Annotated in this window: 34 protein-coding genes and 1 pseudogene (1 of these 35 running past the window's edge); 15 read left to right on the plus strand and 20 right to left on the minus strand. The window is 40.1% G+C overall.

Going from position 1 to position 57671, the window contains the following annotated elements; all coding sequences use genetic code 11:
- Both KV40_RS05775 and KV40_RS05780 read left to right on the plus strand, forming a co-directional pair.
- Window positions 1-2122, plus strand: a 2122-nt coding sequence (locus KV40_RS05775; RefSeq protein WP_036478848.1) for a chloride channel protein, incomplete at its 5' end; no start/stop codon positions are given.
- Window positions 2123-2288: 166 nt separating this feature from the next.
- Window positions 2289-4316 (plus strand): transglutaminase family protein, encoded by a 2028-nt coding sequence (locus KV40_RS05780; protein WP_156113958.1) that lies wholly within the window; start codon window positions 2289-2291, stop codon window positions 4314-4316.
- A gap of 417 nt (window positions 4317-4733) precedes the next feature.
- On the opposite strand, the gene KV40_RS05785 is transcribed toward KV40_RS05780, so the two are convergent.
- The 3 genes from KV40_RS05785 to KV40_RS05795 form a co-directional block, all read right to left on the minus strand.
- Window positions 4734-5330, minus strand: a complete 597-nt coding sequence (locus tag KV40_RS05785; RefSeq protein ID WP_036478850.1) for a calcium-binding protein — start codon at window positions 5328-5330, stop codon at window positions 4734-4736.
- 427 nt (window positions 5331-5757) lie between these two features.
- Window positions 5758-6414: a calcium-binding protein gene (locus KV40_RS05790; protein ID WP_052055397.1), complete on the minus strand. Its 657-nt coding sequence runs from the start codon at window positions 6412-6414 to the stop codon at window positions 5758-5760.
- Between the two features lie 646 nt (window positions 6415-7060).
- Window positions 7061-7909, minus strand: a complete 849-nt coding sequence (locus tag KV40_RS05795; RefSeq protein ID WP_036478851.1) for an alpha/beta fold hydrolase — start codon at window positions 7907-7909, stop codon at window positions 7061-7063.
- Between the two features lie 7 nt (window positions 7910-7916).
- On the opposite strand from KV40_RS05795, the gene KV40_RS05800 reads away from it, so the two are divergent.
- The 3 genes and pseudogenes from KV40_RS05800 to KV40_RS37085 all read left to right on the plus strand — a co-directional run.
- Window positions 7917-9401 carry a phosphatidylglycerol lysyltransferase domain-containing protein gene (locus tag KV40_RS05800; protein WP_052055398.1) on the plus strand — a complete coding sequence of 495 codons (1485 nt, stop codon included), beginning with the start codon at window positions 7917-7919 and terminating at the stop codon, window positions 9399-9401.
- A gap of 113 nt (window positions 9402-9514) precedes the next feature.
- Window positions 9515-10669, plus strand: coding sequence for a transposase (locus KV40_RS33145; protein WP_072013782.1), 1155 nt, complete (start codon window positions 9515-9517; stop codon window positions 10667-10669).
- Window positions 10670-10687: 18 nt separating this feature from the next.
- Window positions 10688-10927 (plus strand): annotated as a pseudogene (locus KV40_RS37085) (phosphatidylglycerol lysyltransferase domain-containing protein); the annotation flags it as partial.
- 54 nt (window positions 10928-10981) lie between these two features.
- Here the strand turns inward: KV40_RS37085 and KV40_RS05815 are convergent.
- Together KV40_RS05815 and KV40_RS05820 are read right to left on the minus strand one after the other, a co-directional pair.
- Window positions 10982-12442: an MFS transporter gene (locus tag KV40_RS05815; protein ID WP_052055399.1), complete on the minus strand. Its 1461-nt coding sequence runs from the start codon at window positions 12440-12442 to the stop codon at window positions 10982-10984.
- A 199-nt stretch (window positions 12443-12641) separates the two neighbouring features.
- Window positions 12642-13340, minus strand: a complete 699-nt coding sequence (locus tag KV40_RS05820) for a Mo-dependent nitrogenase C-terminal domain-containing protein (RefSeq protein WP_036478855.1) — start codon at window positions 13338-13340, stop codon at window positions 12642-12644.
- Between the two features lie 186 nt (window positions 13341-13526).
- On the opposite strand from KV40_RS05820, the gene KV40_RS05825 reads away from it, so the two are divergent.
- The 4 genes from KV40_RS05825 to nspC all read left to right on the plus strand — a co-directional run bounded on the left by KV40_RS05825 (window position 13527) and on the right by nspC (window position 18094).
- Window positions 13527-14456: an RluA family pseudouridine synthase gene (locus KV40_RS05825; protein WP_036478857.1), complete on the plus strand. Its 930-nt coding sequence runs from the start codon at window positions 13527-13529 to the stop codon at window positions 14454-14456.
- Between the two features lie 74 nt (window positions 14457-14530).
- On the plus strand, window positions 14531-15565 hold the full coding sequence (locus tag KV40_RS05830) for an agmatinase family protein (RefSeq protein ID WP_036478860.1): 1035 nt from the start codon (window positions 14531-14533) through the stop codon (window positions 15563-15565).
- A gap of 200 nt (window positions 15566-15765) precedes the next feature.
- Window positions 15766-16965 (plus strand): saccharopine dehydrogenase family protein, encoded by a 1200-nt coding sequence (locus tag KV40_RS05835; RefSeq protein WP_036478861.1) that lies wholly within the window; start codon window positions 15766-15768, stop codon window positions 16963-16965.
- Window positions 16949-18094 (plus strand): carboxynorspermidine decarboxylase, encoded by a 1146-nt coding sequence (gene nspC, locus KV40_RS05840; protein ID WP_036478863.1) that lies wholly within the window; start codon window positions 16949-16951, stop codon window positions 18092-18094. The genes KV40_RS05835 and nspC overlap by 17 nt, the downstream gene beginning before the upstream one ends.
- Window positions 18095-18215: 121 nt before the next feature.
- Here the strand turns inward: nspC and KV40_RS05845 are convergent, their stop codons facing one another.
- On the minus strand, window positions 18216-18968 hold the full coding sequence (locus KV40_RS05845; RefSeq protein ID WP_036478911.1) for a phycobilisome rod-core linker polypeptide: 753 nt from the start codon (window positions 18966-18968) through the stop codon (window positions 18216-18218).
- Between the two features lie 238 nt (window positions 18969-19206).
- Here KV40_RS05845 and KV40_RS05850 point away from each other — a divergent pair, with 238 nt between their 5' ends.
- Window positions 19207-19395: a hypothetical protein gene (locus KV40_RS05850; protein WP_036478865.1), complete on the plus strand. Its 189-nt coding sequence runs from the start codon at window positions 19207-19209 to the stop codon at window positions 19393-19395.
- A gap of 301 nt (window positions 19396-19696) precedes the next feature.
- Here the strand turns inward: KV40_RS05850 and KV40_RS05855 are convergent, their stop codons facing one another.
- The 6 genes from KV40_RS05855 to KV40_RS05880 all read right to left on the minus strand — a co-directional run bounded on the left by KV40_RS05855 (window position 19697) and on the right by KV40_RS05880 (window position 39043).
- Complete coding sequence (locus KV40_RS05855) at window positions 19697-20296, minus strand: class I SAM-dependent methyltransferase (protein WP_036478867.1); 600 nt, start codon at window positions 20294-20296, stop codon at window positions 19697-19699.
- A 223-nt stretch (window positions 20297-20519) separates the two neighbouring features.
- Window positions 20520-24386 carry a YncE family protein gene (locus KV40_RS05860; protein ID WP_036478869.1) on the minus strand — a complete coding sequence of 1289 codons (3867 nt, stop codon included), beginning with the start codon at window positions 24384-24386 and terminating at the stop codon, window positions 20520-20522.
- 727 nt (window positions 24387-25113) lie between these two features.
- On the minus strand, window positions 25114-27120 hold the full coding sequence (locus KV40_RS05865) for an AAA-like domain-containing protein (protein ID WP_052055400.1): 2007 nt from the start codon (window positions 27118-27120) through the stop codon (window positions 25114-25116).
- 73 nt (window positions 27121-27193) lie between these two features.
- Window positions 27194-28585: an AAA-like domain-containing protein gene (locus KV40_RS05870; RefSeq protein ID WP_036478871.1), complete on the minus strand. Its 1392-nt coding sequence runs from the start codon at window positions 28583-28585 to the stop codon at window positions 27194-27196.
- Between the two features lie 114 nt (window positions 28586-28699).
- On the minus strand, window positions 28700-37030 hold the full coding sequence (locus KV40_RS05875) for a type I polyketide synthase (protein WP_072013783.1): 8331 nt from the start codon (window positions 37028-37030) through the stop codon (window positions 28700-28702).
- A 390-nt stretch (window positions 37031-37420) separates the two neighbouring features.
- Window positions 37421-39043 (minus strand): mechanosensitive ion channel, encoded by a 1623-nt coding sequence (locus tag KV40_RS05880; RefSeq protein ID WP_036478875.1) that lies wholly within the window; start codon window positions 39041-39043, stop codon window positions 37421-37423.
- Between the two features lie 271 nt (window positions 39044-39314).
- Here KV40_RS05880 and KV40_RS05885 point away from each other — a divergent pair, with 271 nt between their 5' ends.
- Window positions 39315-39776 carry an SRPBCC family protein gene (locus KV40_RS05885; RefSeq protein WP_036478876.1) on the plus strand — a complete coding sequence of 154 codons (462 nt, stop codon included), beginning with the start codon at window positions 39315-39317 and terminating at the stop codon, window positions 39774-39776.
- Window positions 39777-39826: 50 nt separating this feature from the next.
- Here the strand turns inward: KV40_RS05885 and recJ are convergent, their stop codons facing one another.
- Together recJ and KV40_RS05895 are read right to left on the minus strand one after the other, a co-directional pair.
- Window positions 39827-42163 carry a single-stranded-DNA-specific exonuclease RecJ gene (gene recJ / locus KV40_RS05890; protein WP_036478878.1) on the minus strand — a complete coding sequence of 779 codons (2337 nt, stop codon included), beginning with the start codon at window positions 42161-42163 and terminating at the stop codon, window positions 39827-39829.
- Window positions 42160-42393 carry a hypothetical protein gene (locus KV40_RS05895; RefSeq protein WP_036478879.1) on the minus strand — a complete coding sequence of 78 codons (234 nt, stop codon included), beginning with the start codon at window positions 42391-42393 and terminating at the stop codon, window positions 42160-42162. Before KV40_RS05895 ends, recJ begins: the two co-directional genes overlap by 4 nt.
- 885 nt (window positions 42394-43278) lie before the next feature.
- On the opposite strand from KV40_RS05895, the gene gyrB reads away from it, so the two are divergent.
- The gene (gene gyrB, locus KV40_RS05900; protein WP_036478880.1) at window positions 43279-45207 is read left to right on the plus strand and encodes a DNA topoisomerase (ATP-hydrolyzing) subunit B; all 1929 of its coding nucleotides are present in this window, start codon (window positions 43279-43281) and stop codon (window positions 45205-45207) included.
- A 290-nt stretch (window positions 45208-45497) separates the two neighbouring features.
- Here gyrB and pssD read toward each other — a convergent pair whose 3' ends face one another.
- From pssD to KV40_RS05930, 6 genes are all read right to left on the minus strand, one after another.
- On the minus strand, window positions 45498-45941 hold the full coding sequence (gene pssD, locus KV40_RS05905; RefSeq protein WP_036478881.1) for a PssD/Cps14F family polysaccharide biosynthesis glycosyltransferase: 444 nt from the start codon (window positions 45939-45941) through the stop codon (window positions 45498-45500).
- A gap of 181 nt (window positions 45942-46122) precedes the next feature.
- Complete coding sequence (locus tag KV40_RS05910) at window positions 46123-46656, minus strand: PleD family two-component system response regulator (RefSeq protein ID WP_052055401.1); 534 nt, start codon at window positions 46654-46656, stop codon at window positions 46123-46125.
- Between the two features lie 135 nt (window positions 46657-46791).
- Window positions 46792-47826 carry a glycosyltransferase gene (locus KV40_RS05915; protein WP_036478883.1) on the minus strand — a complete coding sequence of 345 codons (1035 nt, stop codon included), beginning with the start codon at window positions 47824-47826 and terminating at the stop codon, window positions 46792-46794.
- A gap of 346 nt (window positions 47827-48172) precedes the next feature.
- Window positions 48173-49162 carry a DUF6262 family protein gene (locus KV40_RS31895; RefSeq protein WP_156113960.1) on the minus strand — a complete coding sequence of 330 codons (990 nt, stop codon included), beginning with the start codon at window positions 49160-49162 and terminating at the stop codon, window positions 48173-48175.
- A complete protein-coding gene (locus KV40_RS05925; protein WP_036478885.1) occupies window positions 49155-50612 on the minus strand; it encodes a site-specific integrase in 1458 nt (485 codons plus the stop codon). The genes KV40_RS31895 and KV40_RS05925 overlap by 8 nt, the downstream gene beginning before the upstream one ends.
- Complete coding sequence (locus KV40_RS05930; RefSeq protein ID WP_036478887.1) at window positions 50590-51699, minus strand: tyrosine-type recombinase/integrase; 1110 nt, start codon at window positions 51697-51699, stop codon at window positions 50590-50592. Before KV40_RS05930 ends, KV40_RS05925 begins: the two co-directional genes overlap by 23 nt.
- 245 nt (window positions 51700-51944) lie before the next feature.
- Here KV40_RS05930 and KV40_RS05935 point away from each other — a divergent pair, with 245 nt between their 5' ends.
- The 3 genes in view from KV40_RS05935 to KV40_RS05945 are tightly spaced (at most 34 nt apart) and all read left to right on the plus strand, a layout consistent with a single transcriptional unit that may run on beyond the window.
- Window positions 51945-55463: an ATP-binding protein gene (locus KV40_RS05935; protein ID WP_172657237.1), complete on the plus strand. Its 3519-nt coding sequence runs from the start codon at window positions 51945-51947 to the stop codon at window positions 55461-55463.
- Window positions 55456-56373, plus strand: a complete 918-nt coding sequence (locus tag KV40_RS05940) for a PleD family two-component system response regulator (protein WP_052055404.1) — start codon at window positions 55456-55458, stop codon at window positions 56371-56373. Before KV40_RS05935 ends, KV40_RS05940 begins: the two co-directional genes overlap by 8 nt.
- A gap of 34 nt (window positions 56374-56407) precedes the next feature.
- On the plus strand, window positions 56408-57671 hold the 5' portion of the coding sequence (locus tag KV40_RS05945; protein ID WP_036478888.1) for an NACHT domain-containing NTPase. 1028 nt of this gene lie beyond the right edge of the window; 1264 of the gene's 2292 nt are visible here — the first part of the coding sequence; it begins with the start codon at window positions 56408-56410; the stop codon falls past the right edge of the window.

The following is a 57671-nucleotide window of genomic DNA, read 5'->3' on the forward strand; positions in this document are numbered from 1 at the left end:
TTTGGCAGCAGGGTTTAATACTCCTATTGCGGGGGTGCTGTTCGTTATCGAAGAGTTGATGCGAGATATTTCTGGCTTAACTTTAGAAACAGCGATCGCAGCTTCTTTTACTGGTGCGGTCATTTCACGATTTTTTAATACCACCGATCTTAATTTACCTACGGCTTTATTAGATGCTACCCGTCGCGGAAGCTTTACTCCTGCTGAAATTCCTTTTTATTTACTCCTGGGGTTTCTAGCTGGTATTTTAGGTGGCATTTTCAATCGCTGCATCATACGAGGCATGAAGTTCAATCGCAATTTAGCTATACCCAGACCGCTAAAAATTGGCTTGGCAGGATTGATTTCGGGGATAGTGGTTGCTTTTTTGCCGCCATTTTTTATGGATAATGCTGGTTTGCGCGAGTTTTTAATTGCTGGCGAGTTAAGCTGGCAGTTAACAGCACTGGTATTTGTGGCGCAGTTTTTTTTGGCAATCGTGGCATATAGTTCGGGTGCGCCTGGAGGTTTATTTTCCCCTGCTTTAGTTTTGGGTTCGGCATTGGGTTATATAGTCGGCACTTTTGAAGTCACCTTACTCGGTACCGAATCTCCCTACACTTTTGCTTTGGCGGGGATGGGAGCTTTTTTTACGGCAGTAGTTAGAGTTCCCGTCACCTCAATTGTGATTATTTTTGAAATGACGGCAGACTTTAATTTAGTGTTGCCGTTGATGATTGTTTCGGCAACGGCTTATATCGTTGCCGAGAGTGTCTCGGCAGGTTCTTTGTACGAACATCTGTTAGGAGCTAGCGGTATTGAAATAACGGAAGAACATCCCCATCACGATTTTTTAAGCGAACTGACTGCTGACGATGTGATGGAGTCTAAGGTACAAACCCTATCGAGCAATCTAACTCTCTCAGAATTAATTAAAGCCATGTCGCGATCGCATCATCGCGGTTTTCCTGTCGTAGAAGGCGATCGCTTAGTCGGTATCGTTACTCAGTCGGATATTCCCAAAGATAGTCAAAAATCGGGAAGTATGCTGCTGCGGGATATTATGACACCCTGTCCGATTGTAGTCAATCCAACTACTTCGATCGCCGACGTACTCTTTTTACTCAATCGCTATCAACTATCGCGCTTACCTGTAACCGAAGGCAATAAACTGTTAGGAATTATTACCCGCAGCGATATTATCAAAGCCGAGGCACAACAGCTAAATCGCGATCGCCGCGTTACGATTAAATCGGAACCTGCCTATGTTGTCTATCGAACTCGCTCGCCTGCTACGGGTAAGGGACGAATTTTATTACCTCTGGCAAATTTAGAAAATGTTTCGGGGTTGATGAAGCTAGCTTTAGCGATCGCCAAAGAGCGTAAATACGAAATTGAATGCCTGCATATCGTTCCCGTTCCCAGATATATTCATCCCGCTCAAGCAAAAGTAAATACTGGTTCTAGTCGCAAACTGATGCGTCAGATGGAACGCTGGGGACGCAAAGAAAAAATTCCCGTACATACTAAAGTTTGTCTGGCTAACGACATTGTCGAAGCGGTTTTAGAAACTGTTGCTAAAGAACACATCGATTTACTACTCATGGGTTTCAAAGGCAAAACCGCCAATCCCGAACAGGTTTTCGGTAGCGTTACCGATTCTTTAATCTCACAGGCAGCTTGCGATTTGCTGTTAGTCAAGTTAGGTGATGCCGACAGTCATTTTCCCCTACATTTTAATGAGCGTCCAAAATGGCTGTTGCCCACCGCAGGAGGTAAAAATATCCAGAAAGCGACTGCTCTACTTCCTGGGTTGGCAAATTTGTATCCCAATCCTAAAACCCTAACTATCGAACTATGTCAAGTTTTTTTTCCCGATAAAGTCAAGCCAAATGGGAAAAATATTCAGCAGATTGGCGATCGTCTTCAAAGTAAAATAGGTTTAAAAATTCGTCCTTTAGTAATTCGCTCTCATTCGGTTTCAGAAGCCATTATTAAACTTAATCAAGCAGCAAACTACGATTTGATTATCTTAGGTGCGAGTAACGAAGGGCTATTGCAACATGCAGTTAAAGGAAATATTCCCAAGGCGATCGCTAGAGATTCTACTAGTACGGTAATTATTTTCCGTAGTTCCCTGTAGGGGAGATTTGGGAACTTGGGAAATTAGGGATTTGGAGAGTCAGGGCATTCTTTCTACTTTCCTGTTCTCTGTTCCCTATTCCCCAAACTGCTTGCTATTTTTAAAGGTTTGTAACTCAAATTGGGAAGTTTAAGAAATAGATACCTAAAACTAATTTGAGACAAAATTGATTAATAAAAACTTAAATACGCCGCCAATGCTTCTGGGTGCTGCCATCTTATTTTGGGGTTGGCAGACGGGATGGTGGCTTGCGGCTTTGCCAATGGTGCTGGTTTACGAAGGTTCGCGATGGGTTCGTTGGCGATGGGATTTAACAACAAAAGATTTTAGACAGACTTCTCATTTGTGTACGGTATTGCTAGTAGGAGTGCTGATTTATCTATTTGTTTCTGAGCGATCGCTCCAGCTAATTTTTATCTTTTTTCAGTGGTTGCCAATAATTTGCTTTCCACTATTGGCAGCGCAGGCATATTCTACCAGCAACGGCATTGATGTTAATGCGCTGTTGTTAATGCAAGAGAAACCACAGTCAGTCAAGCAACAGGCAACAGTACTTAATTTGACTTATCCCTACTATGCTATCTGTTTGGTGTCGGCTAGTGCTGCCAACGTTAGAGACATGACTTTTTATTTAGGAATGTTGCTGCTAACAACTTTAGCTTTCTGGTTTTTGCGCTCTCCCAGATTTTCCCCCGCTCTCTGGATTTGCCTGGTTTTTATAACTGCTAGTTTGGGAATTGTCGGTCATGCAGGGATGCAGCAGCTTCAGGTAAGTTTAAAACGCAGTACCTACCGTTTATTTAGTAGCTTTTATCATCGCTCTCATATCGATCCCTGGCAGAGAACTACAGCTATTGGCGATATTGGTTCGCTCAAGCTTTCTAACCGCATTGTTTTGAGAGTCAAACCCGCCTCTGGAGAGCTTGCGCCAGAGCTTTTAACCGAAGCGGTTTACGATCGGTATCGCTCGCCTAGATGGATTGCCGATAGTACTGATTTTACTCACGTCAAGCCAGACTCTGAGGGACTTAGTTGGCAACTAAAAGAGACAGAAAGCAATGCAGGTAACTCGACGGTTAATATTGCTGGCTATTTGGGTAAAAAATCCGAATTGTTAAACTTACCCGATGGCACTGTAGAGGTTAACCGCCTGTTAATAGATACTATGGAGCGCAATCAATACGGTACGGTAAAAATAAAGGGCGAACCTGGTTTTATTTCCTATTTAGCTAAGTATAAAAATGATTTTTCTCTCGGTAGCCCTCCTACCCCAGCCGATTTACAAATTCCTGCTGCCGAACAACCTGCGATCGCTAAAATAGTATCTAGTTTGGATTTAACAGAGCGATCGCCAGAAGAAATTTTACGGCGCGTAGAAAGCTTTTTCCAGCAAGAATTTAATTATTCTCTCGAATTGACACAACAAGGTAATAACTCGACACCTCTGGCGACGTTTTTGCTAGACAATCGTTCGGGACACTGTGAATATTTCGCCACCGCTACCACACTTTTGTTACGCGCTGTGGGTATTCCTACTCGCTATACAGTTGGCTATTCGGTTCATGAATTCAGTCGGCTGGAAAACCAGTATATCGTGCGAGAGCGCAACGCTCATGCCTGGACGCAAGTATATGTAAACGGCACCTGGCAAGCACTAGATACTACTCCTAGTTCGTGGATTGGTATTGAGGAGAGAGCCAAGCGCAATTGGCAGTGGTTTTTCGATCTGCTTTCGTTTATTAAGTTTAAATACTTCGATATCTTGCGCGAGATTGCCGAAGGGGGTTTGGCTCGTTATTGGTGGTGGTTAATTTTGCCTCTAGGCTTACTTCTGTGGCGTTGGTTGAAAAGCCAGGATCTAAATAACAGAAAGAGAATCGACATTACTAGAGGTAAAGACAAAAACTCTTTTATAGGAGAAGATTCGGAAATATATTTAGTAGAACAAGCCTTAAACGAACTGGGGTTTATTCGCGATCGCTCCGAAACTTTTCAAGACTGGCTTAATAGATTGGAAAACAAACTACCGTCAGCAGATTTACTCGCCGACTTGCGATCGCTAGTAAGACTCCATTATCGCTATCGTTTCGATCCTCTAGGTATCGAACCACACGAAAGAGCCAAACTAAGATCCCTCGGTCAAACTTGGTTGTCTAAATATCGTCAGGTTATGAGTAGTCAAGCTGATTCTTAGAAATGCGATCGTCGGATAAGATGACGCGGTAAACTACTCAGCAAATTATTGTTTTGGTTGCTTTTCCTACGTAACTCATTTGATGATTAAAGTTTTTTTAAGCTCGTTTTACGTACATTTTTCTTTCATTATTAAAGTAATTTGGTACCCTAGTTAGTAAAAGTAATAAAAATCCGAGATCGAAGATTAAGTAAAATAGTTTCTGACAAAAATATTACTAGTTATTTGTATTAAGAGATTGTCTGAAAAGTTTAATCCCTAAACTTTATAAGCTTGGGGATTAATAAACTTTATTTTTAAGAAGCCCTACAAGTTTTTTTTGCAAGGCTTCTTTAACAAAACCAGTATTAGCTACGGCAATATTGAATCTTTATGCAAAATGAATATTGCGATTGACATTAGTGCAATGTCAAATTTTTATACTAAAGTGACATTATCTGCAACAGAAAAATTGGCAGGATTTTCTAAGATGACAAATTGAGCATTTTTAAACGATAAGGCTCCACTTTGAGAATCATATTGAAAGTCGTCAGTGGAAGAAGCTCCAAATCCCTGTTTATCGATCTCGATAACATCTCCCTGTTGCCCATCAAAATCTTTAATAACATCTATTCCTTCTTGCTTATTGTTGAAAGCAAAAGTATCAGCACCATTACCACCCGTTAGGTAATCATTCCCTTTATTGCCATAAAGTCGGTCGTTACCACCACCACCGTAAAGCTGGTCATTACCTCCACCGCCATACATGGTGTCGTTACCTTCACCTCCATAAAGGGTATCATTTCCGTTACCAGCTTCTAAATAGTCGTTACCCTTATCAGCAGCCAAATAATCATTGCCTTTGTCGCTATAAAGTTGGTCATTACCATTACCACCTGTTAGCAAACCATCTCCGTCACCTTCTACTTCTACGTAACTATTGCTGCTGTCTTTTACCAAACTATTAAAATCATCACTAGAGAGTTTGGTTGAGTCTGTGCTAATACTAAAACTGCTGCTAGAATCTGTCACCATGATTCGATCTCCTATTGCGACTGAATTATTTTGTTATACAAAATTATTCTATTATATTTATGCATAATAAATATTTAAAATGAGCTTATTTTTGTAAAACTTTTTGAGCTTTAAATATTTTAATTTAATTTGCGGTAAAGCTTTGGTACAAAGATTTTGCGTTTTATTAGCTATAGGTTTTAATTTAAAAAAGTTAACAATTTATTAATAACTTAACTTTGACAAAACGCTAAAATTTGCGATCGCCTAATCGACTTTTATTTAATGTATAACGACCGCTATATATCAAGCATTTGGTAATAAGTATAGTTTGACTCAAGTAAAAAATTAAAATAGCCCCACTAGCAGATTTATGGGGCTGAAAAAACAAAAATTATTATGTATTTTAGCTAGAAAATCTATTTTCAGGTAAAACAAAAGCAAATTTCTAAACTAAACGAATATTATCTTCAACAGAAAAATTAGGTGTCCCTTCTAAGATAGCGAATTTGGTTCCGTCAAACGATAAAGCACCATTAAGATCGTTATAGTAAAAATCATCGATGGAAGAAGCTCCAAAACCACTTTTGTTGATTTCAATAACATCTCCTTCGTACTTATGGAAATCTTTAATGACATCAGTTTTTTCATACTTATTGTGAAAAACAAAAGTATCAGACCCTTTACCACCTGTTAAAGAATCGTTACCTTTACCACCGTAGAGCTTATCGTTTCCACTACCACCATATAGCTTATCATTACCTTTGCCTCCTACTAAGTAGTCGTTACCTTTGTCACCATAGAGCTTGTCATTGCCGTTGCCACTATAAAGTTTGTCATTACCATTGCCGCCATAGAGTTTGTCATTGCCGTTGCCGCTTTTGAGATAGTCATTGCCGTTACTGCCTTTAAGATAACTAGAGCTGTAGCTATAACCATCGGAACTATAGCTAGTGCTAGAACTGTAGCTATATTTTTTACCACTTTTTTTAAAGCTATAATTTTTGCTGCCTTTTTTACCGCCTTTTGAATAGTTTTTTAAGAGATCGTCACTTATGTAATCGGAAAGATCTACTTTAATTAAATCACCAGCATCAAGAATCATGGTTCAATCTCCTTTTCCGACTGAAACACTTTGTTTTACAAATTTATTGTATTATTTTAAAGCTAATAAACTACTTAAAATAGTTTGTTAACAATTTGTAAACTTCAATTTTTTAATCTTCGAACAAGTTAGTTTAAGTTGCAGATTTTTTTATAGTTATCTTAGAAAAATTAAGACCAAACTAAGTGTATTTTGTCAGGCAAAAATTGATATACTGTCAACTTTTAATTTTAGTTTAACTATAAAGTCAAGAATATTTCTGCCAATTTGGCATTTATTTTGAGCGATCGCCAAATACCTTACATATAAAAGAGATATGGGTCAACTAAACCAAAATTACCTGTATATACCACTATAATTCTTAAAGTACGTATAGATTTTTGTTGCAATAGTACTTTGTTAGTACATAATATTTTTTCTTTTATGGAAATATTCCTGGTGTCCGCTATAGTTCACAATATAACAATGGTCACCAGACAAGATTGATAAGTCCCGCTCAAATATCAAAGTTTACTATAAAAATACAAATCAATTTCGCTCGATAATTATCGTACTCTAATTTAAAATACTCAAATTTTATCTTTAAAAGAAGAATTTCCAAGCTTTTGGTCTAAGAACTATAGTTTTATGTCAAAAGATGTCAGTTTTAAAGATTATCTTTGGTTGTCTTTAAAGCAGCAATAAAGCCAGCGATCGCTTCACTAACTTTAATCGGATATTCGGCGATCGCCAAGTGTCCTGCATCTGATAGATGTAAATGTTTAGCGAACTTAAAATTTCGCGCTAATTCCACTCCCATAGCGGCAGTAAACATCGGATCTTTACCGCCACTAATTACTAAAACTGGTACTCGATCTTTAAAATCGTCATGTCGATGTCGCCAAAAATTATAGCCCCAAAAAATTTCTAAAGCTTTATAAGGATGAGGTTCTATCGGTACGGGACTTTCAGCCAAAAAACGCTCTAGTTTTTCACCTTGATGGTTACTAGATAAACGATTGGTTAATGTTTGTATGCCTGGGAGATGATAGAGATATCTGCCACCCCAAGCCAAAAATTTTATTAGAGGAATTTCCCACCAGGGAGCAAGATCGTGTGTACCCCCAGCTACTAAAACTAGACCAGATACGAGATTTTTTCTGGCATATTCCAAACCCAAGGGTACGCCGTAGCTGTGACAGCACAGTACGGGAGCTTTAATTTTATATAGTTTGAGTAATCTGGTTAAATCGCGTCGGTGTCTTCCTAGAGAGTAGCGTCGATAGGCAGAAGACTGTCCGTGTCCTGCCAAGTCATAAGCTAATACTTCTCTACCGCGAGCGAGAAAATATTCATATTGCGATCGCCAATTAAAGCGATTTCCCAAGCCCCCGTGAATAAAAACTAGTGCTGGTTGGGTTCCCGAATGATGGCTAATCTGTAACTTGACCTTTCTACGCAAACCGATTAACTTGCCTTGTAAATAGTCATTGTGATTAGAAACGCGATCGCTCATTTTACAAATGAAATTAAAAACTAAAATCGGATTGTGGACTGTTGCTTGCCTGACAGGATTTGTTGGCATTATCGATTTTCTTTCTGCCGTTACACCAGGCATACCAGAAAGAGTCGAGTTAATTAGACAAATATATCCTTTTGAAGTTAGAGCGGGAAGTCATATTTTTGCTGCGGTAAGTGGATTTATTTTACTAACTCTTGCCAGTCGCTTACTACGTCGCAAACGGGTGGCTTGGCTATTAGCGATTATCTTATTGGCTATTTCTATTGTTTCTCATCTATTAAAAGGCTTAGATGTAGAAGAAACGATTCCTGCCGCAATCTTGTTAATTTTATTATTACTCTTACGACAGCAGTTTACGGCGCGATCGGATCGTCCGTCGATCGCTCAAGGAGTTAGAGTTTTAATCGGCGCATTAGTATTTACTTTGGCTTATGGTACGGCAGGTTTTTTCTTAATGAAAGAACAATATACTACTCAATTCGACCTACCTGCGGCTATAGTGCAAACCCTGGCAATTTTCTTTACTGTTGATAATGCTGGTTTAGAACCTGCTACACGTTTTGGACGCTTTTTTATTAGTTCGATTTATATTGTCGGTGCCTCTACACTTAGCTATGCTTGCTGGATGTTGCTGCGACCAGTGCTATTGCGTACTACTGCTACTGATGAAGAATTGCAGCAGGCACAAAAAATTGTCGAACAATACGGAAGTTCTTCGCTAGCACGTTTTTGTCTGCTTCCCGATAAAAGCTATTATTTTAGTTCGACAGAAAAATCCGTTATTGCTTACGTAGCTAAAGGCAAAGGTGCGATCGCCCTGGGCGATCCCATTGGTGCCACCGAAAATATTAAAGATGCCGTTATTGACTATCAGGAGTTTTGCGCCAGCAATGACTGGTATCCTGCTTTCTATCAAACGCTTCCCGATTATTTAGATATCTATAAAGCTGTAGGTTTTAAAACGTTAAAAATTGGCGAAGAAGCGATCGTCGATTTAAATACTTTTACTACTCAAGGTAAAGCAGGTAAAAATCTCCGACTCGCCCTTAATAAGTTTAGTAAGTTAGGATATCAGGTAAAATTTTACCAACCACCAATAAGTGACGAACTTTTAACAGAGTTAAAAACTATTAGCGATGAATGGTTAAACATGATGGAAGGTTCGGAAAAACGATTTTCCCTGGGCTGGTTCGATCGCGATTATCTACGAGAGTCGGAAATTGCTACAGTCGAAACCGATACGGGCAAAATTAATGCTTTTGCTAATGTCGTTCCCGAATATCAAAAAAATGAAATTACTATCGATCTCATGCGTCGGCGTGCCGAAATAGAAAGAGCGACGATGGACTTTTTATTTATTTCCATGTTTCTTCACTTTAAAGAGCGGGGATACGAGGCTTTTAATTTGGGTTTATCGGCTTTGTCTGGTGTCAATGGTTCGGACAATTTTAGGAAAGAAGACAAAAAAAAGCTATCCATCAGATAAGGTAAAAGTATTGAATGATTACCGCAAATGGACAGCATCAAAATAATTATACAAAGCCTACTGGTTTCAGTGGGTGATTTAGCAAACCCCAACAAAAATTTCTGATAACCTTATTGTCAACTCTTATCATTGTTTGTGGACGAGCTACTTTCACCAACTTAAGTCGTTACAGTCAAATTTGTGAGCGTACCTATCGAAGACAGTATCAGCGTTCATTCAACTTTATAAGATTCAATCAAACATTAATTCAGCAAGCAATTGAACCTCATTCTCAAATAATCTTGGCAGTAGACTGCTCATTTATCCCTAAGAGTGGCAAACAAACTTATGGTCTAGATTACTTCTACAATGGGAGTGCAGCTAAAATAGAAAAAGGGCTGGAAATATCAGCAATGGCAGTAGTAGATGTCACCAATAACATCAGCTACAGTCTTAGTGTTCGACAAACACCAGCAACATCAAAGGCTCAGACAAAGTCTAAATCAGAGAAGAGTCAACAACCTGAAACAACTAGAATCAATCACTATCTTCAACAACTAGCAGCAACTCGCCCTTATCTTCCACCCTCGCTACAATATGTAGTTACCGATGGATTTTACAGTAAAATCAAGTGGGTCAACGGAGTTACAGATTTAGAACTAGAAGCAATTGGTAAATTGCGTCGAGATGCCGATTTACGTTACCCAGATCAAGGTGAGTACTCTCGACGAGGTAGACCTCGTAAATATGCTGGCAAAGTCGATTTGACTGACTACAGCAACTTTGAGTGGGTAACTCAATTAACAGATGATATGGAGTTATACACTGCTGTTGTCTGGTCAATTAGTCTCAAACGCAAAATTCGCTTGGTTTATCTACTTAGAACTTCTGAATCAAGCTCCAGCAGTTATGCAGTTTTATTCTCCACCGACCTCAAACTAGATGCTTACTCTATTTATCTCTACTATAAGGCTCGCTTTCAAATTGAGTTTTTGTTTCGTGACAGCAAGCAATTTACTGGTTTAGCCGATTGTCAGGCTCGCGATCGCGCCAAACTTGATTTTCATTTTAATAGTTCTTTGACTGCTCTTAATCTTGCTAAATGGGATGCTGTTCAACAACATGATTGTGATACCGATTTTGTCTTTTCAATGGCAAGTTATAAACGGCGTGCGCTCAATCATCATTTACTCGAACTATTTATTGACCAGTTAGGTCTTGAGCCAACTTTGATTAAATCCCATCCCAATTACTACAACCTTTATGACTATGGAACTATAGCTGCTTAGTTTTGTCCGAACCATTGTGGTGTAGGAGATACCAAAAATTCGCCTCGTTTGGAAAAAGCTTTGAATTATCTCTACGAACACCTGAATCGATTTTACAATTTCAAAGGATTACATGGATTTAAAGAGAAATTCAATCCGCGTTGGGAACCGCGTTATTTGGTCTATCCCAATCTGGCAGCATTACCCGATGTAATTGTAGCCTTAGTTAGAGCCGATTCAGGCGATCGCCTTTGGGATTATTTCAAACCTGGTGCATAAAATTTATCGCAGTACGTTTATTGGTTAGGGCAAGTTAATTACATTGTTCATTGCTCATTGCTCATTGCTCGTTGGTGAATCACCACTCACGGTTTCTAGCGATCGCCCCATTGTCTCAATTCTTAATAGATAAGTAACCACCGCAGCCAGTAGGCAAACAATCGATAGCAGAATTAACAGAATTGGAGTACCAATAGTTGCATCGAGAATGGGTAAAACAAAGGTGCCAAATACCGCCCCAGCTTTAGCAATTGCTGCCGCCAAACCTGCCCCACTGGCACGAATTGAAGTCGGAAAAACTTCACCCGATAACAGAAATGTAGTCGAGTTTGGTCCTGCATTCATCATTAGATTAAATACAAAAAATCCCAGAAACACCAGAGCGATATTAATATTAGTGCTGGCAGGAAATAGATTGGAAGTAGCCAGGATTGCCAAGCCAACAGCCATACCGATAAAGCCAGCAATTTGCAGTCGAATACGTCCCGCTCGTTCGACCAATAAAACTGCCAGTACAAATCCGACGATCAGAAACAGATCGACAAATGCCGAACCTCTTGCTGCCGCCATCTCTTTTGACAGAAAGCTATCTTTGGCTGAAAATGCCAAAGTCCCAATGATTGCAGGGGTAAAAATGCCAATGCCGTAGGTAGCAATATCCTGTAAAAACCAGGGAACAGAAGCAAACAAAGTGTTACGACGATACTCAGGCGAAAACAGCGAACCATATTTAAGACTGGGTTCGCGACTGGGAGGATCGGTTTCGGGTGTAATAGTTATCGGTTCTCCCAATAAGGTCGATGCCGCTTCAGAAGCTTCGTCGTATTCTCCTCTGCTGATGTAGTAACGGGGACTCTCTAACAAAAAACTCAGCCGCAGTATTCCCACTGCGATCGCCAGTAATAACCCAACTCCGAGCATCCACCGCCAGGCATACTGAATTGCTAACTGTGTCGAGTCGGGATACCAGCTTTGAAAAATATGTATTACCGTCAATCCCGTCAAAGCACCGAGAAGTGCGCCAACTGCCTGAAAGGTAAAGGCTCCAATTACCATTCGTCCTCGCAACCTTGAAGGTACATTCTCGGTAATGTAAGAAACGCTGATGGGATAGTCCGCACCAATGCCAACCCCAACCAAAAAACGAAAGAAAATCAGCGAAGTTGCATTCCAGGCTAAAGCAGTTCCCGCAGTAGCAACGACAAACAGCAGTACGTCTACCAGCAACATAAGCTGTCGTCCTACTTTATCGGTTATCGGACCCAAGGTAAGAGAACCAAATAAAGAGCCTGCTACTGCCGCCACCGCCACTGTACCAATTTGAGTAGAACTCAAACTAAAATCTCGCTCTAAAAAGGGAATTGCTACGCCAATAATAAAAAAGTCAAATCCGTCTAAGGCAATCAATCCAGCAGAAAGCGCCCAGAGTAGCCACATTACGCGAGTAAGTTTAGATTCATCCAACCGTTCTTCAAATGACTGGGGTGAAGAAGCCTTTACGGTAGTAGTTGTCATAGTTTTAATTATCGGGAAGCTATAGTCATTCTAAATAAAAACCATTGGTACAAAGATGCTGTTTTTAGTTTCCCAATCCCTAAGCCCCAGCCCCTAGTCCCCCGAAATGATAACTTAGAGTGTGAAGAAATTAGTTGGAACGACTATATTCGCTATTTGAGTTTAAGATCCCCGTTAAAGTTATAAATTTTTAACGGTCTTACTTAATATATTCGCTAATGTCTTCATCACATTCATCGGCTAAATAAGATAGAGAACGAAAGCGCAGGGTCGTAAACTGTTCGTACAGGGGATTAAGTTTGCACAGAGCGGGAATATGAGCGATAGTGCGTCCAAACAGATTGATATCTCGTTCAAAAGGACATTGAGGGGGAATAACTTTGCACACAAAGCGAGCTAAGCGAGGATCTTTAACTTCCATATCGTCTAGCCAGTCTTTGACGGGGTGCAATAGATCGGGGTGACTGGATTTACGTTTGCGAGGTGGTGATAGAGGTGATGCAGCAGAGCTTGTTTCAGTTTCAGTTTCTGGTTGGTAGAGAGTTTGTTCTAGAGATTTGAGAGCCTCTACTTCAATTTCTAAAGCTTCACAAAATTCATGAAGCAGTTCGTATTCAGGTTTAGAATATACCCCGTCGGCAACTGCTACCAGTACGGCGGTTCTTAAAAAATTTTCGGCGGTATCGGGATCTTTACCCAAAGCAGTAGCCAATTCTTCTGGTTTAATGGGCTTGAGTCCCTCAATTTCGTCGAGTTCGGCTAAATCTTTAGTTAGTTGGGCAATTAATTCTTCTTCTTCTGGATCGTAATTTCCGTCAGCCCAAGCTACTGTATACAAACCCCGTAACCAAGCAGCAACTTGACTATCGGTATACATAGATTTGGTAGTACTGGTCATAAGAATTTTTACAGATTGATGTTTTGTTGCTTTGAAGGTAGATTCGTTCTCGCTGGGAATCTCAACTGCAATTTTATTGTAAACTTTTATCTTGCTATTAATAATTGAGTTCGAGAGCGGTCTTGATTTTTACCTTACCCATTTTCTTTAGAATAAAAACAGTAGGGTTTAACACACTTAGATATCATTCAAGAAATTAATCTACAAGTAGTAAATAATGGCGATCGCCTCGATCGCTGGCTGTCGCAAAATTTGCCAGATCTTTCTCGCTCGCGTTTGCAAAAGCTAATTGAGGAAGGAAAAATAAGCCTTAACGATGAAATCTGCACCAGCAAAAAAACTAAGTTAGCAACGGGCGATCGCCTGAAAATAAATATTCCACCACTGCAACAGCTAGACTTGACCCCAGAGGCTATCCCTCTCGATATTCTCTACGAAGACGACGAGCTAATTATTGTTAATAAGCCAGCAGGCATGGTAGTACATCCCGCACCCGGTCATTCTACAGGCACTTTAGTTCATGCCCTACTGGCGCGATGCGATCGCCTGGCAGGAATTGGAGGTGTAGAACGACCTGGCATTGTTCACAGGTTAGATAAAGACACTACGGGGGCAATAGTCGTGGCTAAAAGCGATCGCGCCCATCAAGATTTACAAAGGCAGATTCAGGCTAAAACCGCCAGAAGGGAGTATTGGGGCATAGTATACGGTGTCTTTGCTGCTGTAACAGGAGAAATTGACTTTCCTGTCGGTCGTCATCCTGTAGATCGAAAAAAAATGGCTGTTGTGCCTTTAAATAGAGGCGGTAGAACGGCTACAACCCACTGGAAGATTATCGAACGATTCGGCAACTATACTTTAATGCAGTTTGTTTTAGAAACGGGACGTACCCATCAAATTCGGGTTCATTGTAGCCATGCGGGGCATCCCATTGTTGGCGATCCTTTATATAGTTCGGGTCGCAGTATTAAGGTTAACTTATCTGGTCAGGCTCTCCATGCCCGCAAACTTAGTTTAACTCATCCAGTATCGGGAAAGTTAATTGAGGCAATCGCACCTCTACCAGCAGAATTTACCAAACTCTTAAAAGTCTTAAGAAACAGAAGCAAAAATTGAGGATATACCAATCTTTCTTGTACTTACAGCAAATTCTAGTTGAATAAACCCATTACCTATTACCCATTACCCAAATGAAAACACCAGCATTCGATCCCAATACCGTCAGTAAACCCAACGGTAATTTTTTCGGCTTTCCTTACAGTTGGGAAGAAGCCAAAATTGTCTTGCTTCCCGTACCTTGGGATGTTACTACTTCATACGGTTCGGGAGCTTCTAAAGCACCTCAAGCTATTATCGATGCTTCAACCCAACTCGATTGGTACGATTTTGATGTTCCTAATGCTTGGGCAATTGGACACGGTACATTGGCGATCGCTCCCCAGATCTCTCGCAAAAATCAACAAATGCGCTTCATAGCCAAAGACATTATCGACCATTTAGAAGCGGGAAAAAATCCCGAAGATAAAGCTATTCGACAAAAATTAGATCGGGTCGATCGGGCATCCTCAGAATTGAATGAATGGGTTTACCAGCAGTCTCAAATGTTACTGACAAAAAATAAATTAGTCGGACTGGTAGGAGGCGATCATAGCGTTCCTTTAGGATTTATTAAAGCGTTGGCAGAAAAGCATGGCGAATTTGGTATTTTACAAATCGATGCTCATGCCGACTTGCGCGTTGCCTATGAGGGTTTTACTTTTTCTCATGCTTCTATTATGTACAACGTCCTAAAATTGGATGAGATTGCCAGTTTGGTACAGGTAGGAGTGCGCGATATCTGTGAAGCGGAAATCGCGCTAGCTAATAGCGATCCGAGAGTTGTAATGTTTGATGATTGGCAACTAAAAAATAAAACTTACGAAGGGGTTTCCTGGGCAATTCAGGTCAAGGAAATTATTAAAGCTATTCCCCAAAAAGTATATGTTAGTTTCGATATTGACGGTCTGAACCCTCAGTTTTGTCCCCATACTGGTACTCCAGTACCTGGAGGATTAGATTTCAATCAGGCGATCTATTTAATTCAAATGTTGGTTAAAGCTAAAAAAACTATTATCGGCTTCGATCTTTGTGAGGTAGCACCAGGAGAAGCTAGCGATTGGGATGGCAATGTCGGTGCCAGACTGCTTTATAAGCTTTCCAATCTGATGTATGCTTCTCAAAGCTAAATTTTTTTTGGGTAACAAATTTTAATTAACGTCAGTTCGATAGATTTCATTCTCGAACGATAGGAATGAAATAATAGGCTATTCTCCGTTTCCTATTCCCCGTTCCCCGTTCCTTAAAGCCAAACTAGCCAATGTTCTTCTCATCGAATTCACGTTTAATTATGTTATGTTCGATCTAGATTTATCGATTATGTGAGCTAATGGTAGGAAGAGTTTTAGTTATTGGTGCTGGGGCAGTTGGTAATGTTGTAGTTCGTAAGCTCGCTCAACTTCCCGAAGTTTTTCCAGAAATTTGTCTCGCCAGCAGAACCAAAGCCAAGTGTGACGCGATCGCCGCTCGTCTTAATAGAAAAATCGTAACGGCTGAAGTCGATGCGGATAAAACAGAGCAAGTAGTTGCCTTAATTAATAAATTTAAGCCAGATATTCTAATCAATGTAGCACTACCCTATCAGGATCTCGCCATGATGGATGCCTGCCTCGAAACTGGTGTCGATTATGTAGATACAGCTTGCTATGAAGCATACGATGCTAAAGGCTTTTCTTATCAAGAGCAATGGGAATACCACGAGCGATTCAAGCAGAAAAATATAATGGCGTTGCTAGGTTGCGGTTTCGATCCTGGAGTTACCAACGTTTTTGTTAAGTACGCTAGCGAGCATCATTTTGATGAAATTGAATATTTAGATATTTTAGATTGTAATGCGGGGGATCATGGTCTGCCCTTTGCAACCAACTTCAATCCAGAAATCAATATTCGAGAATTAGACCAGCCTGGAGTCTACTATCGAGATGGCGAATGGGTAGAAATCCCCTCGCTATCTATAAAACGCAATTTTGCCTTTCCGCAGGTTGGGAATAAAGATATTTATCTAATCTATCACGAAGAACTGGAGACTATTACCAAGCATATTCCCAAAATTCAACAGGCTCGGTTCTGGATGACTTTTAGCGACAGCTATATTCAACATTTAAATGTCCTCCGCAATGTGGGGCTAACGAGTATCGAACCAATAGAGTTTCAAGGACAAAAAATTGTTCCCCTGCAATTTCTCAAGGCTTTACTTCCAGAACCTTCAACACTGGGAGACAAAACTCAGGGTAAAACTAATATTGGCTGCATTATGCAGGGAAAAAAAGATGGTAAGCCCAAAACCCTTTATGTATACCAAATTTGCGATCATCAAGACTGTTATCGAGAAGTAGAATCTCAGGGAGTTGCCTATACAGCGGGCGTTCCCCCTGTCATTGGAGCAGCTTTGATGTTACAAAATAAATGGAGAATACCTGGAGTGTTTAACTGCGAGCAGTTAGACCCCATGCCGTTTCTTAATTTTATGAACGAGTTTGGACTTCCCTGGACTGAAAAAGTAGGAGTAGAATTTGACACTAAAATTTGATATAGAGCATTTACCCTCACCTTGTTACATAATTGACGAAGATCTTCTGCTCAAAAACTTAGAGCTGCTTCAATCGATACAAAACTACACGGAGTGTAAGATCTTTTTGGCTTTAAAAAGTTTTGCCACCTGGAGTACTTTTCCTATGGTGAAACGATATTTAGCAGGAACTGCCGCCAGTTCGCTTTATGAAGCTAGATTGGGCAGAGAAGAAATTGGCAAAGAGCTACACGTTTACAGTCCTGCATATAAAACTAGTGAATTCGAGCAGCTTGTCGAGCTAGCAGACTGCATTATTTTTAATTCGGTCGAACAATGGAAAAAATTTCGCCCTACAGTCCAAAATTCTCGAAAGCAAATTAGCTGTGGGCTGAGAGTCAATCATGGCTATTCGGAAGTTGAGATCGAAATCTATAATCCCGCTAGAAAAGGTTCGAGACTTGGAACTCCATTGGAACATATACAGGAAGAAGATCTTGAGGGGTTGTCGGGCTTTCACTTTCATTCTCTTTGCGAACAAAACTCGGATGTGTTGAGCAGAACCCTGGAAATTTTTGAACAAAAATTTTCCCCGTTTTTAAAACTATTAAAATGGGTGAATTTTGGTGGAGGACATTATATCACCGCTCCCAATTACAATGTGTCGCTGCTTTGCGATTTAATTGTTGACTTTAAAAATAAATACGATCTCGATGTATATTTAGAGCCAGGTGCTGCTGTAGTTTTCAATTCTGGTTTTTTAATTGCTACAGTACTCGATGTTTTCAGCAACGAAACTAATATAGCTATCTTAGATACCTCGGCAACCGCTCACATGCCCGATGTCCTGGAAATGCCTTACCGTCCGCATATTATTGGTTCTGCACTCCCTGGTAAAAAAGCCTTTACTTACAGGTTAGGCGGAACGACTTGTTTGGCAGGAGACGTAATTGGCGATTATTCTTTCGATAAACCTCTTGCGATTGGCGATCGCCTGATTTTTACCGATATGGCTCAATATACTATGGTCAAAACTACCATGTTTAACGGCTTGCAACATCCAGCTATTGCCATTAAAAAAGCAGGTACGCAAGAAGTTAAAGTCATTAGAAATTTTGACTACGAAGATTACAAATCCAGACTTTCTTAAAACGACAAGAGAGATTGCAAATTAACAACGCAATTTAGCATTTATACCAAACTACTCTGCTAATCTTCAATCTCTCTAATTTAGTCAGCCAGATAAATAATTAAATAATCTACAATGGCTATTATTTTTTGCGATAGGGAACTTTATCCAAACTAATGTTCATCGCCGAAACTCTAGAAGGAGTATTGGCTCTGTTAGGTAAGCTACGCGCCATATCTAGATATAGAGCGGGACTTCCAGGTCTGGACTGTTTCTCTTGAGGAGTATAACGACGAACTTCGGTTTGCCAGATAATTTGAGGGAAACCTAAAATAGCGCGATAGTATTCGTCATAGCGAGGAGATTTGATGTTAAAAGGTCTTTCTCCTTCTTGACGACCTGCTAATACACGGCGACGTTGGAAAGGTACGATGTCGTAACCGAAGTTTTCCATGTACTCGTCGCTATCTAAAAGCGCGTCGATGAAGCCTTCATAGCCTAAAGTTGGGATTTTAATCGACCAGGCAATTTTTTCTCTTTCGTTATAGGGATCGCGTCCTAAAGCACGTTGAATACACTGTTCGACGAAACGATAGTTGCTATTTTTTTCGTAAAAGCTATTTCTAAAAGTAGAAGAAAGCATTAATCCACGAATAAAGTCGCGAACGGTGATTTGACCGTCGCGCAATTGAGATTCGAGAAAAATTTCGCGATCGCTTCTAAAAGCATAGAAAAACATCTGACGATACGCTGAGTCAATTAACTCGTTCATTTCGGTTAATGACATTACGTTTTCCGCACAGTAAATTTTCGGTTGGTCGTCGCCACCAACGTCATATCCAGCTACGCGGTTATTTTGTGATATGGGTTTGTACTCTAATAGAGGGATAGACAAATTGAAACCTCCGTTTATATTTGTCAAATATAAAAAAAAAGGACTTAATCCCAATCATACGGTAGTATGGAGCGATAAATTAAGGAAAGTAACAAACTATTACAGAAGCAGTCTTCAAACACTGGACATTAAAATACTGACTGCGAAAATTTGTGGTCATGTCGAAAATTAGAGATTAAAATCGAACCGAATCGACCTTTATTCACTAATCAACTGAGTTGTTCCTAACATTTTATTCATGAACCAGCGTCAAATTAACTTTAATGCCAAATTAAGCAACAACGAAATAACAATTAGGCTTACTTGCGAAAATGGCGATCGCGAACTAGCAATTGAAGCTGCAAGTAAATTGTTTGCCTCCTTAGAAAAAGTTGGCATTGAAGTTACCAGAAAGAATTTGGAGCAAGATTGGCAGAACGAAGCTTAATATTTGGCAAAATTTTTGGGCGATAGGTAGCAAAATTTTTTGTTTACTATCTATCATTTTATTTAATATTTTTTATGACATCACTGGAGGTGCTGTTTAGCAGCATTGAGAATTTAATAGCATTCTTAATGAAGCTAGTCAAAAAATCGTTATGCCCCAATTTTCTACGAGGTCTTAATTAAAAATAATTTTTAAATCGAAATCATGTAGCTTATGGTTTGGAGCATATTGCGATCGAGCGTTCTGGTAAAGAGCCAGTTTTTATAATTCCAGCTAAAGACATAAATTTTTAATTAGCTACTTATCGAGCTGCTTTTTCTATATAAATCATTCTGGTTTGGATGGTAATACCCGTAGTGGGAGATGTCCAACCTTTGATAAAGTAATCTTCTTTGGTGTTGGGAATGTCAACTTGAGAGTGATTGTAGTGAAATTTTGTAGGAGCCTTTCGTATAAATTCTTGCGTAACATCATCAAGACTCAATAAAATTGTTTGCCGTGCAATTCGATTGAGATGCATAAGAACCGAATTCATGTCACTTACAAAACACAAACAGCTTAGTGCAAAAACAAAATCATGTGAATTGTCGGGAATTTCTGGTAAAGCGTCTTCAATAGATTTGTAGATAGTTTTATAACCTCTTTGAGCAGCGATATCGAGCATTTTTTGAGAAACATCAATTCCCGTATATTCGAGTTCTCCTTGAAGTAACTCACTTATCAAACCCGTTCCACATCCTAAGTCTAATACGCTACCACGTGGGGAACTATTATATTTTTGAAAGATTTTCGCTGCTTCGGTTACGTGCTGAGCGTTAGCTTTTTTAGGGTCTTTGTGTATAGCATCATAATTAGAGGCTAACTGGTCGTAAAACTGTTCGGCTGAAATTTTAGTCTGCATAATTACTTTTGTAAGATAAATGATTATTGAAAAACTTTGCTGTCAAAGAGAGTTGTTCGACTGCGGAATGTTAAATACGAAGATAGGACTCAAGCGGTTTAGTTAATTTAGCTTTCTTGCCTCTAAGTTTGGAAAATATAGGGAGCAAGTGCGGAAGTCCTAAGAAGTGAACAGGGAAAAGACAAAAATCAAATACTTTATACTTTTCCCAGTTACTAATTTCTTAGTTACTTCCAGGTAGCTGCTGCGGTTCTGCCGAAGTTAGCTGAGTTTGTTGTAGATTTGCACTCATAGGAGTAAAGCGACTGGGTTGAACACAGGGAGCGTTATCCAGTTCGTCTTTAAGCTTAGAAGCAAAAGACTGGAACATTTCCGATAGAGTTTGGCGATCGCTCAGACATCCTTGTAAGGCGGTTAGTTGTTCTAGCGTCCAGTTGTAAAGCTGAGTGTCTCCCTGTTCGATACGTAAATATAGCTGAGTTTCAAACTGTCCCAGGCGCGAGTAGAAGTTATTAACCTCGGCTTTAATAGTCTGCATATCGAGGAAGAACTGCTGTTTCTTAATATCAGAAAGAACCGTAGTTTTAATCGAGTCGGTGTAGTTTTGGTTTAGCTCGTTTTTGACGATGGAAGTCACATCATCGCGGAAGTTGAGAATTTTGTTTTCTAGTTTGACATCGATGCGATCGTCAACGTTATTGATTACGTTATTAACTACTACCTGGACGTTATTGTCGGTTTTGCTATCGACTACGGTATTGATGCGACGGTCTAAGTCGGTTTGCATCTGTTGAACTACTGAGTTCTTAATATTCTGACTTCGATCTTCAAATTTTAGATCTACTGCCGAATCGATCCGCTTGTCCATGTCCGTCTGTAGCTGTTTGGTAACAGAGTTGGTAATTTCTGAAGCTCGATCGGCGAGTTTTAGGTTAACTACCGAGTCAATGCGTTTGTCTACATCTGACTGTAGTTGTTGAATAACCAAGTTTTTAATATTTGGGGTTTGGTCGGTAACTTTAAGATTGACCACCGAGTCAATTCGCTTATCGATATCTGACTGTAGTTGTTGAACTACCTGGTTGTTAATTTCTTGAGATTGGTTTTCTACTTTGAGATTGACTGCGTTATTGATGCGGCGATCGATATCTTCTTGAAGCTGTTGAACTACCTGGTTGTTAATTTCTTGAGATTGATTTTCTACTTTAAGATTGACGACGTTATTGATGCGACGATCGATATCTTCTTGAAGCTGTTGAACTACCTGATTTTTAATTTCAGTAGAGCGATCGCTTATTTTGAGGTTGACTACCGACTCAACCCGTTTATCGATGTCAGACTGTAGCTGTTGAACTACCTGGTTTTTGATTTCAGTAGAGCGATCGCTCACTTTCAAATTAACCTGTTCTGACACCATATCGATCATTCTAGTGTCGATTAGTTCTTCCAAACGATTATCGAAGTAACCAGACCAAGCTTGGAAATTTTGGTTAAAGTTTACTTCCATCTGCTGCACGATCGACTTCATCATAAACTCGACCCGCGCCACCTGCATCGCTAAATCTTTGGCTTGAGTTTGGTAGCCTTTAAGAATCCACTTTTCTAAATTGTCCCAATAGTAAGCTTCTTTTTTCTCATCCTGTTCGTCGGTGACTGTTACTGAAGTTTCGATCTTGGCTGCCATCTGCTGCCACATTTGTTCCATTTGGGCTTCATCGAAGCGGAAGCTAAAGTTACTACTACCTGCTGTAGCTACGGTAGTTTGTCTACTGGTTCTCGTACTACTTTGACTGCCAATTTGAGCTTCTCTAGCACTGGTAGTTCCTCTACTGGCAGTTCCTACTTGGTTGCTTACGCCACTCACGGTTTGAGTTATTTGCTGGCGATACTTGGCTATTTCTTCTGCACCTACAGACTCAACCGCTAGAATAATTTGTCCTTCATTGTCTTCTTTATAAGTATCAAAGAAGAATCCCGATATGGTAGTTTTGGTTTTGACTTCTACAATAAATTCATCTTTTAAGCCATTCAAAGAACACCAGGTTTCCTCTACTTCGGTTCCCGTCAGTTTGGTAACAAATTTACCACCTTTAAGCCAAAGCAATGCCCAAGGTTCTAACTGGAACTTTTTCTCGTTCGACCAGTAGCTGGCGTTACCTTCGCGAATTTTAATGCGGTAGTTACCAGGTGTTAGTTCGATAAAGTTGTCGTTCCATTGTTTGAGGTTAGAAAGGTATTTCTCATCGAGGACGTAACAGTTCTGTTGACTATCGACCGTTAACTTTTGGGGTTTGAAGGACTGACGATTGCTATTAATAGTAAGCTCGATCGCTCCACTGCGTTCGCGATTACCGACATCAAAAAATAACCCGCATAGAACCGCTTCCTGTTTGACTTCTAATTGCAGGCGATCGCTGTAGCCGTTTAAAGTCGTCCAGGTTGCACCCGTTTCATAACCCGTACTCCGATTGACAAAGGTGCTGCCATCAACTCCATAGATCCAAAGTAAGACAGAGGGTTCGCCTCCTTCATCGGTATGACTGTAGCGACCGCTAGTAATCTGTACTTCATAGTTGCCTTTCTCAAAAGTATATTTGCTAGCAACATTTAGCTGTAGATCGTTCATGCCGTTGGGATCGATAACGTAACAGTTATTTTTGGTGTCGATAGTTAATAGCTGCATATTTTCCTCTGCTGTAATTTGTTTTTGATTGATGTTGTTTGAAGTAGCTGCTGTTTTGGTTACTAATGCTGGTTGGTAAACCGTCATTCCCGCCCAACGTCCGAGAGGCGAGGTTTTAGTAATTACAGTTCCTTTACCCGTCTGAGTATCGATGCGAATTAAGCGACCGTCTTTACCGAGATTGAAAAAATTGCCCGTTACGCCGTAAAGAGTATTGTTAACAAACTCCATACTGGCAAGGTCGGGAAAGCCAATATCGCCGATAATATTGACTTTGCCGCTGTCTAGATCGCAACTTGCCAGTAGTTTCTTTTTGTCCGCTCCGATTAAGCTAATATAAGCTCGACCCGTGCGATCGAAAGCAACTTCTCCACAGCTAAGCTCGTTGTTACTTACGGTTACTGCGGGTTTACCTTTGCCCGTTTTCAAGTCGATCGCAATTAGCTGTTTGGCGGCTGAAGCGTAAAGCGTATCGCGCTGTGTATTATATGCCAAGCCGACGACATTAAAGCCAATCTCGCCAACTTTTGTGGTTTTTCCTATAGCGCGATCGATCTTTACTAATTGAGTAGTTTTGCTGCCCTGTTGTTGGTTTAGTCCGTATAGTTGCGAACCTACCATAGCCAAATCGCAAACATCTTTAGCTATATTACCAACTACAGTAGCCCGACCCGTGTTGAGATCTAGAGTGTATAAGTTGCTGACTTTTCCTGAGATACAGTCTTGAACGTATACTGTTCCAAGCTGAAGTTTGGCGGTATCTGCTTTGGTACGACTGCCGCAAATAACTTTTTCTAAAACCTTACTAAAGCCTTGGAGAGTATCCTTATCGGTGAATGCTTGTCCTCCTGTATCGGTAGCTAGTCTGGCATATTCGGAGGCAATTCCCTGACGATGTTTGCTCTTAGAAGTACCAAAGTAGGTATGAACCGTAACTCCCTCGGCTTGGGCTTTTTGTATGGCAATATTTGCCGCTTCAATATCTCCTCGTTCGGTTTTCGCGCCTCCTCCTTCTAAAGCTTCGTCACCCAGATAAAAGATAGCTTTTGCCGCACCCTCACGCCAGTTAAAGTAATCTGTAAGATCTTCAACAACTCGTGCGCCATCTTCTTGTGCGCCAGCCGATTTTAATTCGCCGCGCTTTCTGCTTCTAAACGAAGATTCAGAAACTTGGCATTCTTCAGTTAGATAGGCTCTAACAGTTCGATCGAAATTCGTTCCTTTCCAAATTCCCTCTATTCCCAGCCAAGTTACTTTTAGATTGGAAGGACAGCTAGATTTAGCGGTATCAATTGCCGTTGTCGCTGCTTGACTTAAAGCTTGGGCTTCATCTTTCATCGATGGACTGGTATCGATAACAATAACCAGATCGACTTTAGAAATATTATCAGAAGAGCGATTATTCATTTGTTTGGGCTTCCTTTGTTTAAAGAAAGAAAATATATTTCTAAGCATAGAAAACATAGCCATCCAAAAATTGGTTAGCTTGGGTTATAGCGAATAGCTTCAAAGTACTTAGTTTTAGTTATGAAAATCGAAGCTGCATAATCGTTAGTGGTTTTGACAATCGAATATATTTCTTTGGGCAATTTAATATAAATTACTAATAAAAAAGCACCTAAAAAATATTCTTGCTGTCGTTTAAAACTTATAACGCTTTATTTGCATTATAGATAAACTTTTGATTTTTTCGATCTTTAAAAGCTAAAATTTTTATCTATTTTTGAATCAAGCACTATGACTTTATTTGTTTTAGTACGTATTTAAATGCAATCGATCTCAGATTACTACACTTAAGAGTTTATTTCGATCTGTTTTTATATTTTCTTACATTTGAACGCTAGCGAGTATTTTTATCAAACAAAAACTTATTTTATGACTTTATGACTTTTTATGTTTAATAGTTAGCTTGGTTGAGTTTGTTTTTACCAAACTACGCAAATATTTGACATATAGTCATTTCAAAAAATAATGATACAAATCAAACTTGTATAAATTCTTCTTAATTCCTAATCTTTCGAACAAACAAATTAAACTGTACTAAAATCAATTGAAACGACTCTAGATAAAATCAATCTAAAATTATCGCTTCTATAAGCAAACTATTGCCGCTCAAACTATACAAAAATACTTTTTATTTCTCATTACATACACTGCGATCGCTTGGTTTGACTTCTGCATTATTTTTTAAATAATTTCTAACTAAATCGCAACCTTGCTGATAAACTAATTCTGAATCGAGAACCAGATCCGAGTTCCAAGTGGCGATCGTTTGGTCATCACTACTGGAAATTGAGAATTTGGCATCGGGACTAAAAATTAAAAACAGAATGCGATCGCTATATTCTGCAAGTGTCGTTTGTAAAGTACTACTTCCTTGCCAGAGTTTAATTTCATCAAACAAACTTTCTGTAGCAATTGTTTGTCCATCTGGGCTAAAAGTAATAGCAGGAAAGCCTCGATTGAATCTTGAAAGACGACTAGATTCTGTTTCAGCAGAGACAGTTTTTTTAAGTACGCGATCGACTGCACTTTTTAATTTATCATCATTTACATTAATTCGATCGAGCTTTGAATAAGCCTTTATCGCTGCTACTAAAGCATCAAAACGTCTGTTTGAATTAAATAAACTTTCGGCAGAAGAAACGAGAGCTTTTATTTCTCCAAAAGTTGCTTTGCGATACTGTATATATAAGATGATTCCCATTACTGAAGTTTTAAGTAAGGCTATACTAACCACACATAATAAGAATTTTTGCAATCGAGCATTTTTTTGTTCCTGTAGGCGTTTGTTTTTCTCTTCAGTCAGTTGTGCCTTAATTCTTTGGGCTTTTTCCGATTTTAGAATTAGCTGTATTTCTTGGCGATCGCTTTCCTGTGAAGCTGCTAAATATTGATAATCTAAATCGCTCAAACTTTTGCCCTGCGACCAAAGTAAACCATCTTGTAAAGCTCGTCCTTTAAGTAATCGAGAGCGATCTATTTGTCCCGAATCAATCCAAGCCTGAAAGTTTTGTGAGTAGGGACGTAAATTTTCAAGCCGATCTTTTACCCACTCTAAATTGAATATGGCTCGATAGATCGAGTTTTTAACTTCAAGTTTTCCTTGCTTTTTAATAATCAATCCCGACAAGAATAACTCTATATGTTCGCGACTATCATCCGCCTTAACTATTTCTCCTCTTAAAATTTGCTGATATATACCTAACAATCTTCCTGCAAGTTTTTCTTGTCGTAAAAGGCGATCGCGAATGGTTTTTAAGTGTTCTGGTTCGTCTTGAGATTCCCAGTTTTTAATAATTTTATGGTTAACTAAATTATCTACATAAGAGTTTTCTGAGTTTTTAAATATTTTCAAACCATATTGAGAGTCAGAAACGATTAAGACACACAGTTTTTGGGTCAAAAAAGGCTGTCCTGCCGTCCATTTAATAACAGCTTGCATTAGCTTGTCGGGATTGCCAAAACCAAATTGCAAACCTGTAAGTAAGGGTTTAACCTCGCTAGATTTAAAATTATCAAGCACAATTGCTCGACCGATGTTAAATGGAGTTCTCTGGCGATCGCAAATTAAATCGGAAGGTGTAGCAACTCCAGAAATAGCAAAAGTAATTCTTTGATAATTAGGATTTATCGTTCGTCGTTCGTAACAATAACGTATCAAAGCAAAGAAGTCATCGACAGTAAAATCAAGACTCAGAATAGTATCGACTTCATCAATAAAAATAAATATTCTCTCTGTAGGAAAATGAACTGATAATAATTCCTCGATAAACCAACTCAACCTTTGTAAGTAGGAAAAATCATCTCGTTCGCGCCACCAACTTTTAAGCTGAGGAATATTTGTCAAACCCAACTCTGAATAAATCTGGGCAATTAAACCTTTATACCATTGCAAAGGAGTTATTAATTCGCTACCAACGGTAGTTAAATCGATAATGGCACAACGATAACCTTGTTGTTTAAGACGATGAAAAGTTTGCACCAGTAAAGAAGACTTTCCCATCTGACGGGAATTTAAAATACAGCAGCAGTCTCCTTGAAGCAAACGCTGGTATAATTCGCGGTCGGCTTTTCTTGGGACATAGCTGACCGCATTCTCCTCCAAACTACCTCCTACCTGATATTGATATTGCTCCATAAAGATTGGCGATTGTGCTTCTTCTCTAATAGTCTGTTATTGTAATTTTTAATAATTACACGAGTTAAAGCTATCAATTCATTTTTGTATTTTTAGCTTGTAAAACTTCGCGAAAATAAAGACGATATAGTTCGCAATTAGGTTTAGCCAAGAAACCATCTAATGCGATCAGACCTATGCTTGCTAGTTTGTAGGCAACTAAAGAATCTATTTTTACAGGTTCGTTACTATTTATTACCTCGTACATTGCCGACAGTAACTGAGAATTTTGCTGTAGCAGAATTAGACAACTGTGTAAATGTTGAGCATAGATACCAGTTGGTGTAGTAGCATCCAGTAATAATTGTTCCATCTCGATAATTTCTTGACTGAGAAAATATAGCGCGATGTTTACTAAATAGGGATGTCCACCAACTAATGACATCAACTGTCTTACTTGCTTTTCTATTTGCCAATTCAACCCATATCTTCCAGCTAATTCTAAAATCTGTACCTCGTTAAACTGAGGCAATTTTAAGAATAATCCCACATTAAAAGGAGAGCGATCTATTTTACAGGGAACATAGATCTCTGTAGAGTAAACCAGAACCAGGCGTAATTTTTGCCAGGCCTTACTGCGTCGAGACTGTTCGTGAAAAGAGCGTAATAATGGTAAAAAGTCTACAGCAGTTTGAGGATGCTCGAAAACTCGATTGAGTTCGTTAATTGCTAAAACTAAGGGGCGTTTGGTATTTTCTAAGATATGATTTTCTAAAAAGATTTTGCAACTTATCTTGTAGCCTATATCTTCATCCCAATAGTAATTTAAATTGTGAGGAAGACCCAACTGCTGGCTAACAGAGATACAGAACCATTGCAGCAAAGGCTCTATAGAAGTAAAAACCGTTTCTTCAGCATCTTTAAAATCTAAATAAGCAATTTGATAATCCAAGCTGTCAGCATGAGCGATAATCTGATTTAGTAGAGAACTTTTGCCCATTTTCTGGGGTGCTTTAATCCGCAGCAAACAACCCTGTCGCGCAATTTCAGCAAATGCTAATTCTTCACAGGGAGGTCGTTTGATATAGAAGCAAGAATTAAAAGGAACTGGCGCACTTGGGAAACTCAGAGCTTCTGAAGGGTCAATAGTTTCTTGTTTATGGTTGGTAATGTCTGCTTGAAGTTTAACATCGGGCGATCGCGCCAAATTGCGATCCGAAGGGTACGCGGATGCGTAATCGTTTTCTAATCTTTCTAAAATCAAAGATAAATTTTTTTTGGTTACTCTTTGGTTTAATATTTCGGAAAGTTCTTTCCACAACCCAGATCCAACATCTCGCAGATAACCAATTACATAACCAGTGCTTTTTTCGATGTCTTTATATGATTGACCTTCCCAAGACAAAAGTAACACTCTTCGTTCGATATGACTGAGTGATTTTTGTAATAGTCGTTCTACTGTTTTTAGAACTTTCTCGGAATTCATTAAGCTGAGTCAATAAGCATTTGCTTAATCATAGTTTCTCATGAATCTTGTAATACTATACAAATTAACCGATTAAATCAGACTTTCTGACTTTCTGACTTTTTCGATCGAAGTTTAGGGAATCAGCTTGTTAGTTATAGCTACAGCACCACTAATAATTTTGGCGAGAGCCGATGGCGTTTCTACAGGTAAATTGTGTCCTCCAGACAAAATTACTTTTTCAGCAGAGGGCATGGCGTTTTGTTGTGCCGACAAGTCTTCGCTGCGATTGAAATTACTTTTGTCTCCATAAACCAGAGTAATGGGGATTTTGATTTTTTTAAGTAAGTTAAGATAGCGCGATCGCCCGATACCGTTAAAGCCAATACCCGCTCTAGTTCTCAGTAGAGGTTCCCAACGCCATCTTACTCCTCCTTCACAGGGTTCGGTGATGCGTTCTGCCAGTAACATTGCTAGAGATTTAGAAAGTGCGGGGGTAGCCTGTCGCAAACGCTCTGCTGCTGCTTCGACGTTGGCAAAAACTGGATGTTCGGGAGGCGATGCCAAATAATCTAGCTGAGTAGCCAACTGTTCGACGGCATCTTCATCGTCAGAAACTGTTGGTAAAATTGTTTCTACCAAGACGATGTTTTTAATTCTTTGCGGGCGAATTGCGGCAAAAATTGCTGCAACTACCGAACCTAAAGAATGACCGACTAAAGTAAAAGCTTTTCCTGCTAAGTTTTCAGCGATCGCATCAATGTCGCTCAAGAAGTCTACCAGGTTATAAGAACCTCCTTTGCCGACGCGATCGCTTCTGCCGTGTCCGCGTAAATCGGGGGCAATTACGCGATAGCCTTTTTGTGCCAGGCGAATGGCTACTTCCGACCATGCCGCGCCTTGTTCTAAAATCCCGTGTAGACAGAGGACGATCGGTCCTTCCTCTGGTCCCCACATACAGAGGCAAATTCGMAAGCCACGAATATTAAGTAAAATTTCCTGCATGGGCAGATCGGCATCAAAATCCCTTTCCTGTGGCAATTGGTAGTTGAGTTGACGGGCAATTTGTTGGGTGTAGGTGCCTAACAGCGAGGGTAACTCAATTTCTTGCCAGGTAGAAGCTAGTTTGGCTTCTATTTGTTGGCGGTTGCTAAAGTTGGGATCTCCTAACGACAGAGAGTTATTATAAACACCATCCGTCATGCGATCGCCCCGATAGGGAGTCAACACAGCAGGGTTGAAGGGAACTTCTAAGAAATTACAAATTTCCTCCATTACTTCCTGGGGATAGCTGACCAATTCTTCATACCGCACTAGGTAATGACGACTAGAATCTAGTTCGCTACAGAATTCAAAAATGTTTTGATTGCTTTCTCGCCAAATTGATTCTGCCAATGAGTAGGGATCGCTATTTTTGGCACCGATTAATTTATCCATCCGCATCCGCGCAAAAGATTCGATTACGGCGTAGGGATGACGAACCAAATGGATGTATTTGGCATTGGTAAAGAGATTTTCGGCTCTTTCTAAAGTTGCTTTTTTGCTGGCGTAGGTAGGAGATTTATCAATTATTAGGCGATCGCCCGCTAGCTGTTGTAGCAGTTGATAGACTTCTTCAATCGACAAATTTTTACTAACCAATCTGCTAACTAGTTCTTGACTCTCGGCAGCATCGATATTTTTCAGAGCCATCAAAGCTCTAGTCAAGCCTTCTCCCAACTGCGAAACTCCCAATTCTCGCTCTCGTTCCTGCATGGTTTCAAAGGGTAACAGGTGCAGTTCGGGAGGCGAAGCAAGTAGAGGATGACCTGCCAGCATGACACGCAGCAGCGTCGAACCAGAACGGGGACTAGAGAGAATAAAGGCAATTGGTTGAGTAAGGGGTGATGTGGAAGCTTTAGCAATTGGGCGGCTAGAGGATACTTGCAGCACAGATTTTGTGTTAGCGTGAGTTTTGCTAAATTCTGCCGCTAAATAGGCTGCCAAACTCTCTATCTTAGGATGTTCGTAAACTTCTCTAGGGTACAGCATTAGCTGTAAGTCGGTTTTCAAGCGCGAAACCGCTTCCATAACCATTAACGAATCCATACCTATGTCGAGCAAGCTGGCAGTGACGTTAAGATTTTCTGGCTCTATCTGTAAAATTTTTGCGATCGCCCGTCGCAAATAGTCTATTAAATAGGCTTTTCTTTGCTCGTTAGGAATAGCCAGCAGTTCTTTAAAAACTCTATCTGACTTTTCTGTTTCCTCTTTGGCGATCGTTTTGTCTAACAGTTTGGCAAAATAATTTGACTGTCGCAAATAACTAAACTGCTGGCTCAAACGGTTCCAGTCGGCGGAAACCACACCTACTTGCGCCAAGTTGTTGCCGATTAGTCTTTCTAAAGCTGCCAGTCCCTGCTGCGAACTAATAAGCGCGAATCCCGACTGGCTAAAGCCTCGCTCTACTGCCATGCCTGCATCTGCCCAAGGTCCCCAGTTGATACTTAAAGCAGGTAAATTTTGACTGTGACGATAACGAGCGATCGCATCTAAACCTGCATTGGCTACAGTATAGTTACTCTGTCCTGGCGAACCTACTAACGAAGCCACCGAAGAACACATGACGAAGAAATCTAAGGATAGCTCTTTAGTAGCTAGATGCAGATTCCAGGCACCAATAACTTTAGGAGCGATAACTTTTTTAAATTTATCCCAGGTTTGATTTTGTAAAGCCGCGTCGTCGAGTAAGCCTGCAGCGTGGATAATGCCTTTTAGTTGGGGAACAGTAGGCAAATCCCAATCTAGCTTAACTATTGGCTCGATATCTGCAAGCTCAGTTACATCGGCTTTAACCTGCCGCACGGTTACGCCATTTTCGGTAAGTTCTGCAATTACCTCGATCGCTTTAGGTGAAGGTTCGCTTCTGCCAGCTAGAATTAAATATTTTGCTCCCTTATTTGCCAACCATTGGGCTAGTTGTAAACCCAATGCACCCAAACCACCAGTAATTAAATAAGCTGAATCTGGAGTAATTTGCAGATTGTTACTTGCTGGTAGTTGAGATTTGACCAAACGAGAAACATAAACACCATCGCCTCTTAAAGCCAGTCGATCTTCCTGTTGCTTATTGGCGATAAGAGAAATTAAATTGCTAACCTCTATGTCTGTAACTTCGGCAGAGAGATCGACAATACCGCCCCAATATTCGGGATGCTCTATAGCGATCGCCTGAGCCATTCCCCACATAGCACTAGCAGCAATTGCCCCGACCTCGATCTTATTGTCAATTGCCCAGGTTTCTTGAGTGGTCAACCAAATAGGCACGATTATTTCTTGTCGTGTTAGTTCGCCAATTAGCTCTAGCAAGCCGTTACAGTTTGTTTTCCAAGGTTCGTTTGCTGCTGAAAGGTCTAAATTATCTCGATCTATTCCCCATAAATAAATTATTCCTCCCAAATCCGAGCAGTTTTCGACTATTTCTTCAATTGATTTTGTATCATGCCGCTCGACTATTAAACAGCCTTTGTCTCTTGCTTCTAGTTCTCTGGCAATTTTCGCGCCTATTCCTTGGCGATCGCTAAATATCAGCCATTGTTTAGCTAGATTACTTATCAAATTGTCGTTATTAATTAGTTCATTTTTTAGCTGCCATTGGATTTGATAGAAGTCTGGTGTTTTTGCAGCAGCATTATTTTGAGTTCGAGCTACTTGCAAGCGAGAGCGAACCGAGTTGTTTGCTGCTGTTTTTTCCAACCAGTAACTCTGACGTTGAAAAGGATAGGTGGGTAAACTTATCTTAGTTCTAGAGTAATCGCGATCGAAACTCTGCCAATCAACTTCAACACCACGACTGTATAATGTAGCCAAACTTTGGATAATTTGTTGCCAGTCGGCTTTTTTAGGACGCAAACTCGGCAGCCAGACAAGAGTTTCTTTATCGCCAGCTAATGCCAAGCGTCCCATTCCCGACAAAATTGGTTTGGCACCGATTTCTAAAAAGACATTGTAATCTTTAGCTAACAGCTTAATGCTGCGATCGAACTGAACTGATGCCACAATGTGATCGACCCAATATTCTGGCGTAGCTATTGCTGGTGTAGCTATTTTTCCCGTAACGTTGGAAATTAACTTTAATTGGGGAATTTGATAATCTATTTCTCGCGCTACCGACTCAAAATCTCTTAAAATCGGACGCATCAACGGCGAGTGAAAAGCGTGAGAGACTTTTAACTGTTTGCTTTTAATTCCCTGTTCGCTTAGTTTGGCAATAACTTTGGCTACGGTTGCTTCATCTCCTGAAATCACCGTATTGCGATCGCCATTAATTGCCGCAATGGCAAGCTCTGGAAATGGCGCGATCGCTTCGGCAACTAATTCTTCTGAAGCAAATACGGCAAACATCGTCCCCTCTTGAGACAAACTCTGCATCAATTTGCCTCTAGCGGCAATTAATTTTAGTCCAGCTTCTAAACTAAATACCCCTGCAATAGTTGCAGCGACATATTCTCCAATACTGTGACCCATCACCGAATCGGGTACGATTCCCCACGACAGCCACATTTGCGCCAGGGCATATTCGACGGCAAACAAAGCGGGTTGGGTGTATTTAGTTTGATTTATTAGGGTAGAGGGAGACTGTTCGGGACTGGGGGACTGGGGGACTGGGGGACTGAGGAATTTCTCTAATAGAGCCTTCTCCCCGTCTCTTCGTCTCCTCGTCTCTTCGTCGCTTCTAACTTTTGACCTTTGACTTTTGACTTTAAAAGGATAAATTATTTCCAATAACGGTTTATCCAAATAAGGTTGTAAAATCTCGCCACAGCGGTCTATAGCCTGACGGAAAACAGGTTGAGTCTGATAGAGTTCGTATCCCATTCCTGTATACTGCGAACCTTGTCCTGTAAATAGAAAGGCGATTTTATTACGATGGGATTTTGTTTGGCTGCTGACTATTCCCGTAACCGACTTACCCTGTCTATAGTCGGCTAGTTTTTGCCGTAGCTGTGCTGTGGTTTTAGCAGCGATCGCCATCCGCCAGTCAAAATGAGATCTGCCCGTATTTGCCGTATAGCAGATATCTGACAGAGAAGCTTGAGGATCGGCAGCCAAATAAGCTTCATACTGCACCACCAAGTCTTTTAATGCCGATTCTGTTTTTGCCGATAAACTTAGTAAGTGTAGGGGACGTTCTGCTATATTGCTTGGCTTTTGAGTTACTGGTTCGGCTTCTTGCAAAATAATATGGGCATTGGTTCCTCCAAAGCCAAAGGAGCTTACCCCAGCTACTTTAGTTTCTGTCTGCCAGGGCTGTAGCTGAGTGGGGATAGAAATAGCCGTGTCGTCTAAAGTGATATGAGGATTGAGCTGCTCGAAGTGTAAGTTGGGAGGAATAGCTCGATGTTGCATACAGAGAACGGTTTTAATCAAACCAGCCACACCTGCCGCTGCTTCTAAATGTCCGATATTAGTTTTTACCGAACCCAAATAGCACGTTTGCGTCCTGTCGTTAGCTAAAACGGTTTTTAAAGAATTTACTTCAATGGGATCTCCTAAAGATGTTCCCGTTCCGTGAGCTTCTACATAGCTAATAGCTTCTGGTTCTATACCTGCATTGGCGATCGCACTGGCAATTACTTCTTGCTGTGCCAGTCCATTAGGAGCGGTCAAACCGTTGCTGCGTCCGTCTTGATTTATCGCCGAGCCTCTGATTACCGCCAAAATTCTGTCTTCATTGGCGAGCGCCTCATCTAAACGCTTGAGAATTACTACACCACAGCCTTCACCACGCACGTAACCATCTGCCGAAGCATCGAAAGTTTTGCAGCGTCCGTCTGCTGCCATCATGCCCGCTTTAGAAAAGGTTTCGGTCAGTTCGGGAGACAGCATGAGGTTGACACCCCCAACGATGGCGCGATCGCATTCACCGTTTTTCAAGCTTTGGCTGGCCAAATGCACCGCCACTAAAGATGAAGAACAGGCAGTATCTATTGCCAGAGAAGGTCCTCGTAAATCTAAGGTATAAGAAATCCGATTGGCGGCAATGCTGTGAGCATTTCCCGTACCGCCATAGGCATCAAACTCGGTGCCATAGTGAAACTGTAATTGGGAATAGTCGCTACTGCTAGCACCAATAAACACGCCTGTTTTGCTACCAGCCAGACTCTGAGGCGCGATCGCCGCATTTTCTAATGCCGACCAACATACCTCCAGCAAAAATCGCTGTTGGGGATCCATGCGTTGAGTTTCACGGGGGGTAATGCCAAAAAACTGTGGGTCGAATTTGTCTACATCTTTGATAAAGCCACCCCAGCTATCTTCCGACCAGCGATCGCCTTTGGTAATGGCATCTTTGCCATCTTTTAGCAGTTGCCAAAATTCATTGGGGTTATTTGCCCCAGGAAAACGGCAGTCCATACCAATGATGGCAATGGGAGCATCGAGTCGGGGAGCAGTACGCTCGATCTGCGGTTGAGAATTAAACTGTGGATTAGCTAATTCCGAAAGATACTTAGCTAGCTGAGTAATAGTAGAATAGTCATAGACTAAAGTGGGCGATAGACTAACTCCCAACCAGTCTTCTAGATCTGCCGACAGTTGAACTGCCTGGAGCGAACTCAGACCAGAATTAGCTAGAGGTTCGCTAAGCTCGATTTCTGTTGCAGCTACACCTAGAGTTTGAGCGATGTTATCGACCAACCAGTTAATAATTTCTGTCTGGCGATTGCCAAAATGAGGACTAACGGTAACTGAAGAACTTTCCTTAACTGTAGATTTCCACTCTCCGACTACATTAAGCGTTCCTTGCAAAAATCCCGTCTTACAAGCGTGACGTTTGATTTTACCGCTAGAAGTTTTAGGAATGCTGCCAGTTTTAAGTAAAACAATCTCTGCAACCTGGAGTTCGTGGTGTTGGGCGATCGCCTGACGAATTGCTTTAGATATACCTTGGGGATCTAGCTTTCGTAGATAAGTCCGCCCGACTTCGGTGGTAATAACTAACTTTTCCGTTCCTGTTACTTCAACTGCAAATGCCGCACAATTACCAGAACGCACAGCTTCATGAGCCTTATCTACCGTTAATTCGATGTCTTGAGGATAATAATTGCGTCCGCGAATAATAATTAAATCTTTTAAGCGTCCCGTAACAAATAGTTCTCCATCCTGAAGAAAACCCAGATCGCCAGTACGTAAAAAACCACTTTCATTAGTATCGGCAATTTCCGCTTGAAAACAGGCTGCGGTTAATTCTTCTTGCTGCCAATAACCTCTGGCAACACTATCGCTTTTCGCCCATATTTCGCCAATTTCACCATCTTGGCATTTTTCGAGACTATGAGGATCGACGATCGCCAAAGTTTGTCCTGATATATTACGACCACTACTAACTAAACTGGTAGCATTGTTATCATCTTTAGCTTTAATAGCGCGGTCTTCTTCAATTGCCTTGCTGTCAAAAGACCTGACAATCGGTGCTGCTGCCTTATCTCCCCCTGTAATAATTAGCGTCGATTCTGCCATGCCGTAGCAGGGATAAAAAGCCTCTTTACGAAAACCAGAGCTTTGAAAATAAAGAGCAAAACGTTCTATAGTTGCAGCGCGTACGGGTTCGGCACCAGAAAAAGCCAGTTCCCAACAGCTAAGATCGAGCGTGTCCAGTTGTTCTGGTTTGACGCGATCGACACACAAATCGTAAGCAAAATTGGGTCCACCGCTAAAGCTAATACGATAGTTAGAGATAGTTTTTAGCCAGCGATAGGGACGCTGGAGAAAAGTTACAGGAGCCATCAAATACATTGACATTCCTGCATATAAAGGTTGAATAATACCGCCAATTAGCCCCATGTCGTGGTAGGGAGGCAGCCAGGAAAGCCCCGTTTGGTCGGCGCGATTTTGAAAGCAGCGATTGATCGATAACGAGTTAGCCATGATGTTGCCATGACTGACTATTACCCCTTTAGGTTTGCCTGTAGAACCGCTGGTATATTGCAAGAAAGCCAGATCGTCTGCTTGAAGCGAGAACCATTGCCATTCTGTAGCGCGATCGCTGCTAACTGCATCGGTAGCGATAAACTGTAACTGTTGCTGCGGTGCTTCTATTTTAAATTTATTTTCAATTGAATCTTGCCAATCTTGAGTAGTTAGAGCAAATTTTGCCTGGGCATCGCGGGCAATTACTAACAGCCGATCTATTGAGCGATCGCCTCTTGGAGGGTAAGCAGGTACCACTACTACTCCTGCATAGAGACAGCCTAAGAAAGCGGTAATAAATTCTAGTCCTGGTTGATAGAGTAATAACGCTCGTTCGCCTAAAGCATTATACCCTTGTAAACTAGCGGCGATCGCTCTGGCACGTTCGTCTAGTTGTTGATAGGTCAGACTATCCAATTCGGTTTCGCTATCAGCAAGGAAAGTAAACGCCTTAGAATCAGGCTGTTTGGCTACTTGCGCTCTCAATCGTTCGATCGGGGTTATGTACTTGCTCAATCGTTTCCTCTCTCTGCCACCCAGTGGAATTACTGCATCTCCGATTGCAAAACCAACAGTCTCCAGACTGCTTCACAATCCGACGCACTAAGCTAGATATCCTTAACTAGCTTATCCAAAAGCGGGAATTTTTGTTATTTTTGCGCTTTAGATCGAGATTACTAGCTTCAGAATAATCGATAAAAGCTAAAAAATATAGACCGATCGCTCGATTCTTAAGTTTCCAGATTGCCAAAAAAAACTCCTGGTAAATAGATTAATACCAGGAGCAGAGGAGACTGGGAGACTGGGAGATTTCACTTTACTAAAACCGTCCCTTAGTCGTCTAGTTCTCCCATCCCCAAATCGATCCAAACCATCTTATGATGATATAACGCCTGAATATTCAAACTAGGAACGGTTTTTATAAGAATTGACCCAGTGACGTAGCTGTTCTCCAGCAACTTCTCTGCCACCCAAACCAAAAGCCAGAGCGATCGCTACGGCAATACCGCCTAACAGCAGCCCGAAAGCTAAGTTAACTAAATTTGGTGCCAAACCAATTTCGATTAAAGCAATGGATGCTACAAAGACAATAATGACGACACGAGAAGTTTGAGCCAGCAATCTTGATTGTCCAGTGCCAGAACTTAAAATGAGATTGTAAGCTAGATTGGCTAAATACAAGCCAATAGCAAAGACGATTAGACCGATTAAGATCTGCCCTGCGATCGCCAGAATTACACCCACTACAGAAGCTAGGGCGGGAATACCCAGGATGTCTACTGCGGTTAGAGTGGCAATCAGCATAATTCCCACTAAAACGATAATTCCTACTAGTTCTGAGGGAGTTTTGGTGGTGGGAGTGCCGCTTTGAATTACGGTTGGTTGTTCGGTTTCGGCTACAAAAGCTTCGCCTCCCGTAGGACGACCACTAGGTGTAGAAGTTAGTCCCAACCATTGCAACAGATTATTAAAGCCAACACTCGTTAAAATATTAGTAACCAAATCGGCAACAAACTTCCCTGCAACGTAAAATAAACCCAAAACTACTGCCGCAGCAAATAATTTAGGTAATAGTTCTAACACCTGGTCTAGCATATTGATAGCAGGTGCAGAAATTGCTTCGATCTGTAGCTGTTCTAGTACTGCGATCGCGCCAGGAATTAAAATTAGTACGAAAACCAAAGTACCGATAATTGACGACAGAGACTGTCTTCCCGATGCCGTGGTAGACATGCCAAATCTCGCGCCGATGTTATCTATACCAGTAGCAGCAAGCAAATTGGTTACGATTCGCCGTACAATTTGAGCGACAAACCAAAAAACTACCCCAATAATTATCGCGCCTAAAACATTTGGTAAAATTGCTAGAATTTCATCTAGTAATGACTGTACTGGCTCTAAAGTTCCTTGCAAACTCAAAGTATTGAGAATTGCGGGTAAAAATAGTAAAAAGATAAACCAGTAAAGAGCATTACCAATAGTGTCACTCAAGTTAAAGTTAGAACCAGTAGATTCTAACCCCAAACGGCGATCGAGATCTAAGGCTCTTAATCCCCTGGTAACTATAGTTTTGACTATAGTTGCAACTAACCAGGCAATACCCAGTAAAAATGCCGCGCCCAGTATTTTGGGTATAAAGCTAGCAATTCGATCGAGCAGTGAGTTTAGCGGTTGCGATACACCATCGAGTTCTAAAGTATTTAGAAAAGCTACTACCGCAAATAAAACAATTAGCCAGAAAACCAGGTTGGCAATCCAGTTTTCAACTGGAATTGATTCTCCGCCTCTTTGCCCTGTCAGCCAGGCAGCAATGCGGTTGTCTATGTCTGTTTTACTGAGTAATCCTTTGATAACACTTTTAACAATAAAAGCAACAATCAATATAAGGATAAAAATCCCAATAGCTTTCACAAGGTTAAGTAGTGATGTACCGAACTCATTGCCTACATTAGAAAATATCTGATTGGAATTATTTTGAGCTAAATGATATAAGCCCGCTGATGAAATAGCACTAAGTATCTGTGTCATGTTTTTAGTTGTGATTCATCTAGTAATTACCGCCATGTATATATATGACCATTACGGCAAATGTTATATATTACTTGCTGAATTAGCAAGCAATTATATTTTCTGGGATAATTATGCCAAAATAACCCCAAAATGCTAAATAAAGTTTTTATTTTCAACGCAATCGCCTGGAGTTTTTTTGTCGTGTTTGCGTATTTTTTTGTATTCTTACTGTTAAGAACTAATTAACAAAATCGTCTAGAATTTTAATTTAACTACCTGTAGTTTTGGTATGTCTCCATCGCAAATTATCGAACACACAATTTATATTCAAGCTAGTGCTACTGTAACTGAGAACTGTCTGACCGACTTAGAGTTAATGCATCGCTGGCTCAATCCTTTATTGCGGTGCGAACCAATAGGTAGCTGGAGTACAGAACAGGGTAGCCTGAGTCGCTTTACTATTAAAATTCCTTGGTTACAGCCCAGTCTTAGAAGTACGATCGTCGAACGGGAACCAGGCTTAATTGTCTGGGAGTTTAAAGGGTTTTTTAAAGGACGCGATCGCTGGGAATGTCAGCCAACCAAACAAGGTACTATGTTACTCAATCGCTTTGAATTTACTATCCCCAATCCCATTGTCAGTTGGGGGTTTAATACCTTTGCTGCTAAATTCACCAAAAAAGATATGCAGGCACAGTTACGGCGACTGAAAAGAGTTGCTGAAGAAGAGTATATTAAGAGCGATAAATAAAGTAGCAAGTAGCGAGTGGCAAGTAAGAAATTTATTTTTACTTTCTAGGTTTAGCTGAAAATTGATAGCTGACGCTCGATAGTGGATAAAGGGACTTGCTCGAAGTACTGCTGTTGAAATTGCTGTTCGGCGATCGCTAGTTCGAGATTTTGCAACTCTCGATCGAGATTACTATCGTTTCGCTCTTGCCAACTAAATCTATAGAGATCTTCAGTTCTTTGATGCTCAAAACCGATCTTTTGCAAAGCTTGCAAACCGATCTTTAAAGTGCGATCGCTAAGATGTAATTTTTCTTTTAGTTGTTGATGGGTAACTGTCTTTTGGGTACGACTTAAATATTTGGCAATTCCTACCAACTGTTGCCAAACTTCCCGAGCGTTTATAGTTTGCGGCGCACTATAGCCTAATACTAATTTACTGTCACGGGCGATCGCCTGTCGATATTCGCGCTGTAATTCCGTCCAGCTTACAGGACAGCGATCGAGAATTTCTGCCGCAGAGTCTAAAATATCTAAAGCCAACATATTGTGGCGGCGATCGATAATTGAATTTGAATTGGCGGTTGACGGTTCTATAGCTAGCTTCTCAGAGGGCGATCTCACTTCAATTAAACGAACTTCGTAGTGTGGTTCGACTCGGTCACTTTTATAACTGTTAAAGTCTAGTTCGACGATCGCATCGCAACCTTTGGTTTGAGGAATTTCTTCACGGTAATGCCCCCACCAAACACCAGGAAATCTATAGCTTGTAGAGTCATCGCAAATTTTAAAAGCAGTTTTAATGTATTTTATTTTCCGACCGCTACTATCTTTTATGTTGCTATTCCAGATGTTGGTAAACCAGCAGTTTTTAATTAGCAACCTGGGAACGGGATTACCCATGCCGCAAGGTTCTAATAAACTCAACTCGTCAAATAACTCTTTACCTAGTTCTGCAACCGTAACGGTTAGATCGGCTTCAATGTCGGGTAAAGTATCTATTTTGCCCTGTTGCCTTAACTGTTGGTTAATTGCTTCGGTAAATAATGGCAAGTTCTCTAAAGGCAAACTCAATCCTGCCGCAAAGGGATGTCCGCCAAACCTATGCAGTAAATTTTCTTGAGATTTTACTAGCTGATAGAGATCGATATTGTTTGTCGATCGCGCCGAACCTCGTGCTATTATTGTTGCCTCTACAGGATTTTGGTTACTGCTACTTAATAATATTGTTGGACGAGCGTATTCTTGAGCTATTTGTCCTGCAACCAAACCCAAAACCCCACCCTGCCATTGAGGATCTTCGAGTACGATAACCGACGTAGTAGACAGATCCAGTCTGGCTAGCTTCTGTTTTACTCCTTCAACTACATCTTGCTGTAAAGCTTTACGGCGAGCGTTTGCTAGTTCGGTTTCTGAGGCTAACTGCTCGCAACGCTCGCTGTCTCTACTAGTTAATAGTTCGATACAAAAGCTGGCATCACCATGAATGCGACTGACGGCATTTATTCTCGGTCCAATGCCAAAAGAAATATCGGTAGGGCGATCGCCAGTACGCCGACACAGTTCTAATAAGCGGGTTACCCCTGGACGAGTTGCGGTTTTGGGGTTAAGCTGTTGCCGAAGCTTTTCAATTCCTATCTGTGCTAAATAACGGCAGTCTCCTTTTAACTCGACCAAATCGGCAATTAAGCCAATTGCCACCAAATCTAATAACTGTTCTAAAGGTTGCTGGGGAATTTCAGGTAAGCTTTGATACAGTGCTTCTACAAGTTTGTATGCCACCGCCACTCCAGAAAGATGATATAGGGAATGGTCTTTAGCCAAATAACGAGGATTAATAATTGCCGTTACTGGGGGGCGCGATTCTGGTAGTGTGTGATGATCGGTAACGATAATATCTATATCTAATTCTTTGGCATAGTTTATTTCTGCTATATTAGTGCTTCCCGTATCGCAAGTGACGATTAATCTTGTACCAGAGGCAGCTAATCTTTCGATACCAGAATTATTTAAACCATGAGATTCTGTCAGTCGATTGGGAATATAGTATTCAAGCTGCATCTCTTGGGGAAAAAACTGTCCCAAACCATCCCATAAAACGCTAGTAGAAGTAATACCGTCGGCATCAAAATCCCCCCAAATTGATACTTTTTCCTCTGTTTGACGTGCTTGCTGTATACGGGCGATCGCTCTTGTCATTTCTTCCCCAAACTCGAAGGGAGAGGCAGGTGAATACAAATTTGGATCTAGAAAACCCCATAGATTTTTTAAGTCCTTAATTCCTCTTTGCCATAATAGCTGCGCTGCGTACTTACCGTCTGAGTTATTAGCGTATGGCTTGACTGCATCGATAAACCACTGAGGTATTTCTACAGACTTAACTATTTGCCATGAGGTTTGGTGATTCATTTACAATAACTTAAAGCTTCTGGCGAATCGTAACTCAATTTTACAGCTTTCAATTGTACAGAACTCATTTTTAATTTGCTATAAATAGCAATTCTCAACGAAAAGAGAGAAATTTTATTTTCTGTCTTGGCGCGCGTTCCTAATTCTGCCTGCTTTAAGGAAACCTCTAACTCTTGTAACGGAACTTTTGCTGAGTGCGAGGTCGCACCGCTATTCTCTTTACCGAACATGTGGTTTCTTCGATTGAGAAAACAATAATGTAGTAACACGTCGAGTAATTACAATTTTAGTTAACAGCAAATTTATATAAATTGAGATTTTTCTAACATCTCATAATATTAAATATGAGTTTTTCATTGTTTACTAATTATTTCGTCAGCTTATGTAAAGATAACATGAAGCTAATATGTTTTTTTCAAAAAGTTTTTGTTATTGTGTTGTTTTTATGTTTTTAGCTCTTAACAATCCTCAATTCCAGTGTTAGTATGTGATTGAGCTAGATAAACTGTCTAAACTCAACAACAAATATTTATAGTTGTAGTCGTATTTACACTTAAATATTTATTTTTGATTTCAATAAAAGTAATCTAGTATCAAAATTTCATTAATTTTCTACTCTCTTACACACTGTTCGCGATTTTGACTGTCTCATGAAAATGCTCGGATTATTGTTTTTTATTCCCCAACTTCTTTATTTAGTAGGTGCTTTTCCTCGTATAGTAGTATTCAATCAGTTGTTGCACTTACTAATAAGCTATTTAGTATTTTAATATACAATTAGGCTTTGTATTTGTAAAAAATACTACACCTAAATTATTGATAAAAACCTGGCTATAATCTTGATTGCAATAGCCAGGTTTTTTGTTTTGATGATAAACTTCAATCGAGACTAAGCAAGAGATAGAGCGCGAGATGCACCACCCAATGTGAAACCTAAATAATTGAAGTAGGAAACACCAAAGATAGAATCTAACAGATTAAGGGGGGTATATCCCAAAATAAACATCTTTTCAGAATAGTCTAAGGCGGTCTATAAAGCTTTTATGTTAAAATTTTTGAGTATTTTATTATAATGTGACAAAAATCGAGCTTAGAGCCTTTTTTGGAGACACTACATGACTAGCAGTTACGGTGCAGATCAAATTCAAGTTTTAGAGGGTTTAGAAGCAGTACGCAAGCGTCCGGGGATGTATATTGGTTCTACAGGACCAAAGGGACTGCATCATTTAGTATATGAGGTGGTAGATAACTCAATTGACGAAGCACTAGCTGGTTATTGCACTCATATAGAAATTGAAATTCACCAAGATGGTTCGGTTTCCGTTACTGATGATGGTAGGGGAATACCTACAGGTATTCATACCAAAACTGGTAAGTCAGCTTTAGAAACAGTAATGACAGTATTGCACGCTGGAGGCAAATTTGGCGGTGGCGGTTATAAAGTTTCTGGAGGGTTACACGGAGTTGGTGTATCGGTAGTTAATGCCCTTTCTGAATGGGTAGAGGTAACAGTCTGGCGAGAGAAAAAAATCCACATTCAACGTTACGCAAGAGGTATCGCCCAAGGAGAGCTAGAAGTAAAGCCCAACAAGCAAAATCCCCAACAGTCGGGGACTTCGGTAAGGTTTTTACCAGACAGTACGGTTTTTACTGAAACTACTGCCTTTGAATATGAAATTATAGCAAAGCGAGTAAAAGAGTTAGCTTATCTTAATGCAGGCATTAAAATTTCCTTTACCGACTATCGAGAGGAAGAAATTCGCCAAGATGTATTTTGTTATGAAGGTGGAATTAAAGAATATGTCACCTACATGACAAGGGAAAAACAACCCCTACACGAAGACATTATTTATGTTGCAGGAGAAAAAAACGGCGTAAACGTTGAAGTTGCTTTGCAATGGTGTGTAGATGCCTTTAGCGATAACTTATTAGGTTTTGCTAACAATATTCGGACTATTGATGGTGGTACTCACTTAGAAGGGTTAAAAACCGTTCTCACCAGAACCATGAATAGTTATGCTCGCAAGCGCAACAAAATTAAAGACAGCGAGTCTAACTTAGGCGGTGAAAATATTCGAGAAGGTTTAACGGGAGTAATTTCGGTTAAGGTTCCAGAACCAGAGTTTGAAGGACAGACTAAAACTAAATTAGGCAACACAGAGGTTAGAGGAATTGTTGACTCTTTAGTAGGTGAAGTTTTAAACGACTATTTAGACTTCAATGTAAGTGTTGGCGATGCCATTATTGAAAAAGCAGTACAGGCTTTTAAAGCTGCCGAAGCAGCCAGACGCGCTAGAGAATTAGTCCGCCGCAAGTCGGTTTTAGAATCTTCTCCTCTCCCTGGTAAGTTAGCCGACTGTAGTTCGCGCGATCCTCAAGAATCAGAAATTTTTCTCGTTGAAGGCGATAGTGCTGGCGGCTCTGCAAAACAAGGTAGATCGCGGCAGTTTCAGGCAATTTTGCCCTTGAGAGGTAAGATTATTAATATCGAAAAGACCGATGATGCCAAGATTTATAAGAATAACGAAATTCAGTCGATGATTACTGCTTTGGGACTGGGTATTAAAGGTGAAGAATTCGATCCTTCTCAATTACGCTATCATCGCATAGTAATTATGACTGATGCTGACGTAGACGGGGCGCACATTAGAACACTGCTGTTAACTTTCTTTTATCGCTATCAACGGGAATTAGTAGACCAAGGCTATGTCTATATTGCCTGTCCGCCACTATACAAACTAGAACGAGGGCGCAGTCATTACTATTGCTACAGCGATCGCGATTTACAACAGCGCATTAGCGAATTACCTTCAAATGCCAACTACACCATTCAAAGATTTAAGGGTTTGGGTGAAATGATGCCCCAGCAGCTATGGGATACCACGATGAACCCCGAAACGCGAATGATGAAGCAGGTAGAAATTGAAGATGCTGCCGAAGCTGATAAAATGTTTACCGTGTTGATGGGCGATCGCGTCGCACCCAGACGGGAATTTATCGAAACCCACGCACCTAAGTTAGATCTTGACGATTTAGATATTTAATGTGTGTCGGTTTAAGCATATCGTGAAATATTAAACTAAAACGTGAAATATTTAAGCATATGCTGAAACTTATTTACTCATAAGCTTAAAATGTTTTTACGCAATTTTTCCCACCGCAGAAGTGAGGTATCTAACTGGCGATCGTGAGGTCGCGACTAGCAACGCAGCCTGCGCCAGCAGGCTGCGTTACTAATAAAGCGATCGGACACAATACTGAATAAATGGATGAAGCAACATTGAAAGCGTTTAAGTTATCAACATTGTTCAATCAAATTGTGATTGTACAGGTACTAAATACGAATTAATTTGGCTTTAGAATATTTAGTTGTTAATTGTTCCCACTGCACATAAACTACATCGAGAAACGGTAGAACTAATCTAGCCGATAAACTAAGTTCTTTAACTCTAGTAAAAGATTCGACAAAAACCGTTTTAGTGCCAGCTAACTTTGCCAAAATGATGAAAGGAACAGACACACCAGCACCAGTAGTTAAAACTAACTGAGGACGTTCTTGCCAAATAACTTGCCAGGCTAGGATAAAATTGCGTATTAAATTAGGTACATTGCGATTGGTAGGACTATAAGCCCAATAGACTTTTTTATCTTTTAAAATTAGTTCGGTAGAATCCGTGCGGAAAGTTACCCAGCAACAATCGTGTTTTCTCCAGAAATAAGATAATTTTTGTATTGCTTGAAAGTGACCGCCTGTAGAACTAATAAGTAAAATTTTCATGTTTGTCTCTTTGTTTGATTCCCGATTGCTTTTAGTGTCTCTCGCTGCTGTGTGCGATCGTGTTCGTTAAAATGTTTGACTTATGAAAATTATGTATAACTTTTGCTACAAAAATAGCAAACCTTACGTTAGTAGAAGACGCAAGGGAATGCTTGTCAAGACAGAGTTAAATTTAATTATTTTAGATTCTAGGAAGGCTTAAACTTAATGTTTTTTGCATTTTGCCTTGAGTTTTGTTGAGATGACAGTGGACTGTATCATCCAATTTTTCTTTGAGGGAGTTAATTTCTGCAAATTGTTCTTTTAGTTGATTGCTTTTGGAGTGATTGAGAGTAAGTTTTTTGATCTTTTGAGGTAAACTAGCCCAGTCTAAAGGTTTGACTAAATAGTCAGTAATTCCTACATCAAAACTACGATAGAGAGAATCGCGATCGCTTAGAGCGGTCATCATAAAAATTGGCGGACAATAGATACCAAAAATACTTTTAAGTTTGAGCGCGCAAGCAAAACCATCCATACCAGGCATTACAGCATCGAGTAAAATTAAATCGGGTTTTTGTTGCTGACAAATACTCAAACAGGCTTCTGCACTATCGGCTTCTAAAACAGAATAACCTTGAAGATCCAAAATTCCAGCAGCAGTCATACGGATGCTAGCATCATCATCAACAATAAGAATTAGTTGGTTTAAAGCGTTAGTGTTGTTATTGGACATGGTTTGAATTTCTCCAGGTAAAAATTATATTTTGCAGAACTAAACTAAATTTCAGGTTCGATTGTTTTTAGTATTACTTATTGACTTATAAGATCGCGTCGGTTTTGTTGTCTGAGTTGTGTATAACTTTGAGCATTAAACGTACTTAACTGCAAAGCGATCGCGCAAGATATGAAGTTGATGAACGATTCCAGTTAATTTTAGAGCTAAATTCTCGCAGCCTCGATAGAAAGATAGAGGTAAAAGTTTAAGCAAGTAGGCAGCAAATAAGGTTTGTAAAGTGCGATTGGGTTCGCCTAAAACAATTTGCCAGTGCGTAGCTAAAGCACGATGGGTTAACTTGACTGCCATGTCGCCATTTTTGAGTCGTACTGCCCGCCGAGCGAGATAGCGAAGTTGATAGGCTCTAGCAGGATTTTCCCAGGCAGCGAGTAGTTGGGGAGAGCGATCGCGATGCTTGGTAATCATTTGCTCCCAAGAATCGAACTGTTTGAACAGATTGGCAGAAAGTCCCTCACCGTTGACGCGATAGAGAGTTAGAGCTTCGGGAAGACCTTCAATTTTCCAAGAAGTTTCTGCTGCAATTCTCAACCAGCATTCAATATCTTCTGACTGACGAAAGTTTTCATCGAAGTAAAAGTTTTCTACTTCTCCATGTAGATTATCTTGAAAACAAATTTCCTCAAACACTTCCCGACGAATTACTGGTGCAGAACCATTGCCAACGGGATTGCGACAGAGAAGGTGAGAAGGAGTAATATTTTGTAATTTGGGCATTTGGTAAATACCTAACGACTGTCCCTGACTGTCGATAAATTCAGAACGGCTAAAACTTACTCCCACTTGAGGCAAAGATTCTAAATGTTTTACGTGTCGTGCTAGTTTTTCGGGTAGCCAAAGATCGTCTGAGTCGAGAAAAGCTAAATAGTTACCTTGAGCGTGGCGAATTCCAGTATTTCTCGCTCCCGCTAAACCGCGATTTTTTTGACTAATGATTTTAATTCGAGGATCGCTATAGCCTTGGCAGATTTCCACGCTGCGATCGGGTGATTCATCGTCGATAATTAATAGTTCAAAATGAGGATAGGTTTGATTTAAAACCGAGTTAATAGTTTGGGCGATATAGTTTTCGACATTGTAAACGGGAACGATTACCGAAACTAGCTTCATTGTGCTACCTCAATATTTAAATTTGCGATTAAATACAGTATTGCTGCCTTATGTTTGCGATCGCGTCAGCGTTAAATTGCATTTGGTATAAGTTTTTGTATAACTTTTAGAAAATGTTGGAGTTTTTAGTTTTTCGCTCTAGTGGTCTGCCCATTAATTAATGATGGGTAATATTTTCCCAATCCCTTAGTCCTCTTAGTCAGACGCTGGAGCGTCTCGCCTTGCCCTTGGCAAGTCGGCAGCCTCCAGTTATCTCGTCTATAACCTACACAACACAAGCCAGATAAAGGGTTAATGTTGTGTATGGCTTCTACAACAAGATTGTGATTCACAGGGCGATCGGTAGCTAACGTCCATTTCTTTGCTGTAAATATTCTAACGTCCATCCTTTTTCAATCATCTTTTCTAGAGGTGTCCAGTCGCCAGTAGTTTCTAGCACTTGGATGCCTTTTTTAGTGCTTTGACTAGCTCGAACAATACCTTGTTCTTTTGCTAGATTAAACCACTCTGAAAAGGTATCGTTGATTTGACTAAGTTGTCTATCTTCTTCAGTTAGATTGGGTATCCAATTTTCTTCTAATGCCGTTCTTAATAATCCAGCTTTTGATTTAACTTTTTTGTCAGTAGATAAATATTCTTCTACTGCCCCGATAGCATTATCTACTTGCTGTTGAGTTTTAGTGATAATAATTTTCTTCAATGTAGCGTTGAGTCTGACACCTAGCTCTGACAACTTAGTTCTTAGTTCATCACTAATTTCCTGTAACTTATCCGACTGTTTTATTTTGGAAGTAATAGAAGTAACCTTGGGATTATTTTCTACTAGCTGTGATTTACAGTTATCTAACCTGCTTCTAGTTTTTGCAAGCTCTGATTTTAATTGCTTTATTTCTTCAGCTTGTCTAGCAGTTTGATTATTAACACGGTCGAACAAATCTAGCTTGATACCAATTTGGTATAACTCGCCAGTCATCTTTTCATTTTGCTTTTTTAGCTCTTTCTTTTCCCACTCTAGGTTGTTAATACGTTCTCGTAGCTGCTTAATAATTACCTGCTTGGATTTTTCTGAAGCGGTTTGAGGTCTAGTTAACTTCCTGGCGTGTTTTAGCTGTTGGTCGCGAATATCTTGAATGCGCTCTTTTAGTTCGTCATATTTGTAGAGATAGCTGACGCTTACGTTAGCAATTCTAGCAACTGCACCAAAAGAAATTCTTTCGTTATTCTGTAACAGTTTAGATATAGCTTTTTCGGTGCGGTCGAAACAATCTTGTTTTCTCTGCTGCTGAACTGCATCTAACCTAGCTACTCTCTGCTCCTTACCATTCATTTTACTCATTACCTCCAGTAACAATATCTTTGTCGCCAGACTCCAAGGTGCTGATAATTTTATGTAAGTTATCTCTAACTTTAGTATTCATTTCTGCATGACGTTTCCAGCCTTTTTCCTTAGCGTTTTTAACAAGTTTTTCTGTTTCTTCTAGCTGTGCTTTATGCTGGTCTAAAAACTCAAGTGTTGTCCTAAAATCTCCACAGGTAAGACAAGCATTAGCATGAGGGCATTCACCTAATACAACTGATCTGGCGCAAGAACCATTAGGTAATGATTGTGCTAAAACTTTTTTCTTAAGAAGATGTAAGTCTAAGTTATTATCTAATTCTGGTGTTGTAGATTTGACTAATTCGCCAGCGACATTAACTACTCTATTGTCGTGATATTTAGCTATTTCTTTCTTTAAAGTTTGGTCATGAAGATGGGCATAAACTGATGTCATCTTTGGAGATTCGTGACCTAAATAGCGTTGAATAATGTGTTGGGGAACGCCATTGTTAATCATGCGTGTACCAACAGTATGTCGAAACTGATGAGATTGAAAATTCCAAACTTTACCAGAACTATCACAAATATTTTGTTTTTCTGCTAGTTTTTTTAAATAAACAGCAAAGTTTTTGGGTGTCATTACTTTTGCTTCGGGATTAAAATCGGAGCTACTACCTCTTTTCCTGCCACAGAAAAGATATTCAAAGTCTGAGTTAAAATTTTTCTTGATATATTCCTGCTGCTCTTGAATTACTCGTGCTAGCTCATGAGAAATAGGTTTTTTATCTTCCTTTTTCATTTTGAAGTTGCAGTGTTCAATAAACCAATAACCTGTGTTGTCTTGACGCAAGCAATTGATTTTTAAAGACACAAGCTCTCCGACTCTAAAACCACACTCTTGAATTACCAAGATCATTCTCATGACTGGAGGAGGTAATTTATCCAAATGTTTGTTTAGTTGAGACATTACATCTTCAGGTATGTATCTGGGAATTGGCTTTTTTCTTTTTGGATAATCATTTTCATGAATTACGTAAGGAGGAATATAAAACCATTTATTTTCTGTCCACACCTTAAAACTTTCATTTAAATAACTGATGTGCTTGCCTCTTGTTCTTGCCGATAATTTTATACTGGACAAATAAAAACAAAAATTTATAATCAAGGCTCTATCAATGTTTATTGCTTCTGTAGTTTTGTATTCATTTGCAACAAACATTGATAATTTATTGAAAGTGCTTATGTACTCTCGTAAAGTTCCTATTTTTTTATTAATAGAAAAATACTTTATTGTTTTTTTTGCTAATTCTTTAAGCCATTGTTGCTGAATCAAAGAAAAATTCAATTTTCTTTTTTCATTGTTATATTCATAAACTTGCAAATTTAGATTTTTATAATCCCAAAGATCTTTATCAAAAAAAGCGGGATTTTGTGAATTATTATACTCAACTTTTAATGACTGATTCATTTATTTTTCTTTGCTCCAAATATTTTTGATATTCTGCTTTTAAATCATCATCAATCAGATGAACATAGGTATTGACCGTAGTTTGAATATCGCTATGTCCTAATCGCTTTTGTACATAACTTATGTCCCACCCAGATCTGACTAAATTAGTTGCGTGGCTGTGTCTCAGTAAGTGTGCAGTAGCATAAATACCAGTCTTTTTTCTTAGGCGACGAAACAAGCTATCTACTGCCGAATAAGTTAATGGTGTTCCTGGTTGTACTTTGTGACTCCAAATAGAAACAAATACATAATCTGAGTCAACATCTTCTGGATATTCATCAATTAAATAGTCAGAAAAAAACCGCATTAGTTCCTTGTTGACGTGAATTATTCTATCTCCACTTTTAGCTCTAGCATTATTGAAATTATCGAGTCTATTTTTTACATGGATCTCATTCGTTCCTCCTGTAACAAAATCTTCCAATCTAAGCCCTAATGCCTCCCCAATACGCATTCCTGTTTCGTAAAGCAAACAAATTAAAAACTTGTCTCTAGTGTGCTTACAAGCGTCAATTAATTTTTTTACTTCATCATCGTTGAGGCAACCAGGGAAAGTTTTAGGTTCTTTAACTTTGAGTAATTTGGCTTTAACTTGATTGCCTTTACTGATGTGATGTAGAAAAGGTTTGAACTTGCTTCCTTTTTGGGTTACGTAGCGATAGTTTTCTATACCCTCAGTCGTTCCTAAACGCTCATGAAACTCGTAGAAAGAAGCGACAGTAGTAAGAGCATGGTTAATAGTTTTTTCCGACCTCTGTGACTCTTGTGGTCGGATTGGGATTGTTCCTGGCTGTGGGTTTCTAAGCCAGTGGATAAACTCTGCTCTTTGTTCTAAGTTGACTGTTTTCCAGTCTAAGGAGTTTTCTTTGAGGTATTCAAAGTAGAGCTTCAGATTCCGAGCATAGCTAGAGATAGTGTTAGGTGAACGTTCTAGGCTGTCGAGGTAGCGTAAATACTTTGATATTGGTTCGACGGGTAGATAGTTATCGTCCAGCACTAACCAGATTGTCTTGCCGTTATCTAATTGCCCTTTCTGTGTCTTCATGCAAATATAATACATGATGTGTAAATACTAAAGCAAGCTATTATATAACAGTTTAAAATAGAGCCTTTCGGCTCTTGTTGTTGTTGTCATGGAATATAATTATTTAATCAGAGATAACTCCAGGCTGCGTCTCCCAGTCTGCCCAAACCACTCAATTTAGAGTTGACAGACTGCTAGCTTACTGGTCAATTTGCCAGAGAGAGATTACAAAGGAAATAAATTAGCTCAAATTAATGGCAAACTCGATGTCAGCACTAGAACTACAAAAGATTCGTCATTTACTAGTGGCAGAAGACGAACGGGGAAAAAAAACTTATCGCTTAGAAGCTGAAACTTATTCACTCGGTCGAGATCCGATTAATTCCATTGTGCTTCAAGGCTCGTCGATTTCTCGTCAACATGCGACAATTTTACGCATTACTGTTCCAGAGAGCGATCGCTATTTTTTTCGCATTATTGATGGCAGTCTCAACGGTAAAAGAAGTACTAACGGCATTTCAATCAATGGTACAAAATGTCTTTCTCACGACCTCAAACACGGAGATACGATTGCATTTAGCAGTAAAATTCGAGCTAAGTACTATGCTTTTTCTAATCTGTCAGATTCTGAATATTCCCAATTTGCTCGAACAGATGATGTTTCTGGTTTTTTAGCCCTTCCAGGTAAATCTTTTAAAACTTTTATTGCTCCAGAAGATAGTTTTAAAGGTGCTAACGATCTCGCTCTAGCGCGTTTGGCTTCCTTTCCCGAGCTAATTCCCACTCCAATTATCGAGCTTGACTTAACTGGAAAAATTACCTATTTAAATCCTGCAGCACTTCGTCAATTTGCTCAATTAAAAGAACTAGGTACAAAACATCCAATCTTATTAGAATTTCCCAACATAGTTCACCAGCGAACGGAAAATACTTTTGCGCGAGAAATTAGTTTAAACAATGCCGTATACGAGCAATCGATACATTATCTTCCTCAAAGCGACTTAGTTAGAATTTTTATTAACGACATTACCGAACGTAAGAGAGCAGAAACTGAAAAAGAACAGCGCGATCGCCTGTTGCAACGGGTAATTTTAAATCAAAATATTGACTTTCTACAGCGTCTTCAGCATTTACTGAAAATAGGATGTGAATACTTCGGGCTAGAAGTTGGTCTGGTAAGCAAAATCGAGCGCGGTCGCTTGGAACGACAAGCTATTTTTTACAACAATAAGCTACAAACCACTTTAGATATTACCGATTTTCCTCAAGAAATCGATTGGCAACTCTGGCAAAAAACCCTGGCAACCGAGCAACCAATTTATTTAGACTGGAATGTAAAATTTACGACTTTAAATACTTTGGAAGCCTTAAAAACTTATTTTGGTATAAGTATTTTAGTATCGGGAGAAGTTTACGGTCTTCTTGGTTTTTTTAGTGGCGCGCCACGTCAGTACACTGCTACCTACGCAGAACAAAAACTGATCGAGCTAATGACTCAATGGTTGGGTAGTGAAATCGAACGCCAACAGATTCAAAATAGCCTCGAACGACAATATTCAAAAACAGTTTTGCTTAGAGAGATTACAGAAGAAATTCGTCAAAGCCTAGATGTCAAACAAATCGTTCAAACCACAGCAAATCGAGTTGGTGAGGCTTTTGGTGTCAATCGCTGTGTAATTCATCGTTTTGTAGATGGTTCGCCCCCACAAATTCCTTGCGTTGCTGAATATTCAAATTACGATACTCTTTCGATGCTCGATATAGAAATTCCGATGGAGAATAATCCTCACGCTCAAAGATTGCTGGAGCGAGAGCGAGCAGTTGTTAGCCACAATGTCTTTATGGATCCTCTGCTTCAGCCTACTGCTGAAATTTGTCAGCAACTACAAATTAAATCGATCCTAGCAGTCCGTACTTCCTATAAAGGACAAATTAACGGCATAATTGCCCTACATCAAAGCGATCGCCAGCGTAACTGGAAACCAGAAGAAATCGAACTATTAGAAGCGGTAGCCGCTCAAGTAGGAATTGGTTTGGGGCAAGCAGAATTGTTAGAACAAGAAACTCTAAGTAAAGTTGCTCTAGCTCAAAAAAATCAAGAATTGAATGTTGCCAAACAAGCAGCAGAAGCAGCTAATAAAGCAAAGAGTCAGTTTCTCGCTACTATGAGCCACGAACTGAGAACTCCAATGAATGCAGTTATTGGCATGACAGGTTTGTTATTAGATACTCAATTGAATTTTCAGCAGAAGTATTTTACCGAAACTATTCGCAGAAGTGGTGAAACATTACTGGCTCTAATCAATGATATTCTCGATTTTTCCAAGATTGAAGCGGAAAAAATGACTTTAGAGCAATATCCCTTCAATTTGTGTTCTTGTCTGCGGGATGCTTTAGATTTGGTACGACCTCAAGCTAATGCTAAGGGAGTGAAATTAGTCTACCAAATTGACGAAATTCTTCCCTCTAATGTTGTTGGAGACATAGCTAGATTGAGACAGGTTTTAATGAATTTACTGGCTAATGCGGTGAAATTTACCGAACGAGGTTATGTGAGCGTTTCTATAAAGGGAAATTTGTCAACAAAGCAGCAAAATACCTATCAAATTCAATTTGCGGTTCGAGATACTGGCATTGGAATTCTGCCTGAAAAACAAAAGCTTCTGTTCAAGCCGTTTAGTCAGGTAGATGCTTCAGTAAATCGTAAATATGGCGGCACGGGATTGGGATTGGCAATTTGTAAACAGATAGTTGAGTTAATGGGTGGCAGCATTTGGGTTGAAAGTCATGGTTGTGTAACTGGCGTTCCACCAGGTGATTGGAAACTCACTACTGCTGAAGACACGGTTGGTACGAATTTTTATTTTACAATTGTAGTCCAAGAAGCTTCGGGGCATTCTTTACCTGAGAGTAACGTTAGTAGTAAAGAACCTTCTCTTGCAGAGGCTCCAAAAGAGCGCAAACCTCTGAGAATTTTATTAGCCGAAGATAATAGCGTCAACCAGAGAGTTGCTTTACTAATTTTAGAAAAATTGGGTTATCGAGCCGATATTGTTAGCAATGGTTTAGAAGCAGTTAATGCAGTGCAAGCAGTGCCTTATGACTTAATATTTATGGACATGGAAATGCCAGAAATGGATGGAATTACGGCGACAAAAAGGATACTGTCTCACAATTTAACTATTAAAACGCCTCATATTATAGGTTTGACCGCTTATGCCATGTCGGAAGATCGCGATCGCTGCTTGCAAGCAGGCATGACAGATTTTTTAACCAAACCAATTCGTATCGAAGATTTAGCTAGAGCATTACAAAAAATAGCCAACCTTATAGACTCGGAGGCTAATGCCAAAGGTAACTCTAATTCTTTTGAAGCCAATGTAGTAACTCGATCGCCAGTACCCGAAACCATCTCTCCTGTTTCAGAAGCCAAACAATCAGTTCTCGATGTGAGCGTTTTGAACTCACTGCGCCAGCTAGCTGGAGCCAAAGCTCAAACTTTGTTGACTAATATTATCAATCAATATCTAGAAGACAGTCCTGGCAGACTTCAAGCGATCGCCAAAGCCCTGGAGGAGAAAGATGCCGAGGCACTCCGTAAAGCCGCTCACGGTCTGCGCTCTAGCAGTGCCAATTTAGGAGCGGTCGGTATTGCCGAATGCTGCAAAAGTATAGAAAATCTAGCTCGTACTGGAAAAATACCCGAAGAAGGGGTAATAACACAGTTAGAAACCGAATACCAACAAGCAAAAATAGCCCTGCAAGAGGAATGCCAACATGACTGAAAAAAACGATAATACCGAGCAAATGCCTTTGGTTCTTATCGTCGACGACGATCGCACAATGCGTGCTTTGCTTAATTTGGGAATGGAAGAAGAGGGTTATCGCATAGTAGAGGCTAAAAATGGCGAACAGTGTCTTTCAGAGTACGTACATCTTCAACCAGACCTGATTTTATTAGATGCAGTGATGCCAGATCTCGATGGTTTTACCTGCTGTCAAAAGATTCGTAGTTTACCAGGAGGCGATCGCGTTCCGATTCTCATAATTACGGTACTCGACGATCGAGAATCTATCGAGCGTGCTTTTCAAGCAGGAGCAACCGACTATATCACCAAACCTATTAATTGGGAAGTAATGGCGCGGCGAGTCGATCGTTTGTTAAGCACCAATCAAGCTAGTCTAGAATTAGCAGCAGTTAAAGAACAACTAAAGCAGCAGCAGGCTTGGGAAGAATTGATTAGAAAGATTTTACAGCAGTTGGCTCAAGGCAATTTAGTTGAAGATTCAATTAAGCAGGTTCTGTCGCTGATTCGCAATTGGAGTCAAGCCTCAAGGGTGTTGCTATATATAGCGGCAACCAAAAATTGCTTTGAATCGCTCGCAGTTGGTACTCCTTCAATAACAGAATTTTCTGCTCTAGACTTTAATTTATTGAGTGAATATGGGGAACAATATCATCAAGGAAAAATAGTTGTCATCGAAGATATTGCTGGAGCCAACTTACCATCTGCTGCGATCGCCAGATTCGAGCAGCTTAACACTCAAGCGTTATCTATCGTACCGCTAAGGAATGGTACTAGCCTTTTAGGCTTGCTTTCGCTCCATTCTTCTGAGAGGTTTTCTCAATGGCAAAAGCTAACCGTTAACAGGTTTATAGATCTAGGACGACTATTGACGATCGAGCTTGAATAAACCATCGATGTTGTTTACACTCAATCATTAAACTATGGCAAAGCGATCGCTCAAAGCATCTAACTTCGGAATTGATAAAGCCAAACGAGCTTTTGAGCGCCTTGGCTGGACACAAGAATATCTAGCCGCAGAAGTGGGTTTATCGACTCGCCAGTCAGTTTGGAAGTTCTTTACGGGTAAACCTATCGAACGCCACATCTTTATCGATCTTTGTTTTCAGCTAGATTTGGATTGGGAGGATGTTGCTGATTTACCGCATAAAAATAAGCCTTTAGCTGAAGAACGACCGAAACAACCCTCAACTTCCTCAAATTACCAAGAATTAGTTACTGTAGCGCGATCGCAGGTTAGAGGACAAATTGAAGCTCAGTGTGGTACGCTGCAATCTTTTTTTGAATTTGCCCAACCCTTACCCCTGAAAGATATTTATACCAACCAAAACTTCCTCACCCGCCTGAGCAATCAACGCTGGTTAGAAGTATCGGATTTGCAAAGTTCGAGCCAACGCAGTTTGGGATTTTCCGATCCAGACAGACAGACAATTCCCGCTCTCGATGCCGTTAACACTCACGATAAGTTGATGTTGTTGGGTAAGCCAGGTGCTGGTAAAACAACATTTTTGCAGCATTTGGCATTGGAGTGTATTCGAGGTAATTTTAAAGCTGACTGTATTCCCGTCTTTATTTTTTTGAGAACTTTTGCCGTCCAAGCTAAAGAATGTCAGGATTTTAGCTTGCTTGGTTACTTGGAACGTTTCTGGCGTAATTATAATCTTACTTCAGAACAAATAGTTACCTTACTGCAACAAGGGAAAGTATTACTGCTTCTCGATGGGTTGGACGAAATTCCTCAAGAATACGAGCAGGAAATTGTTCGGCAAATTCAGCAATTTTCTCAACTTTACTATCAAAATCGTGCGCTCGTCACCTGTCGCTTAGCAGGACAACAATATCGCTTCAACGGCTTTACTTATGTCGAATTAGCAGATTTCAATCCCACACAAGTACAAGCCTTTGCTAAAAGATGGTTTGTTGCCACTGCTAGAGATTCTGAAACTGGACTTACTAAGGCTAACCAGTTTTTAGAACAATTACAACACAAAGGCAATCAACCAATTCGGGAACTGGTCACTACTCCAATTCTGCTCAACTTAATTTGTTCTGTATTTCAAGAGCGGTTATCTTTTCCCAGCAAACGAGAAAGATTATATCAAGAGGGATTGGATATTTTACTAGTGCGTTGGGATCGTTCTAGAGGCATCGAGCGCGATCGCATCTACCGCAATCTTACTTTACCAG

The organism is Myxosarcina sp. GI1 (assembly GCF_000756305.1).
Taxonomy (GTDB): Bacteria; Cyanobacteriota; Cyanobacteriia; order Cyanobacteriales; family Xenococcaceae; genus Myxosarcina.

Coding starts and splice junctions, on each gene's coding strand:
- KV40_RS05855 (WP_036478867.1), bottom strand. CDS start 20,296: ATGCAGACTAAAATTTCAGCCGAACAGTTTTACGACCAGTTAGCCTCT.
- KV40_RS05870 (WP_036478871.1), bottom strand. CDS start 28,585: ATGAATTCCGAGAAAGTTCTAAAAACAGTAGAACGACTATTACAAAAA.
- gyrB (WP_036478880.1), top strand. CDS start 43,279: ATGACTAGCAGTTACGGTGCAGATCAAATTCAAGTTTTAGAGGGTTTA.
- KV40_RS05800 (WP_052055398.1), top strand. CDS start 7,917: ATGAAATTAAAAACTAAAATCGGATTGTGGACTGTTGCTTGCCTGACA.
- KV40_RS05815 (WP_052055399.1), bottom strand. CDS start 12,442: ATGACAACTACTACCGTAAAGGCTTCTTCACCCCAGTCATTTGAAGAA.
- KV40_RS05865 (WP_052055400.1), bottom strand. CDS start 27,120: ATGGAGCAATATCAATATCAGGTAGGAGGTAGTTTGGAGGAGAATGCG.
- KV40_RS05880 (WP_036478875.1), bottom strand. CDS start 39,043: ATGACACAGATACTTAGTGCTATTTCATCAGCGGGCTTATATCATTTA.
- KV40_RS05925 (WP_036478885.1), bottom strand. CDS start 50,612: ATGAATCAGTCATTAAAAGTTGAGTATAATAATTCACAAAATCCCGCT.
- KV40_RS05830 (WP_036478860.1), top strand. CDS start 14,531: ATGAAAACACCAGCATTCGATCCCAATACCGTCAGTAAACCCAACGGT.
- KV40_RS05795 (WP_036478851.1), bottom strand. CDS start 7,909: ATGAGCGATCGCGTTTCTAATCACAATGACTATTTACAAGGCAAGTTA.
- KV40_RS05835 (WP_036478861.1), top strand. CDS start 15,766: ATGGTAGGAAGAGTTTTAGTTATTGGTGCTGGGGCAGTTGGTAATGTT.
- KV40_RS05785 (WP_036478850.1), bottom strand. CDS start 5,330: ATGGTGACAGATTCTAGCAGCAGTTTTAGTATTAGCACAGACTCAACC.
- KV40_RS05820 (WP_036478855.1), bottom strand. CDS start 13,340: ATGACCAGTACTACCAAATCTATGTATACCGATAGTCAAGTTGCTGCT.
- KV40_RS31895 (WP_156113960.1), bottom strand. CDS start 49,162: ATGAGTAAAATGAATGGTAAGGAGCAGAGAGTAGCTAGGTTAGATGCA.
- KV40_RS05935 (WP_172657237.1), top strand. CDS start 51,945: ATGTCAGCACTAGAACTACAAAAGATTCGTCATTTACTAGTGGCAGAA.
- KV40_RS05910 (WP_052055401.1), bottom strand. CDS start 46,656: ATGTCCAATAACAACACTAACGCTTTAAACCAACTAATTCTTATTGTT.
- KV40_RS05895 (WP_036478879.1), bottom strand. CDS start 42,393: ATGTTCGGTAAAGAGAATAGCGGTGCGACCTCGCACTCAGCAAAAGTT.
- KV40_RS05885 (WP_036478876.1), top strand. CDS start 39,315: ATGTCTCCATCGCAAATTATCGAACACACAATTTATATTCAAGCTAGT.
- recJ (WP_036478878.1), bottom strand. CDS start 42,163: ATGAATCACCAAACCTCATGGCAAATAGTTAAGTCTGTAGAAATACCT.
- KV40_RS05850 (WP_036478865.1), top strand. CDS start 19,207: ATGAACCAGCGTCAAATTAACTTTAATGCCAAATTAAGCAACAACGAA.
- pssD (WP_036478881.1), bottom strand. CDS start 45,941: ATGAAAATTTTACTTATTAGTTCTACAGGCGGTCACTTTCAAGCAATA.
- KV40_RS05915 (WP_036478883.1), bottom strand. CDS start 47,826: ATGAAGCTAGTTTCGGTAATCGTTCCCGTTTACAATGTCGAAAACTAT.
- KV40_RS05860 (WP_036478869.1), bottom strand. CDS start 24,386: ATGAATAATCGCTCTTCTGATAATATTTCTAAAGTCGATCTGGTTATT.
- KV40_RS05930 (WP_036478887.1), bottom strand. CDS start 51,699: ATGAAGACACAGAAAGGGCAATTAGATAACGGCAAGACAATCTGGTTA.
- KV40_RS05790 (WP_052055397.1), bottom strand. CDS start 6,414: ATGATTCTTGATGCTGGTGATTTAATTAAAGTAGATCTTTCCGATTAC.
- KV40_RS05940 (WP_052055404.1), top strand. CDS start 55,456: ATGACTGAAAAAAACGATAATACCGAGCAAATGCCTTTGGTTCTTATC.